The 55441-nt window shown below is 63.2% G+C and carries 59 protein-coding genes and 1 tRNA gene (1 of these 60 cut by a window edge); 40 read left to right on the top strand and 20 right to left on the bottom strand.

What is annotated here, in order from left to right; translation table 11 throughout:
- The 7 genes from eno to ABEA23_RS03750 all read left to right on the top strand — a co-directional run.
- On the top strand, positions 1-712 hold the 3' portion of the coding sequence (gene eno / locus ABEA23_RS03780; protein ID WP_345476740.1) for a phosphopyruvate hydratase. It extends 569 nt beyond the left edge of the window; only the last 712 of its 1281 coding nucleotides appear in the window; its start codon lies beyond the left edge, outside the window; it ends in the stop codon at positions 710-712.
- A 388-nt stretch (positions 713-1100) separates the two neighbouring features.
- On the top strand, positions 1101-1733 hold the full coding sequence (locus ABEA23_RS03775; RefSeq protein WP_345476739.1) for an FtsB family cell division protein: 633 nt from the start codon (positions 1101-1103) through the stop codon (positions 1731-1733).
- 11 nt (positions 1734-1744) lie between these two features.
- Positions 1745-2344 carry a DUF501 domain-containing protein gene (locus ABEA23_RS03770; RefSeq protein WP_345476738.1) on the top strand — a complete coding sequence of 200 codons (600 nt, stop codon included), beginning with the start codon at positions 1745-1747 and terminating at the stop codon, positions 2342-2344.
- Positions 2344-3390: a Ppx/GppA phosphatase family protein gene (locus ABEA23_RS03765; RefSeq protein ID WP_345476737.1), complete on the top strand. Its 1047-nt coding sequence runs from the start codon at positions 2344-2346 to the stop codon at positions 3388-3390. Before ABEA23_RS03770 ends, ABEA23_RS03765 begins: the two co-directional genes overlap by 1 nt.
- The gene (locus tag ABEA23_RS03760) at positions 3383-4921 is read left to right on the top strand and encodes a S8 family serine peptidase (protein ID WP_345476736.1); all 1539 of its coding nucleotides are present in this window, start codon (positions 3383-3385) and stop codon (positions 4919-4921) included. Before ABEA23_RS03765 ends, ABEA23_RS03760 begins: the two co-directional genes overlap by 8 nt.
- 33 nt (positions 4922-4954) lie before the next feature.
- A complete protein-coding gene (locus tag ABEA23_RS03755) occupies positions 4955-6334 on the top strand; it encodes an NAD(P)/FAD-dependent oxidoreductase (protein WP_345476735.1) in 1380 nt (459 codons plus the stop codon).
- A gap of 51 nt (positions 6335-6385) precedes the next feature.
- Positions 6386-6459: transfer RNA gene (locus tag ABEA23_RS03750), tRNA-Leu, on the top strand.
- Positions 6460-6561: 102 nt separating this feature from the next.
- Here the strand turns inward: ABEA23_RS03750 and ABEA23_RS03745 are convergent.
- A complete protein-coding gene (locus ABEA23_RS03745) occupies positions 6562-7218 on the bottom strand; it encodes a CbiQ family ECF transporter T component (protein ID WP_345476734.1) in 657 nt (218 codons plus the stop codon).
- Positions 7215-7844, bottom strand: coding sequence for a biotin transporter BioY (locus ABEA23_RS03740; protein WP_345476733.1), 630 nt, complete (start codon positions 7842-7844; stop codon positions 7215-7217). The genes ABEA23_RS03745 and ABEA23_RS03740 overlap by 4 nt, the downstream gene beginning before the upstream one ends.
- A 170-nt stretch (positions 7845-8014) precedes the next feature.
- On the opposite strand from ABEA23_RS03740, the gene ABEA23_RS03735 reads away from it, so the two are divergent.
- From ABEA23_RS03735 to ilvA, 3 genes are all read left to right on the top strand, one after another.
- Positions 8015-8908, top strand: a complete 894-nt coding sequence (locus tag ABEA23_RS03735) for a Bax inhibitor-1/YccA family protein (protein ID WP_345476732.1) — start codon at positions 8015-8017, stop codon at positions 8906-8908.
- Positions 8909-9004: 96 nt separating this feature from the next.
- A complete protein-coding gene (locus ABEA23_RS03730; protein WP_345476731.1) occupies positions 9005-10516 on the top strand; it encodes an AI-2E family transporter in 1512 nt (503 codons plus the stop codon).
- Positions 10513-11787 carry a threonine ammonia-lyase gene (gene ilvA, locus ABEA23_RS03725; protein ID WP_345476730.1) on the top strand — a complete coding sequence of 425 codons (1275 nt, stop codon included), beginning with the start codon at positions 10513-10515 and terminating at the stop codon, positions 11785-11787. Before ABEA23_RS03730 ends, ilvA begins: the two co-directional genes overlap by 4 nt.
- Positions 11788-11895: 108 nt before the next feature.
- Here the strand turns inward: ilvA and greA are convergent, their stop codons facing one another.
- A complete protein-coding gene (gene greA, locus ABEA23_RS03720) occupies positions 11896-12399 on the bottom strand; it encodes a transcription elongation factor GreA (protein ID WP_345476729.1) in 504 nt (167 codons plus the stop codon).
- Between the two features lie 70 nt (positions 12400-12469).
- The gene (locus ABEA23_RS03715; protein WP_345476728.1) at positions 12470-12889 is read right to left on the bottom strand and encodes a DUF4307 domain-containing protein; all 420 of its coding nucleotides are present in this window, start codon (positions 12887-12889) and stop codon (positions 12470-12472) included.
- A gap of 20 nt (positions 12890-12909) precedes the next feature.
- On the opposite strand from ABEA23_RS03715, the gene mca reads away from it, so the two are divergent.
- The gene (gene mca, locus ABEA23_RS03710) at positions 12910-13959 is read left to right on the top strand and encodes a mycothiol conjugate amidase Mca (RefSeq protein WP_345476727.1); all 1050 of its coding nucleotides are present in this window, start codon (positions 12910-12912) and stop codon (positions 13957-13959) included.
- Between the two features lie 64 nt (positions 13960-14023).
- Positions 14024-14371 (top strand): hypothetical protein, encoded by a 348-nt coding sequence (locus ABEA23_RS03705; protein WP_345476796.1) that lies wholly within the window; start codon positions 14024-14026, stop codon positions 14369-14371.
- Positions 14372-14392: 21 nt separating this feature from the next.
- Here ABEA23_RS03705 and uppS read toward each other — a convergent pair whose 3' ends face one another.
- Positions 14393-15283 (bottom strand): polyprenyl diphosphate synthase, encoded by an 891-nt coding sequence (gene uppS, locus ABEA23_RS03700; RefSeq protein WP_345476726.1) that lies wholly within the window; start codon positions 15281-15283, stop codon positions 14393-14395.
- A gap of 109 nt (positions 15284-15392) precedes the next feature.
- On the opposite strand from uppS, the gene trhA reads away from it, so the two are divergent.
- A complete protein-coding gene (gene trhA / locus ABEA23_RS03695; protein WP_425577105.1) occupies positions 15393-16139 on the top strand; it encodes a PAQR family membrane homeostasis protein TrhA in 747 nt (248 codons plus the stop codon).
- An 11-nt stretch (positions 16140-16150) separates the two neighbouring features.
- On the opposite strand, the gene ABEA23_RS03690 is transcribed toward trhA, so the two are convergent.
- The gene (locus ABEA23_RS03690) at positions 16151-18463 is read right to left on the bottom strand and encodes a thioredoxin domain-containing protein (protein WP_345476725.1); all 2313 of its coding nucleotides are present in this window, start codon (positions 18461-18463) and stop codon (positions 16151-16153) included.
- Positions 18464-18517: 54 nt separating this feature from the next.
- On the opposite strand from ABEA23_RS03690, the gene ABEA23_RS03685 reads away from it, so the two are divergent.
- From ABEA23_RS03685 to phoH2, 3 genes are all read left to right on the top strand, one after another.
- The gene (locus ABEA23_RS03685; protein ID WP_345476724.1) at positions 18518-20578 is read left to right on the top strand and encodes a dipeptidyl-peptidase 5; all 2061 of its coding nucleotides are present in this window, start codon (positions 18518-18520) and stop codon (positions 20576-20578) included.
- 884 nt (positions 20579-21462) lie between these two features.
- Positions 21463-21672, top strand: a complete 210-nt coding sequence (locus ABEA23_RS03680) for a DUF559 domain-containing protein (RefSeq protein ID WP_345476723.1) — start codon at positions 21463-21465, stop codon at positions 21670-21672.
- 547 nt (positions 21673-22219) lie between these two features.
- Entirely contained in the window at positions 22220-23515 is a 1296-nt protein-coding gene (gene phoH2, locus ABEA23_RS03675) for an RNA 5'-3' helicase PhoH2 (protein ID WP_345476794.1), read from the top strand.
- Between the two features lie 9 nt (positions 23516-23524).
- Here phoH2 and ABEA23_RS03670 read toward each other — a convergent pair whose 3' ends face one another.
- A complete protein-coding gene (locus ABEA23_RS03670; RefSeq protein WP_345476722.1) occupies positions 23525-24232 on the bottom strand; it encodes a rhomboid family intramembrane serine protease in 708 nt (235 codons plus the stop codon).
- Between the two features lie 138 nt (positions 24233-24370).
- Here ABEA23_RS03670 and ABEA23_RS03665 point away from each other — a divergent pair, with 138 nt between their 5' ends.
- The gene (locus tag ABEA23_RS03665) at positions 24371-25795 is read left to right on the top strand and encodes a class II fumarate hydratase (RefSeq protein ID WP_044495976.1); all 1425 of its coding nucleotides are present in this window, start codon (positions 24371-24373) and stop codon (positions 25793-25795) included.
- A 129-nt stretch (positions 25796-25924) separates the two neighbouring features.
- On the opposite strand, the gene ABEA23_RS03660 is transcribed toward ABEA23_RS03665, so the two are convergent.
- Entirely contained in the window at positions 25925-26422 is a 498-nt protein-coding gene (locus tag ABEA23_RS03660) for an NUDIX hydrolase (protein ID WP_345476720.1), read from the bottom strand.
- Positions 26423-26464: 42 nt separating this feature from the next.
- Complete coding sequence (locus tag ABEA23_RS03655) at positions 26465-26980, bottom strand: prepilin peptidase (RefSeq protein WP_345476719.1); 516 nt, start codon at positions 26978-26980, stop codon at positions 26465-26467.
- 265 nt (positions 26981-27245) lie between these two features.
- On the opposite strand from ABEA23_RS03655, the gene ABEA23_RS03650 reads away from it, so the two are divergent.
- A complete protein-coding gene (locus tag ABEA23_RS03650; protein ID WP_044496038.1) occupies positions 27246-27701 on the top strand; it encodes an acyl-CoA thioesterase in 456 nt (151 codons plus the stop codon).
- A gap of 3 nt (positions 27702-27704) precedes the next feature.
- Here the strand turns inward: ABEA23_RS03650 and ABEA23_RS03645 are convergent, their stop codons facing one another.
- Positions 27705-28361: a carbonic anhydrase gene (locus ABEA23_RS03645; protein WP_345476718.1), complete on the bottom strand. Its 657-nt coding sequence runs from the start codon at positions 28359-28361 to the stop codon at positions 27705-27707.
- Positions 28354-29049, bottom strand: coding sequence for a DUF4245 domain-containing protein (locus tag ABEA23_RS03640; protein ID WP_345476717.1), 696 nt, complete (start codon positions 29047-29049; stop codon positions 28354-28356). The genes ABEA23_RS03645 and ABEA23_RS03640 overlap by 8 nt, the downstream gene beginning before the upstream one ends.
- 157 nt (positions 29050-29206) lie before the next feature.
- Between ABEA23_RS03640 and glpX the strand changes: the two genes are divergently transcribed.
- Entirely contained in the window at positions 29207-30268 is a 1062-nt protein-coding gene (gene glpX, locus ABEA23_RS03635) for a class II fructose-bisphosphatase (protein WP_345476716.1), read from the top strand.
- A 93-nt stretch (positions 30269-30361) separates the two neighbouring features.
- On the opposite strand, the gene ABEA23_RS03630 is transcribed toward glpX, so the two are convergent.
- Both ABEA23_RS03630 and ABEA23_RS03625 read right to left on the bottom strand, forming a co-directional pair.
- A complete protein-coding gene (locus tag ABEA23_RS03630) occupies positions 30362-31000 on the bottom strand; it encodes a response regulator (protein WP_345476715.1) in 639 nt (212 codons plus the stop codon).
- Positions 30997-32229 carry a sensor histidine kinase gene (locus tag ABEA23_RS03625; protein ID WP_345476714.1) on the bottom strand — a complete coding sequence of 411 codons (1233 nt, stop codon included), beginning with the start codon at positions 32227-32229 and terminating at the stop codon, positions 30997-30999. Before ABEA23_RS03625 ends, ABEA23_RS03630 begins: the two co-directional genes overlap by 4 nt.
- Before the next feature lie 183 nt (positions 32230-32412).
- On the opposite strand from ABEA23_RS03625, the gene ABEA23_RS03620 reads away from it, so the two are divergent.
- Positions 32413-32898: a hypothetical protein gene (locus ABEA23_RS03620; protein WP_345476713.1), complete on the top strand. Its 486-nt coding sequence runs from the start codon at positions 32413-32415 to the stop codon at positions 32896-32898.
- A 24-nt stretch (positions 32899-32922) separates the two neighbouring features.
- Here ABEA23_RS03620 and ABEA23_RS03615 read toward each other — a convergent pair whose 3' ends face one another.
- The gene (locus tag ABEA23_RS03615) at positions 32923-33507 is read right to left on the bottom strand and encodes a TetR/AcrR family transcriptional regulator (RefSeq protein ID WP_345476712.1); all 585 of its coding nucleotides are present in this window, start codon (positions 33505-33507) and stop codon (positions 32923-32925) included.
- A 116-nt stretch (positions 33508-33623) separates the two neighbouring features.
- Between ABEA23_RS03615 and ABEA23_RS03610 the strand changes: the two genes are divergently transcribed.
- Positions 33624-34418 (top strand): SDR family NAD(P)-dependent oxidoreductase, encoded by a 795-nt coding sequence (locus ABEA23_RS03610; protein WP_345476711.1) that lies wholly within the window; start codon positions 33624-33626, stop codon positions 34416-34418.
- A gap of 366 nt (positions 34419-34784) precedes the next feature.
- Positions 34785-36416, top strand: coding sequence for an ABC-F family ATP-binding cassette domain-containing protein (locus ABEA23_RS03605; protein ID WP_345476710.1), 1632 nt, complete (start codon positions 34785-34787; stop codon positions 36414-36416).
- On the opposite strand, the gene ABEA23_RS03600 is transcribed toward ABEA23_RS03605, so the two are convergent.
- Positions 36379-37185, bottom strand: a complete 807-nt coding sequence (locus ABEA23_RS03600) for a MerR family transcriptional regulator (RefSeq protein ID WP_345476709.1) — start codon at positions 37183-37185, stop codon at positions 36379-36381. The genes ABEA23_RS03605 and ABEA23_RS03600 overlap by 38 nt on opposite strands.
- Positions 37186-37272: 87 nt before the next feature.
- Positions 37273-38484, bottom strand: coding sequence for an MFS transporter (locus tag ABEA23_RS03595; RefSeq protein ID WP_345476708.1), 1212 nt, complete (start codon positions 38482-38484; stop codon positions 37273-37275).
- Positions 38485-38539: 55 nt separating this feature from the next.
- Between ABEA23_RS03595 and ABEA23_RS03590 the strand changes: the two genes are divergently transcribed.
- Positions 38540-39121: a TetR/AcrR family transcriptional regulator gene (locus ABEA23_RS03590; protein WP_345476707.1), complete on the top strand. Its 582-nt coding sequence runs from the start codon at positions 38540-38542 to the stop codon at positions 39119-39121.
- A gap of 40 nt (positions 39122-39161) precedes the next feature.
- Here the strand turns inward: ABEA23_RS03590 and ABEA23_RS03585 are convergent, their stop codons facing one another.
- Entirely contained in the window at positions 39162-40625 is a 1464-nt protein-coding gene (locus ABEA23_RS03585) for a S8 family serine peptidase (RefSeq protein WP_345476706.1), read from the bottom strand.
- A 180-nt stretch (positions 40626-40805) separates the two neighbouring features.
- A complete protein-coding gene (locus ABEA23_RS03580; RefSeq protein ID WP_345476705.1) occupies positions 40806-41681 on the bottom strand; it encodes an ROK family protein in 876 nt (291 codons plus the stop codon).
- Between the two features lie 258 nt (positions 41682-41939).
- On the opposite strand from ABEA23_RS03580, the gene ABEA23_RS03575 reads away from it, so the two are divergent.
- From ABEA23_RS03575 to ABEA23_RS03550, 6 genes are all read left to right on the top strand, one after another.
- Entirely contained in the window at positions 41940-43220 is a 1281-nt protein-coding gene (locus ABEA23_RS03575) for a 5-(carboxyamino)imidazole ribonucleotide synthase (protein ID WP_345476704.1), read from the top strand.
- Complete coding sequence (gene purE / locus ABEA23_RS03570; protein WP_345476703.1) at positions 43217-43825, top strand: 5-(carboxyamino)imidazole ribonucleotide mutase; 609 nt, start codon at positions 43217-43219, stop codon at positions 43823-43825. The genes ABEA23_RS03575 and purE overlap by 4 nt, the downstream gene beginning before the upstream one ends.
- A 3-nt stretch (positions 43826-43828) precedes the next feature.
- Positions 43829-45508, top strand: coding sequence for an LCP family protein (locus tag ABEA23_RS03565; protein WP_345476702.1), 1680 nt, complete (start codon positions 43829-43831; stop codon positions 45506-45508).
- Positions 45509-45642: 134 nt separating this feature from the next.
- Positions 45643-46890 carry a mannose-6-phosphate isomerase, class I gene (gene manA / locus ABEA23_RS03560; protein ID WP_345476701.1) on the top strand — a complete coding sequence of 416 codons (1248 nt, stop codon included), beginning with the start codon at positions 45643-45645 and terminating at the stop codon, positions 46888-46890.
- Entirely contained in the window at positions 46887-47345 is a 459-nt protein-coding gene (locus ABEA23_RS03555) for a GtrA family protein (protein ID WP_345476700.1), read from the top strand. Before manA ends, ABEA23_RS03555 begins: the two co-directional genes overlap by 4 nt.
- 79 nt (positions 47346-47424) lie before the next feature.
- A complete protein-coding gene (locus tag ABEA23_RS03550; protein ID WP_345476699.1) occupies positions 47425-48591 on the top strand; it encodes a tyrosine-type recombinase/integrase in 1167 nt (388 codons plus the stop codon).
- 8 nt (positions 48592-48599) lie between these two features.
- On the opposite strand, the gene ABEA23_RS03545 is transcribed toward ABEA23_RS03550, so the two are convergent.
- Together ABEA23_RS03545 and ABEA23_RS03540 are read right to left on the bottom strand one after the other, a co-directional pair.
- Positions 48600-49010 (bottom strand): tetratricopeptide repeat protein, encoded by a 411-nt coding sequence (locus ABEA23_RS03545; protein ID WP_345476698.1) that lies wholly within the window; start codon positions 49008-49010, stop codon positions 48600-48602.
- Positions 49000-49398, bottom strand: coding sequence for a hypothetical protein (locus ABEA23_RS03540; RefSeq protein ID WP_345476697.1), 399 nt, complete (start codon positions 49396-49398; stop codon positions 49000-49002). Before ABEA23_RS03540 ends, ABEA23_RS03545 begins: the two co-directional genes overlap by 11 nt.
- Positions 49399-49660: 262 nt before the next feature.
- On the opposite strand from ABEA23_RS03540, the gene ABEA23_RS03535 reads away from it, so the two are divergent.
- The 11 genes from ABEA23_RS03535 to ABEA23_RS03485 all read left to right on the top strand — a co-directional run.
- A complete protein-coding gene (locus ABEA23_RS03535; RefSeq protein WP_345476696.1) occupies positions 49661-49975 on the top strand; it encodes a helix-turn-helix domain-containing protein in 315 nt (104 codons plus the stop codon).
- The gene (locus ABEA23_RS03530; protein ID WP_345476695.1) at positions 49956-50267 is read left to right on the top strand and encodes a hypothetical protein; all 312 of its coding nucleotides are present in this window, start codon (positions 49956-49958) and stop codon (positions 50265-50267) included. The genes ABEA23_RS03535 and ABEA23_RS03530 overlap by 20 nt, the downstream gene beginning before the upstream one ends.
- Before the next feature lie 359 nt (positions 50268-50626).
- Entirely contained in the window at positions 50627-50752 is a 126-nt protein-coding gene (locus ABEA23_RS03525; RefSeq protein ID WP_345476694.1) for a hypothetical protein, read from the top strand.
- Positions 50749-50910 (top strand): hypothetical protein, encoded by a 162-nt coding sequence (locus ABEA23_RS03520; protein WP_345476693.1) that lies wholly within the window; start codon positions 50749-50751, stop codon positions 50908-50910. Before ABEA23_RS03525 ends, ABEA23_RS03520 begins: the two co-directional genes overlap by 4 nt.
- A 5-nt stretch (positions 50911-50915) precedes the next feature.
- Entirely contained in the window at positions 50916-51968 is a 1053-nt protein-coding gene (locus ABEA23_RS03515; RefSeq protein ID WP_345476692.1) for a YqaJ viral recombinase family nuclease, read from the top strand.
- Positions 51968-52273: a hypothetical protein gene (locus ABEA23_RS03510; RefSeq protein WP_345476691.1), complete on the top strand. Its 306-nt coding sequence runs from the start codon at positions 51968-51970 to the stop codon at positions 52271-52273. Before ABEA23_RS03515 ends, ABEA23_RS03510 begins: the two co-directional genes overlap by 1 nt.
- Positions 52274-52287: 14 nt before the next feature.
- Positions 52288-53253, top strand: coding sequence for a recombinase RecT (locus tag ABEA23_RS03505; protein ID WP_345476690.1), 966 nt, complete (start codon positions 52288-52290; stop codon positions 53251-53253).
- A 1-nt stretch (position 53254) separates the two neighbouring features.
- The gene (locus ABEA23_RS03500) at positions 53255-53761 is read left to right on the top strand and encodes a single-stranded DNA-binding protein (RefSeq protein WP_345476689.1); all 507 of its coding nucleotides are present in this window, start codon (positions 53255-53257) and stop codon (positions 53759-53761) included.
- Positions 53762-53843: 82 nt separating this feature from the next.
- Positions 53844-54005 (top strand): hypothetical protein, encoded by a 162-nt coding sequence (locus ABEA23_RS03495; protein ID WP_345476688.1) that lies wholly within the window; start codon positions 53844-53846, stop codon positions 54003-54005.
- A gap of 152 nt (positions 54006-54157) precedes the next feature.
- Positions 54158-54745: a hypothetical protein gene (locus ABEA23_RS03490; protein ID WP_345476687.1), complete on the top strand. Its 588-nt coding sequence runs from the start codon at positions 54158-54160 to the stop codon at positions 54743-54745.
- Between the two features lie 369 nt (positions 54746-55114).
- Positions 55115-55441: hypothetical protein (locus ABEA23_RS03485; RefSeq protein ID WP_345476686.1), on the top strand; the 327-nt coding region annotated here is incomplete at its 3' end.

The raw sequence follows: 55441 nt of genomic DNA, 5'->3' as shown, positions 1-55441 counted from the left end.
GTCCCTGCTGAAGGAGAAGGGCCTGAACACCGGCCTGGGCGACGAGGGCGGCTTCGCCCCCGACCTGCCCTCCAACCGCGACGCACTGGACCTGATCACTGAGGCCATCACTCGTGCCGGCTACACCCCCGGCAAGGATGTGGCGCTGGCTCTGGACGTGGCAGCATCCGAGTTCTTCGACAATGGCACCTACACCTTCGAGGGCCAGGCACGCACCGCCGAGCAGATGAGCGCCTACTACTCCGAGCTGGTGGATGCCTACCCGCTGGTCTCCATCGAGGACCCGCTGCACGAAGACGACTGGGCCGGTTGGAAGACCCTGACCGAGCAGATCGGTGCCAAGGTGCAGCTGGTGGGCGATGACCTGTTCGTCACCAACCCCGAGCGTCTTGCCAAGGGCATCGAGTCCGGCACCGCCAACTCGCTGCTGGTGAAGGTCAACCAGATCGGCTCCCTGACCGAGACCCTGGACGCCATCTCCCTGGCCCAGCGCAGCCAGTACACCACCATGATCAGCCACCGCTCCGGCGAGACCGAGGACGTCACCATCGCGGATATCTCCGTGGCCGTCAACGCCGGACAGATCAAGACCGGTGCACCGGCTCGTTCCGAGCGCGTGGCCAAGTACAACCAGCTGCTGCGCATCGAAGAGGAGCTCGGCGACGCCGCGCGCTACGCCGGGGCTGCCGCGTTCCCGCGCTACAGCGCCTGAGCTGAGCTGGTCCCGCGGGCGGGGAAACCCCGCCCCGGCCGTGACGCCGTTTACGCAGCGCTGATGACGCCCGTCCGGGCAGGTCGCATATCCGCGACACACCGGGCGGGCGTCGTCGTGCTGCCAGGTCCTGGTTCCGGCAGCAGCGTGGGGTGCCCCGTCGTCGGGCCCCTTCCCATTCGGTCACGCAAAATGACGGCAGTTTCGGAGGAATTCGCGCCAAATGAGTCCCAACTACGGTAATAGTGCGTGACCGAACGACAAGGCTCGGCGTAAAACTGATCCCCGCCGTCTGCGCGTGTCAGACCCCCTACCTATACTCCCGCCCCACTAATCTGAGTCTTGCCTCATTCTTCCCATCCGCGACTTCCCCCAAGGCGGTGAGACCATGGCCCGACACGCAGCCCCAGCCGAGAACGCCGGGTCGCAGTCGCATAAGCCCGCACGCTCCCAGCGGGCACAGGCGCGCGCACGCCGGGCAGAAGAGCAGGCTAGACAGCGCCGACTGGCCGAACGCGAACAAGTTTCCGGGGAGATCCGCACCCCCGCCGGGGTCACCGCCCGCCGCGCCCGCCGGACCGATAAACCGCAGCGGCAAACAGCCACACCACACCGCACGCCAGTCAGCGCGCGCACTCTGGTGCCCGAACGCAAGTTCTCCGGACGGATGATCGTGCTGACCATCGTGACCCTGGTGATCATCTCCTTCCTGGTGCCCACCCTGCGCACCTACCTGCAGCAGCGCGCCGAGATCAACGAACTCGCCGAGCAGATCGCCGAGGAGGAACAGCAGCAGGCCCAGCTCTACTCCGAGCTTGCTCGCTGGGACGATCCTGAGTTCGTCCGGCAGCAGGCTCGCGAGCGCATCAACCTGGTCATGCCGGGGGAGCGGCGATACCACGTCATCGGTGACCCCGCCGATCTTCCCTCCTCCGAGCAGGCCCAGGAGCAGGCCCCGGGCGAGGGCGAAGACTGGACCGGCGAGCTCTGGGAATCGGTAGTCGAGTCCGCGGAAGAGTAGGCTGGTGTGCCGTGAGCTCAGCGACACCTACAGATGCCGATCTAGACACCCTCAGCCTGCAGCTGGGACGACCCGTCCGCGACGTCGTCGAAATCCCTGCCCGCTGCCGCTGCGGGAACCCGCTGGTGGCCGCAACCGCTCCGCGCCTGAGCAACGGCATCCCCTTTCCCACCACGTTCTACCTGACTCACCCCACCCTCACCGCCGCCGTCTCAAGGCTTGAGGCTGCAGGGGTGATGGCGCAGATGAGCCAGCGGCTCCAGGACGACGACGCCCTGGCCAACTCCTACCGCAACGCCCACCAGAACTACCTCACCGAACGCGAACGCATCCGTGAGGTTGCCGGCCTGGAACCAGTTTGGGAGATTGAAGGCATCAGCGCCGGAGGAATGCCCGAACGTGTGAAATGCCTGCACGTACTGGTGGGACACTCCCTGGCAGTAGGTCCGGGCATCAATCCGCTGGGCGATGAGGCTCTGGAGCTGATCAGTGAAGACTGGAACCAGCAGATGTGCACCTGCGCAACTGCCTGGGACCACGAAGCTGAGGTGCCCACCAAAGACTTGAGCCGCCATGTGCGCCGGCTCAACCAACAGAAAGAGGACGCCTAGTGCGCGTGGCAGCCATCGACTGCGGAACCAACTCGATCCGCCTGCTCATTGCTGATGTCACCATCGAGGGCGAGATCAGCCTCACCGACGTGGTGCGGCGGATGACCGTAGTCCGCCTGGGCGAAGGCGTGGATAAGACCGGCGAGTTCTCCGAAGCCGCATTGGAGCGGACCTTTGCCGCAGTGGACGACTACGCTGCACTGATCCGCCGCCACCAGGTGGAAGCTGTGCGTTTTGTAGCCACCTCCGCCTCTCGTGATGTCAGCAACCGCGAGGCCTTCGTCGACGGTGTCCGGCAGCGCCTGCGCACGGTGTTTCCGGACTTCAGCGGGCCCGAGGTAATCCGCGGATCCGAAGAAGCCGGACTGTCCTTTGCCGGAGCTTCCTCGCTGCTGGACTGGGACCCCGAACGCAAAGTGCTGGTGGTGGACCTCGGCGGTGGGTCCACCGAGTTCGTGCTGGGCACCTGCGAAGGCGTGGAGCACGCCATCTCCACCGACATGGGCTCGGTGCGATTCACCGAACGGCACATGCGCAGCGATCCGCCCCAGGAGACCGAATGCTCCATGGCAACCTTCGAGACCCTCTCCTTCCTCGAAGACGTCGCCCAAGTGATCCCGCTGCACGAAACCCAGACCGTCATCGGCGTCGCAGGAACTATCACCACGGTGACCGCCCACGCCCTGAAGCTTGAGGACTACGATTCTGAGGCCATCCACGGCGCAGAACTCTCCCTCGATACCATCCAGCAGTCCGTGGACCAGCTAGTCCACTCCACCCGGGACCAGCGTTCGGCCATGCCGTTCATGCACCCGGGCCGGGTAGACGTCATCGGTGCCGGTGCCCTGATCTGGGGGACCATCCTGGAGTACCTGAACAAGATCACCGAAGGTCGAGTCAGTACCGCCATCACCAGCGAGAATGACATCCTCGACGGCATTGCTATGCGCATCGCCGCAGACCGTACTCACTCGGGGAAGGCCCAGCTGGGGCAGGCCGAACCCTCCGCAGCGGCTGAGACCACCGAAGGCGGCGCCGGTGAGTGAGCAGCACCCCCGCGGCTGGCGGTTTCTGTCCACCCTGCGCCGCGGCGCAGCCCTTGTGACCGCAGGCCTGTTGGTAGCCCCTGTGGCAAGCGTGCCAGCACTGGTGTCTGCCCCGGCAGCACAGGCCGAGATGTGGCGCAGTTCACAATTCTGGCTCGAGGATTATGGGGTCACCGAGGCTTGGGAGACCAGCCGTGGTGAAGGTGTGACCGTTGCGGTGATCGATACCGGAATCGACGCCTCCCACCCCGCTCTCGAAGGCGCAGTGGTGGGCGGTACCGATGTCTCCGGCGGCGGAACCTCCGCCGGGGGACCGGTGCAGCAGACCGCCACTGAACACGGCACCCTGGTGGCCTCATTGTTGGCCGGCCGCGGCCAGCCCTCGGAAGACTCCGGCACGGAGCAGGAGACCCTGCAGGAGATGTCGGAGGAAGAATGGGACGAATGGTTCGATGACTTCCTCGCCGACCTGGAAGACACCTATGGCGAGGACTGGGAGGAAGAGGTCGACCAGGAACTGCTCGATGAGTTCTATGAGACCCGCCAGTTCCCCGGTATGGACGAGCTGGATGAGGATCAGCCCGAACAGGACCTTCCCGGAGTGGACGAGGACCGACCCGCCGGCGTCGTCGGTGTTGCCCCCGAGGCTGATCTGCTCTCCATCTCACTGGTGCTGGAGGACCCCAACCCGCACGGTCCCAGCACTGAGGATCAAATTGCGCAGGCGGTGACCTGGGCGGTGGACAACGGCGCCGACATCATCAACATGTCCATCGGCTCCGGCATGCAGGACTGGCCGGAGACTTGGGATGAAGCCTTCCTCTACGCCGAAGAAAATGACGTACTGGTGGTGGCAGCCTCCGGCAACAGGGCTTCGGGACACTATTCAGTAGGTGCACCGGCGACTATCCCCGGTGTGCTGACCGTGGCGGGTGTGGATGAGGCTCGCAATATCAGCGCAGAGTCCTCATCACAGGGCATCGCCATTGATATTGCCGCAGTCTCCGAGCCGTTGGTGGGTGCACTGCCAGGAGGAGGCTACGCGATGTGGACCGGTACCTCCGGGGCGGCCCCCATCGTCGCTGGTGCCGCAGCCCTGGTGATGTCAGCACACCCGGAGCTCTCCGCGCAGGAGGTCAAGCACCGTCTGCTGAGCACTGCCGATTCTGCCGGATCCGACGGCATCGATCCTGAATACGGCCATGGCGTGCTCAATGTGGCCGAGGCAGTCTCCGGTGAGGTGCCGGCGTTCAACGCCGCGGATTACGAGACCCTGCAGGAATGGATCCGTATTCACCGCCGCGCCGAGGTGGACACCGACTCCCATGAGGACATCCCTGAGGACTCCGGCGTTGTGGCCGGGCCCGAAGGTGAGCCGCGCGATCTTCCGCGCGCCGCAGATACCCGCACCGCCCAGGACTGGGCAGGACCACTCACCCTCGGGGCTGCAGCCCTGGCCGTCGTCGTGCTGATGACGGTGGCTGTAGTGCACCTGCTCTCCCGCCGGGATGGCAGCGGCCAGCACGACTGAAACCCACACCCAATAGCGACTAGGATGGCTCCTATGGCACTCAAGCTCTCAGAGAAACCCCGAATCCTGCTTGTAGGCGGCGGCTATGTCGGCCTGATCGTTGCACAGCAGCTGCAGAAGAAGGTCAAAGCAGCCGGCGGCATCGTCACCCTGGTGGACCCGCTTCCCTACATGACCTACCAGCCCTTCCTGCCGGAAATCGTGGGCGGCCACATCGAAGCGCGCCACGCATTAGTCTCCCACCGTCGTCACCTGAAGGACACCGAGGTGATCACCGGCAAGGTCACCTCCGTCGATCACGAGGCAAAGATCGCCATGGTCGCCCTAGACGGTGGCACCAGCGTTGAGGTGCCCTACCAGGACATCGTGATGGGTGCAGGCGCCAATACCCGTACTTTCCCCATTGAGGGCCTAGCAGAGCACGGCATCGGTCTGAAGACCGTTGAAGAGGCTGTGAGCCTACGCAATAAGATCTTGGAACGCCTCGAGAGCGCCTCCACCATGACTGATGAGGCAGCCAAGCGCCGTGCCCTGAGCTTTGTGGTGGTAGGCGGCGGCTTCGCCGGAATCGAGACGATCGCGGAGATGGAAGACATCATCCGCGATGTCGTCAAGCACAACCCACGGCTGAGCCAGTCCGATGTTCGCCTGGTGTTGGTGGAAGCCATGGGCCGCATCATGCCGGAGGTTGGCGAAGACCAAGCCGTCGGCGTGGTGGAGCACCTGCGTGGGCGCGGCGTCGAGGTGCTGCTGAACACCTCCCTGAGCTCCGCTGTAGACGGTGAGCTGGTGCTGATCTCCATGAAGGACAAGTCCGAGGTTGACCGCTTTGAAGCCGACACCCTGGTCTGGACAGCCGGCGTGGCAGCCAACGCCGTGGCGCGTTCCTCCAGCTTCCCGGTGGACGAGCGCGGCCGCATCACCGCCTCCGCCACCCTGCAGATCATCTCCGAAGAAGGTGACGTCATTCCCGGTGCTTGGACTGCCGGTGACATCGCTGCTGTTCCGGATCTCACCGGAGCTGGTCCGGGCGGTTTCTGCGTGCCTAATGCACAGCACGCTCTGCGCCAGGCCAAGCTGCTGGCGAAGAACCTCTTCTCAGCGCGCTACGGCAACGGCGAGATCAAGGAATACAAACACGACTCGCTGGGTGCAGTCGCTGGTCTGGGAACCTATAAGGGTGTCGGCAACCCGATGGGCATCAAGCTCAAGGGCGTGTTCGCTTGGGCTGCGCACCGCGGGTACCACGGCTATGCAATGCCCACCCTGGAGCGTAAGCTGCGCGTGGTCGGCGGTTGGGCCAACGAGTTCGTCTTTGGCCGCGACATTGCCGAGGTGCGCAACCTGGACACCCCGCGCAAGGCCTTTATCGAGGCTGCCGGAGGCGGCAAGAAGAAGGAAGCTGCTAAGTAAGACTGGCGTGCAGCGTTGAAAGGGGCCGCCAGCGACGGCGGTCCCTTTTGCGCCCCCATAGCCCAATCGGTAGAGGCAGCAGACTTAAAATCTGCGTGTTGTGGGTTCGAGTCCCACTGGGGGCACCGATTCTCCGGCGCTAGTGCCGTGAGACGTCTGCAGGTCATAGAGAAGAAATCGATACGCCGAAAGTCGGCGCCGAACCCGCTAAGCACCCGCCGCTCACGTCAGCGCACGCCGCGTGCGGCAAGGGCCTCAGCGGTCTCCTCTGCGTGGCGCAGGCTCATGACCAGCAGGGGAGTGGTCATCGATACCGCTGCCGCAGGTGAGGTCGAGGCCCCGCGAGCCCTGCGAGCCTCCACAATTTCGCGGTAGAAGCCGAAAACCACCGGAACAGATCGCATGGTCAGCGCCATCGCCAGAGAAAGTCGCTCAGCGGTCAGCCCTAACCTGCCCAGCCCAGCTCTCTCCAGCGGCAGCAACCCCCGAGTCAGCAGTTCCAGGACATCAGAGACCCGGGTGGTCAGGGTGAAGAGACCCGCCAGAAGGATCACCGCCAGGATTCGCGCGGTGTTCAGCGCCGCCGTCGACGGTTCCAGGAAGATCAGCTGCGGCACGGCCACTAGGACAACCAGCCACTTCAGCCGCCACGGCTGACGCAGCAGCACCCAGAGTCCGTTCCCCGCCGCCTCGAGAACGCCTGCGGCAGCGCGCTGGCGGACCAGGAGATACCCCAGCAGCACCAGCCCCAACGCTAGAGCCGGCGCCCAGAGGCTCTCACGCCAGAGCGAGACAACGATGCCCACCGCAAGCAGCAGCAGAAGCTTCGCACCAGCAGGCATCCTGTGCAACAGCGATGCCCCCGGGCGGTAGAGCGGAATCATGCCGCGGGAATCCGCCGACGGCGTCGTGCATAGGTAAACGGTGCCGGATAGGCACGCGCCAGGGAATGCGTCACCAGGATCGTAAAGACCGCCTTGGCGGCGTCACCGGGTAGGAAGACCGCGTTCATCGCCAGTGCCTCCGGCAGCGCGAGCCCCAGCTGGTACATCATCACCGGAAGGCCGCAGGCGTACATCACGCCCACACCGCCGACGACGACGCCCAGCACCGTCCGCCACCAGCGCATCGGCCAGCTCGCCTGGACCACCAGCCCGATGACGAAGGCGGCTGGCACAAAACCCAGCACAAATCCGGCGGTGGGACCTGCATAGACTCCCAGCCCGCCGGCTCCCTGAGACATCAGCGGCAATCCAGCAGCAGTCAGCAGATTCAGCAGCAGCATGGAACCAGCCCCGCGCCACGGGCCCAGCACCGCACCGGCGAGCATGACCCCCAGAGTCTGCAGCGTAATCGGCACCGGGCCTATCGGAAGGGCCGCGACCTGGCCCAGAACTGCTACCAGAGCCGCGAAGACTGCCATCTGCGAGATCGCCGTGACCGCCGGCGTCACACCCCGGTGCTGAGTGGACTGGCCCGGACGCGCCGTCGTTTGTGTGGTGCCTACCATGAGGCACAGCTTAGAGCGAAGAAATGCCCAGTGCCGTTGGAGGAAGTCCACAATGGGCGCGATCCTTGTCATCCGGCATAGAAGGGGTCCGGCAACCGTTAGTATTGGTATACGAACCCTACGGAGAGTCGCCTTCATGACGATCCCCGACCAAGGAGTGCGGTACCACCATGGCCAACCCGATCTTCAACACCGGTGCTTTCCCGGATCAGTTCAGCGAGCAGAAGCGCGAACGCCGCCGCTTTCACATGAACTCTGACCAGGGCACCGTCACCGAGCAGCCCCGCCAGCAGCAGACCTACGCCCAGCAGTACGGCATGCCCGGCCGCGGCCAGGCAGACCCGCTGGAGCAGGCTTACGGCATGCCCGATGCCGCAGGCTCCCAGGGCGCTCCGATGACATATGACGATGTCATCCGCAAGACCGTGACCTCCTTCGCCCTGGTGCTTATCGGCGCAGGTGCGGCGGTGACCCTTGGTTTCATGTTCCCCAGCCTGGTCATGGCCCTGATGCTCCCGGCAGTGCTGGCTGGTTTTGTGCTCGGCTTGGTCAACGCTTTCAAGAAGGAGCCCAACCCGGGGCTCATCCTGGCCTACTCTGCGGCCCAGGGCTTCTTCCTCGGCGCCTTCACGATGATGCTGGAAACCATGTACCCCGGCATCGCGGTGCAGGCTGTGCTGGCCACACTGGTGGTCTTCGGCACCGTACTGGCACTGTTCAAGTCCGGCCGGGTACGTGCCACGCCGAAACTGAACAAGATGTTCTTCACCGCGCTGATTGCCTACCTGGTGTTCAGCCTGGTCAACTTCGGCCTGATGCTGTTCACCGATATCGCCATGTTCGGACTGCGTTCGGGCTGGCTCGGTGTGGCTATCGGCGCCTTCGCCATCCTGTTGGCCACCTACTCCCTGGTCATTGACTTCACCAATGTTCAGGAAGGGGTGGAGGCCGGTGTGGCGCAGAAGTACGGCTGGTCCGCTGCCTTCGGCCTGACCGTCTCGCTGGTCTGGCTCTACATTGAGATCCTGCGTGTGATCGCCATCCTCCGCTCTATGGCGGAGTAACCACTCAGATCAAAGAAATGGCCCGCCGGAGTTCCGGCGGGCCATTTCTGTCTTTCGCGGTGCCATGCTCTGGTCTCTCATGGCAGGATAGAGCCCATGAGTACCGGCCAGACTCCGCACAGCGACCCCGCAGGCAAAGCTCCGGCCGCCGCGGGTGCTTCGCAGGCTCACCAGACCACCTACACCGCTGACCACCCTGATGCCGCAGCTGTGGGCACGCTGCCTCCAGGCGCTGGCCTAGAGTCCCCGCGGATCAAGGAAGAGCAGCGGATTCAGGACGACATCCCCTGGGGCGTACGCATCGCCGCGGCGTGGTCCTGGCGGGTGCTGATCATCCTCATCGGCCTGGGAACGCTTATCTGGCTGCTCTCCCACGTCACGTTGCTGATCATCCCGCTGATGATCGCAGCCCTGCTGGCCACATTGCTGCGCCCGCTGCACGATCTCTTCGTCAAGATCAAGATTCCCCGCGTGCTCTCGGCAATGTTGTCCATCCTGGTGCTGGTGGGTGGAGTCTCCGCGCTGCTGTACCAGGTGGGTCAGCAGATCGTCACCGGCTTCGCCGAAATGGCCGAGCAAGTCCAGGCCGGCATCATCCAGGTGGTCGAATGGGCTGATGAGACCGCCCAGCAGTTCGGTTTGGAGATCTCAGCAGATGAGTTCAACGCCTGGATGGAGGAAGCTCAGCACTGGGTCCAGGATAACTCCGGCGCCATTATGGGCGGTGCCGCCGCTGTGGGCTCCACCGCCACCAACATCACTGTTGGCCTGGTACTTGCCCTGTTTACCCTGATCTTCTTCCTGGCCGACGGTCGCAAGATCTGGGACTTCATGGTCACGTTCGCTCCCCGCAAGCACCGCCCGGCCATCCACGGCGCCGGGCGTCGCGGCTGGGGTGCGCTGGGCACCTATATGCGCGTGCAGGTGCTGGTGGCCGCCGTCGACGCCATCGGCATCGGTGTCGGTGCGGCGATCCTGGGAGTGCCGCTGGCGCTGCCGATTACCGTTCTGGTCTTCATCGGCTCCTTCGTTCCGGTGGTTGGTGCAGTGCTGACCGGCGCCGTCGCGGTGCTGCTGGCCCTGGTGGCAGAAGGCTTCATCACGGCGCTGCTGATGCTCGGCGTCGTCGTCTTGGTCCAGCAGATCGAGTCCAATGTCCTGCAGCCGATCATCATGGGCAAAGCCGTGCAGCTGCACCCGCTGGCCGTGGTGTTGGCCGTGACCGCGGGCACCACGCTGGTGGGCATCGTCGGTGCGCTCTTCGCGGTGCCGGTGCTGGCCTTCGTCAAACGCGCCACCCACTACCTGGTGAAGGAGGAATGGCGCGGCGACCCGGAGGCCCAGGACATGGAACGCCAGGAGACCGAGGAAGCGCTTAAACGTGCCGCCCAGAAGGAACAGATCGAAGCTGAAGAGCGCGCCAGCCTGGAGACCCTGAAGCGCCGCATCAAGGAGACCTTCCCTGGGTTGCACCCGGACCGTCCCTTTGGTCGCCGCGCGGAAGCCGCCACCGTGAAGGTTCCGGCTCCCAAACCAGCCGCAGAGGCAGCAGGCGACGACGACGAAGCCGGTGCATCCGGATCGCACAGCGGAGAACGCAAAGAATGACACAGGCACCCACCGCCGGGCAGCTGCCCGGCACTCACCTCAGCGTGCAACTGGAAGACATCGCAGAAGCCCAGGAGCTGTTGCGCGGAGTCATCGTCGACACACCCATGGAGCATTCCCGCGCCCTGGGCCGACAGGTTGGCGCCACGGTCCACTTAAAGGCAGAGAATCTCCAGCGCGCCGGCTCGTTTAAGGTCCGAGGCGCCTATGTCCGGATGAGCCGGCTCTCCGAGGAGGAGAAGACCCGCGGCGTGGTGGCCGCCTCTGCCGGTAATCACGCCCAGGGCGTCGCGTTGGCGGCCAAGAAGCTGGGTATCAAAGCCACGATCTACATGCCGCGAGGGGTCGCACTGCCCAAGCTGGCGGCCACCCGGGACCACGGCGCTGAGGTGGTGCTGCACGGCTCCAATGTGGACGAGGCGCTGGCTGAAGCCCAACGCAGCGCCACCGAAACTGGGGCGGTGTTCATCCACCCGTTCAACAACACCGATGTGGTGGCCGGACAAGGCACCATCGGGCTGGAGATCCTGCAGCAGCAGCCTGATGTGGACACCGTCATCATGGGCATCGGTGGAGGCGGCCTGCTGGCAGGCTGCGCGGTGGCGCTGAAGCAGGAAGCTGCCCGGCTGGGCCGACAGATCCGCATTATCGGAGTACAGGCCGAGAACGCCGCGGCCTACCCGCCCTCGCTGGCGGCTGACGCTGTGGTGCCCCTGGATGCGGTACGGACTATCGCAGACGGTATCGCGGTGGGCCGTCCCGGTGAGATCCCGTTTGAGATCATCAAAGAGCTCGTCGACGACGTCGTCACTGTCAGTGAGGACGCCATCGCCAGGGCCATCATCTTTCTGCTGGAGCGTTCAAAGCTCGTGGTGGAGCCAGCCGGAGCTGTGAGCGTCGCCGCCCTGATGGAGGGCAAGCTTCACGACCTCGGGGTGGACCCCAAGAGTGTGGTGGCGGTGCTCTCCGGCGGCAATATCGACCCGATGCTCATGCTGCGGGTCATCCAGCACGGCCTCTCAGCCGCCGACCGGTTTCTCACTGTGCGCATGATGCTCAAGGACCGCCCGGGTGAGCTGGCGATCATCTCCAAGATCATCGCCGATACCGACGCCAATGTGATCGGCGTGGACCACTCGCGTATTGGCGGGCAGCTGTCCATGGGGGACGTCTCTATCGAGATCAATATGGAGACCAAGGGCAAGGAGCATTCCGCGCTCGTGCTGAACTCCCTGCGCTCCGTCGGCTACGAGCCTGTCATCGTGCACTGAGCGGCTACTGGCCGGGCGACGCTGACGCGCCTCCTGGCCACTGCACCAGACGCGAACGGCGGCTCCTCCCATAAGGGGAGGGCCGCCGTCGTCGTAAAACTCTGCTGATCAGCCCGTGTAGGGCTCAGCGGAAATGACCTCGACCTGAATCTCGGTGCCGTTGGGAGCCTTGTAGCTGACCTTGTCTCCGGGCTTTGCGCCATTGATGGCCTCGCCCAGCGGGGACTTCTCGGAGTAGACAGAAAGGTCTGAGCTACCGGCGATCTCACGGTTGCCGAAGAGGAACTCCATTTCGCGGTCGCCGATCTTGGCCTTGACCAGCTGACCGGGGGCAACGGAGCCGTCACCCTTGGGGGCGTCACCGACATAGGAGTTCTCCAGCAGCTGCTCCAGGTAGCGGATACGGGCCTCAGCCTTGCCCTGCTCCTCCTTGGCCGCGTGGTAGCCGCCGTTCTCCTTCAGATCGCCTTCTTCGCGAGCGGACGCGATGCGGTCAACGATCTCCTGGCGGCCAGGGCCCTTGAGATGCTCGAGCTCTGCCGTGAGGCGGTCGAAAGCCTCCTGGCTCAGCCACTGGGCATTCTCATCGATCTCGGGGGTGTGCGTTGACACGTTTTCTCTCCTTCATAGCAAAGACCCCACCGGGAAATCCCCGGCGGGGTGGTGATGCACTGAAAACATGCTAGTCCAGCAGCCAGCAGTCGTCTACCACTCCGGTGACACCGCGGTGCTCGGTGCGCACTTCCGAGCGGAAATGCTGACTGCGGTCAGCGTTGCTGGCACCCTCATGCGGGCCGATTGTCACAATGCGGGCACCGACAATGGCGTAGGAGGAATCCATGACATGCAGCATGCACTGAGCAGTGGCGTCGAAGTCCTTGGTGACCTGATAGTCAACGCTTGCACGGGTGTCAGACTCGATGTTGTAGCCGACATCTTTGAAGGTCAGCTCTCCGAAGGAATTGCCGAGGGTGAACCACACGGCGGCCGCCAATGCCAGCGCCAGAGCACTGATCACCGACCATTTTTTTGCCGCAGGGGACATGCGCTGCTGCGGTGCGCCATAACGCTGTGACATGGTGGGGGAGTCGGTGACCGTCATCAGGAAGTATTCTACTGCCCATGCGAGAGAACACCGGCACCGAGGGTACCGCTCTGAAAGACAACGCCTCGGGCGAAGCAGCCCCGGGTGAATCAGTTCTGGATGAACCAGCAGTGGCAGACACTGCCCGGGGGAGAACCGTAGAGCATGAGCTTCGGCAACGCACACCGCAGGGGCCCGACCAGGTTCCGCCCTCGGCTGGTCTGCGGCTGCTGGCGGTTCATGCTCATCCCGATGATGAATCCTCCAAGGGCGCGGCCATGATGGCTGCCTATGTCCAGGCCGGTGCCCGGGTGATGGTGGCCACTGCGACCGGCGGCGAACGCGGTGATCTGCTCAACCCGGCGGCCGGAGAAATCCAGCAGTGCCACCGGGATCTCCCCGGTGTGCGCCGTCTTGAGATGCAGACTGCGGCTGAAGCGCTGGGCATTGAACATGTCTGGCTGGGCTTCATGGACTCCGGTCTGCCTGAGGGTGATCCGCTGCCGCCACTGCCCGCAGGCAGCTTCGCCACCTTGGACCTGGAGCAGGCCGCAGCCCCACTGGTACGACTGATCCGGCACTTCCGTCCCCAGGTGATCACCTGCTACGACGAATCCGGCGGCTACCCGCATCCGGATCACATCATGAGCCACCGCATCACCATGGAGGCTTATCACGCCGCGGGAGACCCTCAGCGTTACCCCGGCACCGGGGAGCCGTGGCAGCCACAGAAGCTCTACTATGACCGCGCCTTCAACCCTGCGCGCTTCCGCGCTGTGCATGAGGCCCTGCTGGAGGCCGGCTTCGAGTCTCCCTACACGGAACGACTCGCCTGGCTGGACGGGGACGAGCGCCCAGAGTGGATGGTGGATCACGAAGTCACCACCCAAATCCCGGTGGGGGACTACTTAGAGAAGCGCGACGCCGCCCTGCGCGCTCACCGCACACAGGTAGAGCCCGAGGGTTTCTTCTTCGCCACCCCCAACGATTTCCTGCGTCGGGTGTGGCCCTATGATGACTTTGTACTGGCCCACAGCCGAGTGGAGACGCAGACTCCGGAATACGATCTCTTCGCCGGGCTGCGGTGAGTTAGTCCCGACGGCGCGTTTCTCTGCCGGGGCCGATGGGCCGTAGACTGGTGCTGTGGAAATCATGCCCGCACTGACGAACTGGTGGCCCGGAGGCGGCGGCGGTGAGACGCCGGAGCTGCGCCCCGGTCTGGAAGAGTCTGACATCAGCCCCGGAATCGAGGGCTTCCTCTTCACTGCCCTGATCGTAGTGCTGCTGGTGATTGTGGTGCGCGATATGGCCAAGCGCATGCGCCGGATGAAGTACCGTTCGCAGGTTGAAGCCGAGTACGCAGGCGAGGAAACTGAATTCCCGCATGAGGTCGCGGAGGCGGAGATCGCTCCCGCCGGGATCTCTGAAGCTCAGCAGCGGGCCCGAGACGCTGCCGCCGAAGCCCGCTTCGGGCCGCGAAAAGACCAGCCAGAGAGCTGAGGGCCTCGAGCGCCGGCGGGTTCAGCTTCCGAAGCGGCGTTGACGCTGGGCGTAATCACGCAGTGCCCGGATAAAGTCAACCCGCCGGAAATCTGGCCACAGCGCCTCACAGAAATAGAACTCTGAGTAGGCCGACTGCCACATCAGGAAGCCGGAGAGTCGCTGCTCCCCGGAGGTACGGATGATCAAATCCGGATCCGGCTGTCCGCGGGTATAGAGCCAGCGTGAGATGGAGCCCGGTGAGAGCTCATCGGCCACTTCGCTCAGAGTGCGCCCCTGGGATTCTGCATCCCGCAACAGATCCTTCACCGCATCCACGATCTCCTGCCGCCCGCCGTAGCCCACGGCGACATTGACATGAACACAGGGCTGATCCTCAGCTGAGCTGCCGCGCCCCACAGCCTTGGCGGCAATGCGGCGAATGGAGCCGGTGGCGGTGCTGACGGTCTCGCCGGCGTCGTCGTCGTGGGTGGTTGCGGCGCTGCTGCCGCTGAGGCTGCGCAGCCGTGCCGCCAGAGACTCCGGGAGCAGCTCGGGCTGGCCCACCGGATGCACTCGCACCGGTCGTCCGCCCGGCCGGGATTCCGCCAGTCGGTCTAGCGTGTCAGCGATGATCTCGGTCAGCTGCTCCAGTTCAGCAGCCGAGCGGTTCATATTGTCGGTGGAGAGCATGTAGAGGGTCACCGTAGGAATCCCCAACTCGGCGCACCACTCAATGAACTCCACGATTTTATTGGCCCCGGCCAGATGCCCATCGGCAGTGGGGGTGCCGGCAAGTTTGGCCCAGCGGCGGTTGCCGTCCACCACTACGCCGATATGGTGCGGGATTCGGTCCTTGGGCAGGGCGCGAGAGAGCCGTCGTTCATAGACGGTGTAGGCCAGGTCTGAGAGACCGAACTTGGGCAGTTTCATCAGGCGCTCCTCTCCAGTGATCAGCCTCCACCTTAAGCGACGTCGATGGCGGGACAGTGCGCCCAACGATGTTACTGGACAGTCACTTCCGGGGCGTAGACTGGTATGTATGGGTGATCCACGTATGACGTCAACTGAGCACAACAGCCCCGAAGCCCCCGAGCATGCTCCCGCCCAGACTCCCACCGGTGATGTCGCTCCGGCGGACCGACTCTTTGATACCGATGTCCCGCTGAAACCGCGGATGCGCGGCTGGCTGCACGCCGGGATGGTGCCGCTGGCCCTGGCCGCCGGCATTGTGGCCGTGACACTAGCCCCCACCGGCACACTGCGCATTGCCGCAGCCGTCTACGCCGTCACCGGCCTGCTGCTCTTCGCCGTCTCGGCTACCTACCACCTGGGCCGCTGGTCCCCGCGCACCGCCCTACTGCTCAAGCGCCTGGACCACACCAACATCATGCTGATCATCGCCGGCACCTACACCCCGCTGACCCTTGCGCTGCTGCCGGACCCCAAAGACATCATCCTGCTGACCGCAGTATGGATCGGTGCCCTCGGGGGAGTGGCCTTCCGGCTGTTCTGGACCTCGGCCCCGCGCTGGCTCTACACCCCGGTCTACATCGTGCTAGGCCTGGCCGCCGTCGTCTTCCTCGGGGACTTCTTCGCCGCAGACCTGGTGGCCGCCATCCTGATCTGTGCCGGCGGCATCGCCTACATCATCGGGGCAGTGTTCTACGCGCTGAAACGGCCGAATATCAGCATCCAGTGGTTCGGCTTCCACGAGCTCTTCCACGCCTGCACCCTGGTGGGCTTCACCTGCCACTACATCGCGATCATGTTCGCCTTCCTGGGTTAGGCACACCAGCCTCAGCGCAGTGCGGCAAGCACCTCTGCCACGCTGCTCACTGGAGGAAGACACACCATACGTCCCGGCGCGTTCAGACACAGACTCAGCCGCAGGGGCAGGTCATCGCCGACGGCGGCCTCATCCACCGGCTCCACCGGCAACCCATAGAGCACACCGGCACGGCGAATCTCGGCCAGCTGATCTGCCGTTGCTGAGATCACCCGCAGTGCCGGGGAGCCCACGGCGGCCCGGCGGCCTGCCAGCAGCGACGCTCCCACGGCCGTGGGGATCCGTCCGGCGGCTACCGGCAGATGATGCAGAATCTGCTCAGCCCGCAGCGGCGGATCCACCTGGATGCCAGGGGCGGTCTGCAGCGCCTGAGCGGTCTGCAGAGCCTGGGCCAGTACGCCGATCCCGCCGGGCTCGGGGCCATCCAGCGGTGTGGCCAGCATGGGCCCGTTCTGCGCGGAACTGAGCAGCTCATCGGCTTCCAGGCTTTCAGCAAGGGCCCACCCGCCGTCGGAGCTGCGCTGCCGAGCGCGTTCGCCGACGAAGTTCAACAGCGCCTGAGCCCGCGTGATCCACTGCTGGTCCGCACCGGCGCTGGCCAATGCGAAACAGGCGCTGATCAGTTGAGCGTGATCGCTCAGTGTGCCCAACCGTTTCCCGCGGATTCCTGCATATGAGGTCCGGTAGACCCGCGCCGAGCTGCCGGTCTGCTCCACATGGACCTGCCACAGCTGCTCGGCGACAGACTCCGCGAAATCCCGCAGCTGCTGGTCATCCCAGGCGGCGGCCGCCTCGGCTAGTGAGCGGATGACCTGCCCATTCCAGGCGGCCACAACTTTGTCATCCCGGGCCGGCTGAGTCCGCGCAGCTCGTCGACGCCGCAGCTCAGGCAGAACCTGCTCCCATCCCGGACGCAGCGCATCGGAGAGCGAAGACTCAAAATTCGGTGCCAGGAAGCTCAACGTGCGCGGGGTATCTCTGGAGTAGGCCACCGAATCCCCGGACTGTGCCGCGCGGGCCACCGCATGCTCATCCGCAGGGACACCGTGATTCGCCGCAGCGAGCTGATCGGCCTGCTCCGCGCTTAAGCCTGCAGCAGCGGCAGCTTCACGCAGCTCGGCGTCGCTGAAGAGGTAGGTGCCGCCTTCTACATGGCTGCCATCAGGCAGCACCGTATCCGCGTCCAGGGAGGACGCGAACAGACCAGCCGACTCGGTTCCCTGAGCAGGGAGCAGCATGCGTTGCCGCAGCCAGTCGATGGTCATGCGGGCCACCCGTTCGGCATCCTCGCGCTGCTGAGAATCTGCCGCCGGATGGATGCTCAGCCGGGCGTAGTGACCCAGCAGCTGCGCATTGTCGTAGAGCATCTTCTCGAAATGCGGCAGAGCCCAGGCGCCATCGGTGACATAACGGGCGAATCCGCCCTCCACGTGGTCAAAGAGCGCTGAGGCGCCCATGGCGGTCATAGTCCGCAGGGCGAGCCCGGAGGCTGGCGAATCGGCCCGCCACGCGGAGTCCTCCAGCAAGAATCCCAGCAGCGGAGAGGGCGGGAACTTCGGGCCGGGCACCGCTGCCCTGGCTGATCCTTGCGTGCCGCCTGCCGGGGCGCCCTGCCCGAAGCCGCCATACACCGGGTCCTCCTGCTCGGTGAGCGCAGCCAAGGCGGCGTCGGTGAGTTCCTGCATCACCCCAGGCGAAAGGTCAGCCCACGGGGCGTCGTCGTCCTGTTCAGGTGTTCTCACAGGTGAGCCCACGGTGTTGGTACCGTCCTCGCCTGCCGCTGGAGCATCAGCGGCCAGGGTAGCCAGCTGGGACTGCTGCCGACGCTGGTTACCAAGAGCCTCAGCAATCTGCCCGGCCTGCTCCTGGACCTGATCCCGCCGCTGGACCCAGGCCTCATGTACAGCCTGCAGCACGTCGGTGAAGGACGGCATCTGGCCCATTCGGCGAGGCGGGAAATAGGTGCCGGCATGAAAGACCTGACCGTTGGGCAGGGTGAACACACTCATCGGCCAGCCTCCCTGACCGGTCATCGCCTGCACCGCAGCCATATAGGCGTCGTCGACGTCGGGATACTCCTCCCGATCCACCTTCACCGCCACGAACCGCTCATTGAGCAGCGCAGCGACCTGGTCATCGGCAAAAGACTCACCAGCCATCACATGGCACCAATGGCAGGCGGCATAACCGATGGAGACAAAGACCGGCACATCTCGGCGTTCAGCCTCGGCGAAGGCTTCCGGGCCCCAGGGCCACCAGTCCACCGGCTTATCGGCATGCTGGCGGAGGTAGGCGGACTGAGCAGTTGCGAGTCGGTGAGCCATAGCGCCACGCTACAACCGAAGCCTCAGAGAACCCGCAACGTTTAGGCTATGGCCATGGTGACCACACTGCCCTATGGATCCTGGCCCTCGCCCATTACCGCCGAACAGCTCGCAGTGGGCGGCAACCGCCTCGGCGGTCCCACCTGGGTGGGAGACCAGCTGTGGTGGACAGAGGGGCTTGCCGCTGAAGGCGGGCGGCAGGCGATTGTGCGCACCGCCGGAGCCGTGACCGCCGAAACCGAATCACCCGAGACCGTCACGGTGCTGCCGGCACCCTTTAATGCCCGGTCCCGGGTCAATGAATACGGTGGTGCCTCCTGGACCGCCCTGACAGAGAACGACGACGCCGTCCCGCTGGTGCTTTTTGTGAACTTCGCTGACCAGCGGATCTACCGGTTCCGGGAGGGAGAAGAGCCCGCTCCTATCAGTCCGGTGGGGGAGGAAGTCCCGGCGGCGCACGGCCCCTCGCTGCGCTGGGCTCAGCCCACACCGGTCACCCTGGCCGATGGGAATCAGGAGGTTTGGTGGGTCTGCGAGCAGCACCACGATGCCCGTGATTCTTCCGGTGCCCCGCTGATTGAGCGTTATATTGCCGCAGTTCCGCTGGATGGTTCAGCCGCTGAGGACGCCGCGGCGATCCGCCGAGTCACGCCTTCGGCACGTTTTGTGGCCCATCCTCGACTCTCTGCAGATGGTGCCCGGCTGGCGTGGATCAGCTGGGAGCACCCGCAGATGCCCTGGGACGGCACCGAACTGCACGTGGGGCAGCTCCAGGACGGCGTCGTCGTGAACTCCACTGTGGTGGATGGGGATACTGGCACCTCGGTGCTGAACCCAGAGTGGGCTGATGCTGACACCCTGGTGTATGTGAGCGACCGCAGCGGCTGGTGGAACCCGTGGCGTGTGAGCTTCGACGGTGCCGGTGCCAGTGAACCGGCGCAGCTGCTGCGGGATGAGCAGGAATATGCCGGTCCGCTGTGGCAGCTGGGCATGAGCTGGCTGGAGATGATCGGCCCGGACCGGGCATTGAGCATCCACGGCACTGCCACAGATTCCTTGGGTGTGGTGAACCTGGCGGAGGGATCCGTAGTGGAACTGGGACTTGCCGCTACCGCCATCTCCTCGGTGGCATACCGCGCCGATGGGCTGGTGGCGGTCTACGGGGTGCAGGCAGATGAATTCGCCGCGATCTCCGTGGGTCAGCTCAGTATTGCCGGTGATGCGCCGCGCCTGGGGCAGCTGCGGACCATCCGCTCATCACGCCAGGACGCACCGGACCCGGCGCTGCTGCCAGTGCCGGAACCGATTACCGTCACCACCGATTCCGGGCAGGAAGTCCATGCGGTGCTCTACCGGCCGCGGCAGGAGGGCTTCGCTGCGCCGGAGGCTGAACTGCCGCCGTTCATCGCGCAGGTCCACGGAGGTCCGACCGCTAAGGCAGCCGTGGGGCTGTCCCTGGCGATTGCCTACTACACCAGCCGAGGAATCGGCGTCGTCGATATCAACTACGGCGGCTCCACCGGCTTCGGGCGGGCCTACCGCGACAGGCTCAAGGGTCAGTGGGGCGTCGTAGATGTGGAGGACACCGTGGCGGTGATGCGGCACCTGGTGCGGGAGGGAATCGCCGACGGCGCCCGGCTCGGCATTGAGGGCGGATCCGCCGGCGGTTGGACCACCCTGGCGTGCTTGACCCGCACCGACGTCTTCAGCGCCGGGGTCTCCAGCTTCGGGGTGGCTGACGCGGTGGCCCTGGCGCAGGACACTCACGATTTTGAGTCCCGGTATCTGGATCAGTTGATCGGCCGGTACCCGGAGGATGAGCAGATCTATCGAGAGCGGGCTCCGCTGAACCATGTGGACTCGCTGGAGTGCCCGGTGCTGCTGCTGCAGGGTGATGAGGACCGGATCGTGCCGCCTAACCAGGCCGAGAAGTTCCGCGATGCGATGGCCGCCAAAGGCATCCCGCACGCCTACCTCTTGTTCGCCGGTGAGCAGCACGGGTTCCGGAAGGCGGAGAATATTGTGGCCAGTTTCGAGGCGTCGCTGAGCTTCTACGGGCAGATCTTCGGCTTCGAACCCCCGGGCGTCCCGCAGCTGCAGCTGAACCGCGGGTAGGGGGGCGGGCCCTTAGCCCGCCCGGCGCGTCCTCGGATGGACAATATGCTGCAGTTTTCCCCGGACTAAGCGCAGCAAATTGTCCACTTGCGTTTTCCCCAGATGCAGTGCCAGCGCAAGCGCTGCGGCGGACAACTCCTCATTCTTGAGGTATGCGAAGCAAAGAACTACCCGCCCCGCTTCTGGGCCAGCCTCTCACCGCCGCTCGCTTAGCGAGATGGGGGATACCCCGGAATAGGTTGCTGCGCGCAGACCTCGTGCCGCTCGGTTCTGGCGTATATATACCGCGCCATCTAGCTGATGCTGCCGATGAAGAAGAGCTATATCTTCTCCGTGCTCAGGGGGTAGCTAGCGACTACCCGCAGGGATGGATCTCCCACCTCTCCGCTGCGCGAGTGTTTAACTGTCCTCTTCCTAGGCGGTTGTACACACCAGAGGTACATATGAGCCACTCTCGTGAAACGGACTTTCGGGTGCGGCGTCGTGATGTGGTGGGGCACCGCTCGACAGTAAGTGAGGAAGAGGTGACGATCCATCAAGGATTACGGCTCACCTCTGCTGCACGCACCTGGTGCGATCTGGCAGCGTTCTGTGGCGTAGACGATCTAGTGGTCGCCGGAGATCACCTCGTCCGTATACCAAACCGCCGCTATGAGAGACGCGCTGCACCCTATTGCTCACTGGCCCAACTACGAGCTGCGGTCGAAGGCCGCAGAGGTTTTAGAGGAAGGCCTCGAGCTGTCGCTGCTCTGACGATGATTAGAGTTGGTGCAGACTCGCTCCCCGAAACCAAGCTACGGCTGAAGCTAGTAGGGAGCGGCCTTCCGGAGCCCGTACTGCAGGTACCCCCGACTCCCGGTGCGCCCAGGGGGTATCGCGCGGATATGGGATACCCGCAGTGGAAGATTGCGATTCAGTACGACGGTGGGGTCCACTTCAATCCGCAGCGGGCTCGGGAGGATCAGCGTCGCGACAACGCATTCCTTGCCCAGGGCTGGCTAGTGTTGCGCTTCAATCGGGAGGACTTCCGGGACGGATTTCGCGAGGCGGTGCAGCAGATAGGGGCCGCGATCAGGTTGCGGGCACAGGACTAATCATGGAGTGGTCAATTTGCTGCGTCTCACGCGGTCGCAAGCGCAGCAAATTGACCACTCTAGCGGGGACAAGCGGGTGACAAGGCACAGCTCACGGCAGTCCTCCACCCCCGGGCCGCTGGAGCATCCAGCCAGGCGTTAGTTTCCGTTTACGCAGATGTCACGTGTCGTTGGGTGTTTCTTGCGCAGCACCGGCCGCGGCGGGGCCTACATTTAGAAATGTCAGAACACTGACCGGAAGGCCCACACGCTATGCCTTATGGCACCAGGGGCCGGTCCGGCCCCCAGCCGTTCAGCTGGCGAGGGGCTGACCGACCACCATCCGACTATCGATGCGGGGACACACCAGGTCCTGCAGCCGAGGCGGTAGAGGACGTCGAACTCGATCTTGGGGAAGATTTCGAGCTCGAAGCCGATACCTGCTCAGCTGTGGGGCCTTTTGCGTTCTGCGCGCCCTTTACTGTCTGGAGACATTGTGGCCCACACCAATACCGCACACACCGACGGTGCTCTCACCCCGGACCTTGATTCTGTTGTTGCCCGCCAGGTGGCGCAGAAGTCCTACGTGCTGGACACCTCCGTGCTGCTCTCAGATCCCAAAGCTGTGCTGCGCTTCGCTGAGCACGAGGTCATCATCCCGATTGTGGTCATCTCCGAACTGGAGAAGAAACGCCACGATTCAGAGCTGGGCTACTACGCGCGCTCAGCGCTGCGGCTGCTGGATGAAATGCGCACCAAATACGGCGCGCTGAACCGGCCCATCCCGCTCAACGACGACGGCGGGCACCTGCTGGTGGAACTCAACCACATCAGCCAGGAGGTCCTGCCCGCCGGTTTCCGCGGACCAGACAATGACGCCCGCATCCTGGCGGTGGCCAAATCCTTCGCCGATGAGGGCCGCGAGGTCACGGTGGTCTCCAAGGACCTGCCCATGCGAGTGAAGGCCTCCGCCATGGGGCTCGACGCCGATGAGTACCGCAACGAATGGGTCACCGACTCCGGATGGACCGGCCTCGCCGAGGTCAGCGCCACCGAAGAGCAAGTCTCAGAACTCTACGACGGCGAACGCATCGAGCTGGACGAAGCAGAGGACCTGCCCACCAACACCGGGCTGGTCATCCAGTCCACGCATGGCTCAGCGCTGGGGCGAGTCAAAATCGACGCGACCTCCAAACGCTACGTCCAGATCGTCCGTGGTGACCGCGAGATCTTCGGACTTCATGGGCGCAGCGCTGAACAGCGGCTGGCCATCGACATGCTGATGGACCGGGAGATCGGAATCGTGTCCATGGGCGGGCGCGCCGGCACCGGCAAATCCGCGCTGGCGCTGTGCGCCGGCCTAGAAGCTGTCCTGGAGCGCCGCGAGCATAAGAAGATCATCGTCTTCCGTCCGCTCTATGCCGTAGGTGGTCAGGAACTGGGCTACCTGCCCGGCAGCGAGCAGGAGAAGATGAACCCCTGGGGCCAGGCGGTCTACGACACTCTCGGCGCATTGGTCAGCGAAAACGTGCTGGAGGAAATCATGGCCCGCGGCCTGCTGGAGGTGCTGCCGCTGACCCATATTCGCGGCCGCAGCCTCCACGACGCCTGGGTGATCGTGGATGAGGCGCAGTCACTGGAGAAGAACGTGCTGCTGACGGTGATGAGCCGCATGGGGCAGAACTCCAAGATCGTGCTGACTCACGACGTCGCCCAGCGGGACAACCTGCGAGTGGGCCGCCATGACGGTGTGGCCGCAGTGGTGGAGATCCTCAAGGACAATCCGCTCTTCGGCCACGTGACCCTCACCCGTTCCGAACGCAGCCGGATCGCCGCGCTGGTCACCGAACTGCTGGAGGAGTAACCGAAGAATCTAGCGGTAGCTCAGCGGAGGCAAGTCCCCGCCGTCGTTCCACCGTGAGGAGGCGCGTGCCAGACGTTCGGCACGCGCCTCCTTCGTGAAGAAGAACGCGACGACGACGCCGGCAATCGCCCCGGAGAGGTGCCCGGTCCAGGAGACCCCGCCGGAGTTGAACGGCATCATCCCGCCGATCATCGAGAGCCCGTAGAAGAACAGCACAAACAGCGCGAAGAGAATCGCCAGCACCCGTCGGGCCAGGAACCCGGCAAAGCCATACACCACCGCTGAGGCGCCGATATGCAGGCCAACACAGCCCAGTCCCTCGGGTGCATGGCAGACCCAGGGGGTGCCGATGATCCACAGGATGGCCCCGGAGAGCAGCCAGATGGCCACCATGATGCGGGTGAATCGCCTGGTCAGCAGCGCGATCATGCCGCCCAGAACCAACCATGACATGGTGTTGCCCAGAATATGGCCGAAGCCGCCGTGCAGCAGCGGCATGAACAGGATGCCTATCAGCCCGTCGAGTTCCCGTGCCTGCAAGGCCAGCGAACGGTTGAGCCAATTGCCCACAAAAATGCTGACGAAATACAGCACCCACATTGCCGCCAACGGCAGCACCACCGGGCCCATGGTGCGGAAGAACGTGGACTTCAAGTCCTGACTGATGCCAGACCAGGTGTCACGAGGTTCGCCGCCGGGCTGGAAGTGGGTGCTCATACAGCCATCGTATGAGAATCACGACGACGCCGCCGTCGGGCCGCCCCTGAACCTCACCCTGATTCAACCCTGAGTAGCCTTAGACGCCGGACCGTCACAGATATGTCATCGGAGCCGCGGCTCCCTAGAATGAGGGGCATGACAGAGACTTCTGCATCCCAGACTGAATACCGTATTGAGCGCGACACCATGGGCGAGGTGAAGGTGCCCGCCCAGGCGCTCTACCGCGCACAGACTCAGCGTGCCGTGGAGAACTTCCCGATCTCCGGACGCACTCTGGAGCGCGCCCATATTGAGGCGCTGGCCCGTGTGAAGAAGGCTGCTGCCAAGGCCAACGCCGAACTGGGCGTGCTCGACGCCGAGCTGGCTGAGGCGATTGTGGCCGCTGCCGAGCAGGTGGAGACCGGTGAGCTGGATGAGCACTTCCCGGTGGACGTGTTCCAGACCGGCTCCGGCACGTCCTCGAATATGAACACCAACGAGGTGCTGGCCACCTTGGCTAACCGCTACCTGAAGGACAAGGGCTCGGACAAGGAAGTCCACCCCAACGACCACGTCAACGCTTCGCAGTCCTCCAATGACGTGTTCCCCACCTCTGTTCATGTTGCCGCTACCTCCGCGCTGATCAATGACCTCAAGCCCGCCCTGGCCTACCTGGCTGAGGCACTGGAGGAGAAGGCCGGGGAGTTCGCCCATGTGGTGAAGTCCGGCCGCACCCACCTGATGGACGCCACCCCGGTGACCCTGGGTCAGGAGTTCTCCGGCTACGCCGCACAGGTCCGCTACGGCATTGAGCGCATCGAATCCTCACTGCCGCGCGTGGCAGAGGTTCCGCTGGGCGGCACCGCCGTGGGCACCGGCATCAACACCCCGCTGGGCTTTGCTGAGAAGGCGATCGCCAGCCTGGCCGAGGACACCGGCCTGCCGCTGACCGAGGCTCGCGACCACTTCGAAGCACAGGCCAACCGCGACGGTCTGGTGGAGGCCTCCGGTCAGCTGCGCAACATCGCCTACTCGCTGATGAAGATCAACAACGACCTGCGCTGGATGGGCTCGGGCCCGAACACCGGCCTGGGCGAGATCGCTATCCCGGACCTGCAGCCCGGATCCTCGATCATGCCCGGCAAGGTCAACCCGGTCATCTGCGAGTCCGCCATTCAGGTCTGCGCCCAGGTGATCGGCAATGACACCACTGTGGCGCTGTCCTCCACCAACGGAGCCTTCGAGCTGAACGTGGGCATCCCGGTGATGGCCGCGAACCTGCTGGAGTCCATCCGTCTGCTGAAGAACACCAGCTACGTGATGGCCGACAAGATGATCAAGGGTCTGACCGCCAATGAAGAGCGTGCAGCCTTCCTGGCCGGCGCCTCCCCATCCGTGGTGACCCCGCTGAATAAGCACATCGGCTACGAAGCCGCAGCCGAGATCGCCAAGCACGCGGTGAAGAACAAAGTTACCGTGCGTGAGGCCGTAGTGGAGCTGGGCTACCTGGAGCGCGGCGAACTCACCGAAGAGCAGCTGGACAGCGCGCTCGACGTGATGAAGATGACCCAGCCCGGGTGATCCGACGGCTCACTCACCAGTGACAAGAGGCGTCCCCGCATCCTGCAGAACCAAGGATGCGGGGACGCTTTTTCGTCGCCAGCCGGGCTGAGGTTTCAGCGGAACCGGCCCTTCAGCGGAAGCGGCCTTTTAACGGAACCGGGTAGGAGCCCCGGTCTCCAACGCCCACTGGATACGTTCGCGGTGGGGTTCAACAAACGGCTCAGGCAGCGCATCCACCGGGAACCACGCGACGTCAGTGGATTCATCGTCGCCGATCACCGGTTCACCGGAGAGGTACTCCATCTCGAAGGCAATATCGGTAAACCAGCACTCGTCCCCGTTGGGGTAGCGCACCTGCCCGTGATCGGAGACCCCCGCCACCCGGACCGGACGGGATTCGATACCCGTCTCCTCCAGCACCTCGCGCGCAGCACTGGACCCCGGCTCTTCTCCGGGCTCCAGAATCCCGGACGTCACACTCCACCGACCGTTGTCCGACCGGCGCACCAACAGCACCTCAGGGGAGGGGAGTGGGGCGCCGTCGTGGTCAGTGCGGCGCAGCACCACGGCAGTCACCCCGGGCAGGAACAGCGGCTTATGCCCAATATCCTTGCGCAGCTCTTTGATGAATTCAGGAGTCGGCATGATCCCCAGCCTATGCGTCCTGCGCTGAGTGAGCGCGGATCCTCAACTGAAGATCAGCGCCAGCGCAGTGCCGAGGATCAGAAACGGCCCGAACGGCACCCGCGTCTTGCGTTGGGCTCGTCCGGTGACCAGCAATGCCACCGAGGTCAGCCCGCCCAACAGAAATGAGAGTACGACGGCGGCAGCAAGGGTCTCCCAGCCCAGGAACCCGGCATAGAGCCCCAGCACCACCACGAGCTTCACATCCCCCATGCCCAACGAGGGCGGATAGATCAGTTTGATCAGCAGGAACCCCAGGCCCCAGAGCAGCCCGGAGGCCAAGGCGCGACCCAGTCCGGGGCCGTCACCGAGGAGGAAGGTGATGAGCACTAACAGGATGGCAGTGATCCCGGCCCAGGGATAGACAATCCGATTGGGGAGCCGGTGTTCTTCTAAGTCGATGAGGCTCAGAGCCACTGCGCAGACCGCAAAAATGGCGCCACCGCCCAGCAGCAGCACCCCGGCCACCATCTGGCCGGGGGAGCCCGAGGTCAGTAATTCACCGATGAGGGGGATCACGACCCAAGCCTAGAAACAAAACCGCGCAGACCGAAAGGACGTGCAAGAAACTGTGGAAACAGAATCCGTCATCTCGGGTGACAGCTCAAGCCCCGGTGTGCCGACCAGAACGTCGCGGAGGGCCTCTGATTAAACTCCCAGCCGGCACTCCTGGCAATCTCCAGGCAGATCTTCCTAGGGTGGAGATATGGGCAGTGAACACAGCAGCAACCAGTCCACCAGTGGCCCCGACAGCCCGTCTTCAGCACCGTCCTCCGGAACCGAAATGACACCGGCTAGTCCAGTCCCGGCCGAGGGTGTCACCTTCAACACCCGCAAATGGGTCAAACCTGAGGATCTCAACGCCAATGGCACGCTCTTTGGCGGAAGTCTGCTGCGGTGGATCGACGAGGAAGCCACTATCTACGCGATCATCCAACTGGGCAATCACCGGGTGGTCACCAAGTTCATCTCTGAGATCAACTTCGAGGCCTCAGCGATGCAGGGCGATCTGATCGAGATGGGGTTGCGCGCTACGCATTTCGGGCGCACCTCCATCACCATGCGCGCGGTGGTGCGGAACATGATCACCCGGCGCACTATCCTCACCGTGGAGCGGCTGGTGTTCGTCAGTCTGGATGAACACGGCCAGCCGGCACCGCACGGCTATGCAGAGATCACCTACGACCGGGACCGGATGCCCACCGAGCACCCGGCCACCGGGACCATCACCGCAGTCTGAGGTCTAGAGATCGCCCAGGGTGGTGACCAGATCCGCCCGGCCCTCGGCCAATCGGTAGGTCACTCCGACCACCGCGGTGCGGCCCTCCTGCACTGCGTCATGCAGGGCCCGGGAATGGTTGTTAAGCCGCGCCACGGTCTGCTTCACATGCTCTTCCACGGTCTCATTGACCGTCTCGGAGCCGGCCCGGCGGGCGCTGAGCACTGAAGGCAGGATGCGTTCGACCAGGTCGCGGACGTATCCGCTGGGCATGTCACCGCTCTGCGCAGACTGCAGAGCAGCCGATACCGCACCGCAGGAGTCATGACCGAGCACCACAATCAGCGGCACTTTCAACGTGTCGACGCTGAACTCCAGAGAACCCAGTACAGCGTCGTCGATCACCTGGCCAGCGGTACGGACCACGAAGACATCCCCGAGGCCGACGTCGAAGATGATCTCTGCGGCGAGCCGAGAATCAGAGCAGCCGAAGATTGCGGCCACCGGATGCTGGGAGTCAGTCAGCGAGGAACGGCGTGCGGCGTTCTGGTTCGGGTGGCGCACGTCACCGGAGACGAATCGAGCGTTGCCCTCTTTCAGCAGCTGCCACGCCTCGGCCGGGGTGGGCTGAGCTGATACCAGCTGATCAGCGGTCTGGGATGCGGGAGTCTGCTCACTCATTCTCGGGAACCTCCTGGCCGATGGCCTCAATAATGGCCTCCACTGCCTGGGAGAACTCCTCCTCACCGGCGTCACCGCCGATGACCACAGTGGTGCCGTCGATCGTATTCTGCTCGGCGTCCAGCACCAGATAGCGCCGGTCGCCCTCTTCACGGACCTCGAACTCCAGGCCCTGAACAGTCTCGGTCCCGGTGGCCGGGGCCTGCCGGGTCTCTTCGTTGACCCAGGCAGGATTCGCCTGGTCGGTCTGCGCGAAGCCCACAAAGTTCACTGCGGCAGTGGTGTAGCCGACTTCCCACACCTGGACTCCGTGTTCCGCGCGAGTCTCCCAGCGTGCGTAGTTGGCGCTCCAGTCCTCGGGCACCTGCGGGCTGATCGGCTCGTATTCGGTGACGCCGGCAGCCCAGGATGCGGCCTCGGGAACATTCTCATCACGGCTATAGGTGACATCGGGCTCGGGGTTCATGAACCACAGCGCCAGCAGCACCAAAGAAAGTACACCCATGGTGATGATCATGCCGATCATGGGGGCGGTCAGTCGTTTGACCTGGGACTGGGTCAGCTGCGGCTTCGGGGACTCGCCCGCGGCAGCCGAGGGGGCGTCGTCGTCCTCCAAATGGCGCCAGAGGCCGGCCTCATCCTCATGCTTAGTGGGCTCTGTGTAGTCATCCTGGTCTCGGTCAGTCACGCCTTCTATTCTCTCATCGTCGGCCGGCTGCCTCGGCGGCTGTGACGAGGCGGCTCGGTCACATGGACCGAGGGTTCTCACGCGCCACGGTCCCGGCCCGATATGCTGAATGATGAACCGGACAAAGGCGTGCCGGAGTCTAGAGACAAGGTGACCCATGAACGACACGGCAGACACCCTCAACCACGACGATCAGTCCTTCGCGCAGCTCTCGCCGCGACTGGCGGTGGGGGACTCCGAGCCGGACCGCAACCTGGCCCTGGAGCTGGTGCGGGTGACCGAGGCTGCTGCCATTGCCGGTGGCGCCTGGGTGGGCCGCGGAGATAAGAACGGGGCCGACGGCGCGGCAGTGGACGCCATGCGCTCCCTGCTGGACACGGTGAACCTCAACGGCGTCGTCGTCATCGGTGAAGGCGAGAAGGACGAAGCGCCGATGCTCTTCAACGGTGAGCGTGTGGGCAACGGGCGCCACGGTAACGACGCCGCACCCGAGGCTGATGTTGCGGTGGACCCTATTGACGGGACCCGGCTGACCGCCCTGGGCTATGACAATGCCCTGTCAGTGCTGGCTGTGGCCGAGCGCGGTTCGATGTTCGATCCCTCCGCGGTGTTCTACATGGACAAGCTGGTCACCGGTCCCGAAGCGGCTGACATGGTGGATCTGCGGCTGCCGGTGAAGCAGAATCTGCACCTGGTCGCCAAAGCCACCGGTAAGAGCATCGACCAGCTCAATGTCTGCGTGCTGGACCGTCCGCGCCACTCCAAGCTGGTGGAAGAGATCCGCGAGGCAGGCGCCCGCACTCGGTTCATCATGGACGGCGATGTGGCCGGAGCTATTGCGGCCGCTCGCGAGGGAACCGGCGTGGATGTGCTGATGGGCACCGGTGGCACCCCTGAAGGCATCGTGACCGCGTGTGCGATCCGTGCCATCGGCGGCGTGATTCAGGGCCGGCTGGCTCCGAAGGATGATGAGGAGCGCCAGAAAGCCATCGACGCCGGCCACGACGTGGACAAGATCCTCACCACCGAAGAGCTGGTGACCAGTGATAACTGCTACTTCGCGGCTACCGGCATCACCGACGGCGACCTGCTGCGCGGAGTGCGGTATCAGGGTGATCGGGTCACCACCCAGTCGATTGTGATGCGCTCGAAGTCCGGCACGGTCCGGATTGTCGAGGCTGAGCACCGCCGTCGCAAATGGGAGTCCTACACCCGCTGACCTTGTCGGAGGCAACCAGCTGACCGGGCCAGAACCTGCGTTTGGGGCCCGGATTGCTCCGGTAACGCAGGTTTCGGCCCGATCAAACGCGGGTTAGGCCAAACCGGCCCGATGGGCGAGAATCGCCAGCTCTGTACGGTCCCGGGCTCCGACTTTTGTCAGAATACGGCTGACATAGGTCCGGGCGGTGGCGGGGCTGAGGTACAGCTCGGCTGCGATCTCGTTGTTGTTACGGCCCTGAGCCAACGCCCTGAGCACCTGAAACTCTCGTTCTGTGAGAGCTGAGAGGTCAGGTCCGTTGCCGGTGGGGGTTCCTGCCGCAACATGATCAATCAGTTTGCGCGTGATCTGCGGAGATAACGGGTACTTCCCGGCCGCGACGTCCTGTATCGCCTGGCGCAACTCGACGCCGGGGGTGTCTTTGAGGAGATATCCCTTAGCCCCGGCACGAAGTGCGCTGAAGACCTCGGTGTCATCGTCGAAAGTTGTCAGTATCAGTACCGGAGGAGCGTCGTCGAGCTCGGCGACTTTCTGCGTGGCGGTCACGCCGTCCATGACTGGCATTCGAATGTCCATGAGAACTAGGTCCGGCTTCAGATCGCGAGTCAGGCTCACGGCATTCCGGCCGTTTTCAGCTTCGCCCACAACTTCGATTCCGGGGTCGTTCTCCACGAGAGCTTTGAGCCCGGCACGGATGAGTGGCTGGTCATCGACAAGCAGAAGGCGGATCATGCGCGCTCTCCCGTGGGTCGGTGCTGCGGGGACCTGTGTGTGGGGAGAGCGGCGCGCACCTCGAAACCGTCCCCTTGCCTTTCGGCAGTGAGCCATCCGCCCAGTGCCGCGGCCCGTTCTTTCATGCCCAGTATTCCAACTCTTGAGCTGTCAGTGCCTGGCCTGTGGCGAAGGGGCCCTTCGTCATGGACCACGATGCTCACTTGGTTATCCTCATCCCGGATCTGAACGAAGGCGCGAGTAGCGTGTGAATGCTTGGCAACATTGGTCAGCGCTTCTTGGACGATCCGGTAGGCAGTCGCTTCCACATCATGATCTAGGTCGGCCCCAGTACGGATATCGGTGTCTAGCTCCAGGGGGGATCCGGCCAGAACAGTCTTTTCGAGGGTCTTGATGTCCAGTGACGGCTGACGGATCTCGTGTTCCCTGAGGGTATGGACGGTGTCACGCAATTGCTTCATCATGCCGCGGCTTGTGGACGTGATGACAGCAAGTGAGCTTTGCGCGATTTTCGGTTCTCCTGGCAGAGCTGCCGTGGCTACTTCCGCGTGCATGCTGATGACAGTGTTCTGGTGACCAAGCGTGTCATGAAGCTCGCGTGCGATGGCGGTGCGCTCCTCCGCCGCGACTCGTTGAGCAAGGGACCGTTCGTGCTCGGCGGTAGCTTCCACCAGACGAGCGGACCGTTGCGCTAAGTCCCGCCTGGCACGGATGCTGTCGCCCAGAGCGATGACAGCTGCCATCAGTGCGATATCGGCAGCCCAGCTATGGACGAACATGGAAAAGACATTGGTGTCTGCCTCGTGCACAAAGGACGCGGCGAGCACCGAAAAGAACAGAGTGAAGACCAGCGCGGCGGCAAGGCTGATAGGCCAGGGATGGCGATCGCGTTCCGCAGCAGAAAAAAGCGCAGCCGCCAGCGGCAGGCCGACGCCGATACTTGGGTATCCCATGGCCGTGTAGCCGCCGAGGGCTGCCACGCTGAGCAGCAGCACAGTCATCGGATACCGGCGCCTGAACAGAAGAACACCGCCCAGCAGAAGAGCGCAAAGATAGGCCGCCGCGTCCGGCGCCCGGAATCCTCCGTTTTCAGCCTGGATGAGCCAACTCACCAGGAGCGTGACGGTAATAGCGAGGATCGCATCAGCAACTCTCGGGCGCTGTGCCAACCATCTGTGGAGCTGCCCCATCAATGGGAATCGTTCAATACGGGGAGCGGCGGCGGACATGATTCAAGTTTAGGTGTGCTGTTGACCAGAGCTAGTCGTCATGAGGCGACTGATACGTCGCCGTCGAGCGACTCCGATTGACGCCTGCAGGCCGATGCATTCCTGAAGTCTGCGGCCTTAGGTTCGTAGGGAAGGGGCACAACAGGTGCCCGAACCAGACCGTAAGGCAGAAAGGTCGCAACGATGAATCTCCCTACAGATGAGCTGCTGCAGCAGTATTTTGATGACCGGCTCGCACTGGCCAAATTCAGCTTCGCCCAGCGGCTGGATAAGTTTCTCGACGCCAATTTGACGATGCATGAGCTGCGCATCATTCTCCTAGTCGCTTCTGGCGCGGTGACCGAAAAGTCCAGACTGATTGCCCTTGTGCAGTTGCCTCCTCACAGTGTGGACGCCACCCTGGGCGGGCTCATCGAGCACGGATATCTTGCGCCGATACCCCCAGGCAGCCAGCGGCTGACGCCTACCGATGAGGCGATGGATCTCTTTGACGCCGCAGCCGACCGGCGCGATGTGACCATGGATATGTTGGCCGATCTCGCCCCCGAGGATCTGAGTGCGCTGGTGCAGGGTACTCAGGCACTTCGCCGCGCAATGGAGGAGGACGCGCAGAGGGAGGGCGGGCTGCTCTCCGCTGGTGTTTTCCAGCAGATGCAACCCGCCTCTTAAGGAGACCTCACCAGCTGCTGATCATCAGCTTGATTGGAACCAGGAGTCAATAATTCGACGAGCTCGCAGTGCGGTGTTCTGCCTGGTGCTTTCGGCGGTATGGGCCAGGGTGAGAGCGAACATGCGAATGGCGGCGGCCAGCTCCTCCTCGGTGGCCCGCTGGGGCATGTGCCCAGCAGCGACAGACGCCCGCCGGACCTCCCTCACCAGCCCTTCCAGATCCGATCGAAGCGCTTCGGCCTGGTCCGGCAGGTCCTCTTCGGCAGTAAGGAGGTCGATTAACGCCGCGGCTTCCGGCGCGCGCTCTTGGATAGTGTTCATCAAGGTCGTGTAGGGGTTCTCCGCTGCCTCGACCTGCTTGCACAGGTTCTCCACGTCTTCTCGGAAGACGGCCGCGGCTAGTGCGGTGCGGCCAGGGAAGTGGCGGTACAGGCTACCTTGTCCGACCCCTGCCCGTTTGGCGATCCGACTCAGCGGTACGGTGCTGCCGTGAAGTGCGAACTCCGCGCGGGCAGCATCCACGAGGGCCCGGCGATTTTCTGGGCCGGCTGAGGGGCCGCGATTGGCTCGGCCTGGGCGTTTCGCTGAGGTCTCTTTCCTTGCTGGCATGCGCTAATCATCGGTCATGCGGTTACCATTGGACTACCGGACACTATGGTCCGGATGGTTGCGGGTTCGGCCCGGACATCTGCGGCCAATTACTTGCGGGTCACGGGGAGCTCAAAATGAACGTTTCAGGAAAAGTAATTGTTGTGACCGGCGGCGGGGCCGGCATCGGTCGTGCCACTGTTCTGGAGCTGCTGAAACAGGGCGCTCGTGTAGCCGCTGCGGATCTCAATGAGTCAGGCCTGCAGGAGACGGCGGTGCTGGCTGGTGCAGGCAACGCTCTGACCATCCACCCGTTGAATGTCGCTGACCGAGAGGCCGTGCTGGCCCTTCCCGAGAAGGTCGTGTCCACCCATGGCACTGTGGATGGCGTGATTAACGTCGCCGGCATCATTCAGCCTTTTGTCCACGTCAAAGATCTGGAGTTCGACGTCATCGAACGCGTGATGAACGTGAACTTCTGGGGAACTGTGAACATGGTGAAGGCCTTTCTGCCGTATCTCCTCGATCGTCCAGAGGCAAGCCTTGTCAACATTGCCAGCATGGGCGCGATTCTGCCTGTTCCAGGTCAGACCGCCTATGGGGCATCCAAGGCGGCCGTGAGGCTGTTGAGCGAAGGACTCTATGCGGAGCTGCAGGGGACCGCGGTGCAGGTCACGGAAGTCTTTCCCGGGGCCATCGGCACCGATATTAAGAAGAACTCGGGACTTGGTGACGCCGGCGATGACGCCAAAGCCGCTGAGGCGAAGACGGTGCCCCCGGAAGAAGCTGCTCGGCAGATCGTGGAAGCCGTCACCAAGAAGAAGTTCCGGTTGCATATTGGCAATGACGCCAAGCTGTTCGACCGGCTCAGCCGCATCATTCCCGAACGCGCCATCCGGATGATCGCCTCCAAGATGAAGGACGTCGGCTAAACACCCGGCAGTAACCAGATGACCGGGCCAGAACCTGCATTTGGGGCCCGGATTGCTCCGATAACGCAGGTTTGGGCCCGGTCAAACGTGGGCTAAGTGCCGCTGGCCCTTTTGCTATCCTGGATTGTTATGAAACACATGGGCATGCCTTCGCGCCGCCTGCGCTCCGCTCTCTGACGGCGCGCAGCACTTTGCTGACCCCTTCGGGTCACTGACTTCAGATCACTGACGTCGGGTCATTGACACTGCACGCCGAAAGCACCGGCAGAAATCTAGCCGGGCGAGCGTCAGCCCAATTATCACCTGCTGATTCCCGCGCATTTTCTGCGCGCGCCCGGCTCCGCTGAATGAACAAACGGAGCAGCAGTGTCCACTCTGAAACTAAGACCATTTCACCTTGCCGCCGATCACCTCACAGTGGTGCGCGGCGACCGCACCATACTCAACCAGCTTTCCTTCCGATTTAGCGCAGGCTCTCGATTGGCCATTGTCGGGGAGAATGGCCGAGGCAAGACCACTCTTCTGCACACCCTGCTAGGACGCGTGACGCCCGATGCCGGCAGTATCAGCCGGTCAGGAACGGTAGCCATTGCCGAACAAGCGCTGGATTTTGATCCCGCCGATACCGTGGGGGTGCTTATCGACCAGGCCGTCGAGCCCTCGCGGCGGGCAGTTGCGGAACTTGATGCGGCTGCCACGGCTCTGGCCAAGGATCCGCAGCACCATGCTGACAGGTTTGCCCAGGCACTGGAGGCAGCTGAACACCTCAATGCCTGGGATGCTGACCGGCGCGTGGATATCGCACTCGAGGCCTTGGGCGCCTGCGCTGATCGCTCCCGCCTGCTTGCTGACCTGTCAGTTGGGCAGCGTTACCGGGTGCGACTCGCGTGCTTGCTCGGTGCTCAGCAGGACCTGCTTTTGCTGGACGAGCCCACAAATCACCTCGATGCCTCGGGCTTGGACTTCCTGACGCAGAAGATTCGCGAACATCCTGGGGGAGTAGCAATCGTCAGCCATGACAGGCAGCTGCTGAAAGATGCGGCGACCCACTTTCTCGACCTGGACCCAACGCACGACGGCGCAGCTCGGCTCTACGGGGGCGGATACGAGGGCTGGCAGCAAGGGCGGCTTAAGGAGCGTGAATCCTGGGAGCAGGAGCGGCAGATGACTGAGCGCCGGCGGCTGCAGGACTCGCTCTCTGCTGCGCAGAACCGGCTCTCCACCGGTTGGCGCCCGGAGAAGGGCACGGGCAAACACCAGCGCCAGTCCAGGGCTCCTTCAGTGGTGCAGCAGGTCAAGCGCCAGGCGGAGGCGCTGGAGCAGCACCAGATGAGTGTGCCACCACCGCCGCTTCGGCTGAATTTTCCGCGTTTGGATTCCAAGTCGACCGCTGTGTACCTTTCCGCCGAACAGATTGCGGTGGCTGATCGGCTCGACCCGGTGAGCCTGCGGCTGCGCGGCGGCGATAAAGTGCTGGTCACCGGGCCCAACGGTGCCGGCAAATCAACGCTGCTTAGGGTGCTGGCCGGTGCGCTGGCTCCGGATCAAGGGAACGTGCACCGCCGAACCGGGGCCCGGATTTCCCTGGTGGGTCAGGAGAACCCAGCGTGGACGGCGTCGCACTCTGCCCGGGAGGTCTTCGAGGCACATGTCGCTGCGCTGGTGAGCTCCAGGTTTATCAGCCCCGGCGATGCCGTGTCCCTGTCTGGTCTGGGGCTGCTTCCATCCGAAGCTTTGCGAGTACCGGTAGCAGATCTATCGCAGGGGCAGCAGAGAAGGCTCGAGCTGGCGATGCGCTTAGCCGAGCGGCCTCATGTGCTGCTGCTGGATGAGCCTTCGAATCACCTGGCGATGCAACTGGTGGACGAGCTGACAGAAGCGTTGCTGGTGACGAAGGCAGCCGTCGTCGTTGCCACGCATGATCGCCAGATGATTGCGGACTTGGGCGGTTTCCGCAGAATCAACCTGCCCGGCGCACCGGCTGCTGGAGTTCGGTGACCCAGTCCGACTGATCTGCCGACTCTGCTCGAACGTAGAGTTCTCGGCAGGGGCCGGAGGGTTCGTACCCGCGGGCAAGGATCTCCTCATGCAGGGCCTGCCAACTGTGGTGGATCTGCATCATAGGTCCCATATGCACCGTGACGAACGCCTCCGGTTCCTGCCGCAGGGTGATGAGCTCAAACCCTTGCTGCTCCGGGCCCGAGTAGGCGTAGCCCACGGTGACCTCGGTGCCCTCCTCGGTCATGTTGTAGGCGGCAACCGGAGTTTCAAGCGCCCCTGGTGTGCTGCCGATGATGGAGGCGATCGCATCGAAGGAGGGGCCCACCACCTCTGCGATCTGGGGCTGTTCAGCCACGACGGCCCTACGAGCGGCCAGCTGGAGGGCGGGCAGGGATTTCTTCACGATTTCACGGGATGACATGTGGTGCTCCTTTTCAATGAGGTGGAGTCTGCGCTCAACATCGGCCAGGCGAGCTTCAGCGATCCGATGCTCCTGCTCCACCTCGGCCCTGCGCCGATGCAGCATCCCAGCCAGCTCCGCCGAACTGATCTCATCAGTCAGCAGCGCGGAGATGTCCTCGATGCCGAAACCCAGCTGGCGCAGCGCCATAATGCGGTGCAGCTGCTCCAACTGTGACGGGTCATATGAGCGGTAACCGGTGAACGGGTCAATATGGGCAGGAATCAGCAGGCCCGCGGAGTCCCAGTGCCGCAGCATGCGGTGAGTCACCTGGCCGATCTGAGCGAAGGCTCCAATGGATAACACGCTTCTAGTTCACCGTCTCCCACAGTGTCAGAGTCAATACCGGTGCCATACATGCCTGCAAGCAACAGCTCGGTTGCCTTGATTCTGTCAGCTGGGGCTCCGGGACTGGTGCGGATACCCATCCTCAGGGGCGCGCAGAGATGGGAACAATTGCAGCCAGACCAGCAGGCTAAGTACGGCGGCACCGGCAAAAGCCGCCCCGAGCCCAGCGCCGTCGGCAACTGCACCGGCCAGTGGTGATCCTAGGGTCTGCCCAATCCCGAGGAAAAAGAACGACAGTGTCACACCACGGACCGTTTCCTTGGGGTACAGCCGGGCAGCCCACAAGATGCACACTCCAGTGAGCGCCATAAACGCCGCACCGAAGAGTCCCGCCGAGACAAACAGCGCAATCAGGCTCGGCTCGGGAAGCGCCATCACCCCGAGAGCGACTGCCCACAGAGTCCAGACGGCCACATTGACCCGAGTCAGTCCGAATCGCCCGGACAGGGATCCGGTGAGACCGCCCAGCAGCCCGGCGGCTCCTATACAGAGCCAGAACCATGCAGCCACCGCGCCGTCGGCGCCTAGATCCTGTAGTCGCTGGATCGAGAAATTCCAGTAGGGGACACTGGTCAGCCCAAGAAGCAGCGAGTGCGCCAGAAGGACCACCAATCCTGGGCGCCTGAACCTCGAGCCCTGCGCTCCTGAGTTGCGCACGGTTGCGCCACGGGTACGGGGCAGCAGCATCACTGCCGCAAGAGTCACCAGACCCGCGACGACGCCGAACCCTACCCACGTGACCCGCCAACCGAAGTTCAGCAGGGGAGTAAACGCCGAAGCCGCCAGCCCGAAGCTGGTACCGATGTTCGCCCAGGTCTGAGCGCGCGGCCGGATCCGCGACGCCACAGTGTCGGTCACCAGCTGCGCCACTGCCGGAGAGACCAGGCCCGCCGACGTTCCGGCCAGGAAGAGCCCTGCGGCGAACACCGGAAGCACCGGTGCCAGCCCTATGGTCAGCAGGCCGAGGCTCGCGCTGGCCCCAGCGGTAATTGTCGCCGCCCGTGAAGACCTGTTCGCCAGCAGCGGTGCGGCGAATAGGCCAGCGGTATAGCCCAGGGTGGAAATGCCGCCGAGCATGCCGATGCCCGAGGCGGCCAGATCGAAGGCGGCAGCGAACTCAGGCACGAAGAGTCCGTAGGCGTAACGAGCAAAGCCGTAACAGATGGCGATGACGGCGGCTCCAGTGCCGGCGATTGCCCACCACGGCTGCGGGCTCGGGCCGTGAGAGCTCGGTGTGGGTTGGGAAGTCGTGCTCATAGGAGACCTCTCGATAGGTATACTTACCGGTATAGTTAGTACTATACTCACCGGTATGGTCCCTACTGATAATTTGCAGCGTAAAACGCAGTTGACTCCGGGCGCCCGAGCGGTACTGGATGCGGCGAGCGCACTGTTCTATGAGCGCGGGATCGGTGCTGTGGGGGTTGACGCGGTGGCGGCCTCTGCCGGGGTGACAAAGAAGACGATCTACGACAGGTTCTCGTCGAAGGCTGCCCTGGTGTGCGCGTATCTTCAGGAGCGCGACTATCGGTATCGGCAGTGGCTTGAGAACTGGATTGCCGCCCATCCGGAGGAAGAGCCAGTACTTGCGGTCTTTGATGCGCTTGAATCCTGGATGGCCGAGCACGGCCGCCAGGGCTGCGCATTCGTGCACGCGCATGCCGAGCTGCTGTCCACACCGGAGCACCCGGCGCACGAGATTATTCGCGGTCAGAAACGCTGGCTGCAGCAGAAGTTCCAGCAGCTGCTAGAGGAGTCCGGCCATCAGCAGTCGCAGCAGATGGCCACGGCGCTGCTGACCCTGCACGAAGGCGCGACCGTGCTGCGCTCAGTCTCTGACTTCCCTGCTGCTATCAGCGACGCGCGCACATCCGCGGCGCAGCTTCTGCCTTAAGTTCCTCTTTCCGTGGGGAGACTGCACCAGCAGGTCCCTCTCACTGGACCTCGGCATCCGGCGGGGCCACACTGTGGCGCTGAGCGCCGTCGATCGAGGCGACGCCGTTGACTGCGCCTAGCCTTTGCGTACCCGAAACCTCGTCGCTTTGAACTGACGTCCCTTCGGTATACCCGGTGATCTGGCCCAGGCTGCGCAGCACCTTCTCCACCACCAGGCCGGCCTCCTGCAACTGAGCGACGACGTCGTCGATATGGCTCAAATGCTCATCATCCACCGTAATGACCCAGTGCTGCGGCTCTGCCGGGCCAACCTCTGCCGTCCCAGTTCCTGGCACGCCGGCCCCTGTGGTTGGCGACTCCGACACCAGGTTCGCCGGTACCGCCGCCAGTCCCGCACCCACATCCTCTGCGGCAGCTCCTTGAACCGGGACCGCCGCAGAAATCAGGGCATCCCACAACTCTTGACCACGCAGTCCGCTGGCCCCCGCGATCACTGCAGCAATCCCCGAGACATGTGGAGCCGCCATTGAGGTGCCGCTGATGCTCTGATAACGCTGCGGGGTCGGCCAGGCCGAATAGATCTCCACCCCGGGGGCGGCAATATCGATCTCACCGCCCTCATGCGGCAGCGATCGCGCAGAAAAGTCCGCGATCCGCAGCTGCTCGTCCACCGCGGCCACCGCCATCACATATGGGCTGTTCGCCGGCGCGCCCACAAAACCGTGGTCTCCGGCACTGCGGTGAGCATTATTGCCTGCTGCCGCAATCATCACAGCACCCTGCTCCAAAGCCCGCCGACCAGCAGTTACATAGGGAGGATGCACCTGGGGCACATCAGCTCCCAAAGACATAGAGATCACCTGGCAGTCGTTCTGCAGCGCCCAGTCGATACCCGCCAGGATAGAAGTATCTGAGCCCGCGCCGTCGTCCCCGAGAACCTTGGCGGAGTAGATCTCTGCCTCCGAGGCCACACCATAGCCGGGGCTCTGCGCAGCCCCCGCGGCCGTGTGCCACGGTCCGCAGGCAGTGCCAATGCAGTGCGTCCCATGGCCGTGAACATCCTGCGGACCCTGACCGGTGATGAAAGACTCCACGACGACGCTCCTGTCGGCAAAGTCAGGATGGGAGGCGTCAAAGCCGGTATCAAGTACCGCCACCCGCACACCGGCGCCCGCCGCACCGGTCTGCACGGCCCGGCGGATCTGTACTGCCTCCAGACCCCAGGTGAACTCACCGGCACCAGGTGAGTCCCCGCCGTCGCGATCTGCACCTGCGTTAATCGCGTAATAGGTCAGCTCCGGGAAGTACTGCATGGGCCGCTGCTGCGCAGCGCAGCGTCCCCGAAAAGCCTCCAGGCGCTCGGGCTCATCCTCCACCACGCCAATGCCCAGCCGCGGGAAGTAGATATCGGTGGAAAAGCCCTGGGTATGAAGCAGCCCGGGCGCTTCCCGATGCCGGACCTCTTCATCGGCGGTATCAAACGAGATCACGAATCGTCCCATAGTCGGCGGCTCCAGTTCTGCGCATCGCCCGCGCTGAGTTCTCCGGTAACTGAGTTCTCCTGTATCGGTGACGGCTACGCTACTGGCCGACTCGACGTCGCGGAACCCCCGGACCTGCCTCGTTCACTCATCCCACGCGATAACCAAAGGCCCTATAGAAGCTGGTTCGGCCGATCCGGGTCACCGTGCGATGGATGCGGCAGTAGTCAGCGCTCCGGTGACGCCTGAGTAGTCTCCCAGTGCAGGACGCTTCAGTGGCGGAACACCTGCCCCTTGAGAGGTATCCAAATAGTCACCGAGGAACTGGCGCATTGAATCTGAAGCACTCCCCAACAGCCCAGGGATCTTTGAGACACCCCCGCCGACGACGATCAACTCTGGGATCCCGGTGAGGGCAAGGGTGCTGCACAGCTGGCCCACGTAGTAAGCGCAGAACTGTGCGATTGCCTCCTGATCCTGCGAAGCTCGCCGCTGCGCTAACGCCGGCCCCGAGGCCATCCCCTCTAGGCAGTCGCCATGTGTGGGACAGCTGCCGGCGAAATCGTCATCAGCGTGCCGACGGACAGCTACATGCCCCAACTCGGGACGTCTGGCCCCGGACACCAGTTCTGTCCCGGCGAGAAGGCTAACCCCTACTCCCGTTCCGACGGTGACGTAGGCGGCGCCTGTGGTGTTCTGAGCCGCACCTGCGCGGTGCTCTCCCAGCAGGGCCCCGTCAACATCAGTCATCAGTGCAAACGCGGGGTCATCGAGACCCTGGGCGAACTCTCTGACATCAGTTCCTCGCCAAGCGGTCTTCGGCGTGTTGAGGAGCTGGCCATAGGTTGCAGAGGTCGCGTCCACGTCAACCGGGCCGAAGGAGGCCACCGCGAGACCGCGAATGGGGGTGTGGGCGTGATGCTCGGCGAAAAACGCCTGCGCCTGTGGAATGGTCTCTGCTGGATCCAGAGTGGGGATGATAGCTACGTCCAGGATTCTGCTGGGATTCTCCGCCCCAGCAATGGCACACATAATCTTGGTACCGCCGGTCTCTATTCCTGCGACAAGATAAGTCAATCCATCACCTGACTAGGTCTGCTCCCTGACTAGGTCTGCTCCGAGCATGGACGAGCGCTGAATCTCCTCATAGCTGAGCCTGCTCTTGCTCGCCAAGGGATAGCACCGGCTCGGACATTGTGTTCGATGACAATACTCCTAGCATCATCAGCGCAGTCTTGGAAGCACGGTCGGCACCTCGTCGCGGAACCCCCGGACCTGCCCTGCGCGGTGTTGCGTGATGCTTGCACCAGTCAACAGCGCGCATAATGGGGGACTGTGACTGGTACTGACTCAACCCCACGCGTCGGAGTTCTAGGCGACGGGCAGCTTGCCCGCATGATGGCCCCGGCGGCTGTGGAGCTCGGCATCGAGCTGCATCTGCTGGCCGGCAGCGCCGAAGCCTCAGCGGCTCAGGTGATCCCTCACACCGTCTTCGGGGACTACCGCAGCGTGGAGGACGTGCTGGCCTTCGCCAAGGGGCGGGAGGGCCGGGCCATGGATGCCATCACCTTTGACCACGAACACGTGCCCGCAGAGGTGCTCGATGCCCTCGCCGAGGCTGGCATCGCCATGAACCCCGGACCGCAGGCGCTCCTCTTCGCCCAGGACAAACTGGCCATGCGCCGGGCCGTGGAGGACCTCGGGCTGCCTAACCCGCGCTGGAATGAGGTCCATACCGCCGAGGAGCTGATCAGCTTCGGCAACGCCATCGGCTGGCCGGTAGTGCTGAAGACCCCGCGCGGGGGTTATGACGGCAAAGGCGTGATGATCATCGACGACGCCGCGGCCGTCCAGTCCGCCGAGGTCACCGAGTGGTTCTCCCGTGCCGAGCAGCAGCAGACCGGCCTGTTGGCCGAGCAGAAAGTTCCCTATAGCCGTGAGCTCTCCGCCCAGGTGGCTCGCTCACCGCGAGGCGAGATTGTGGCCTATCCAGTGGTCGAATCCACCCAGACCAACGGGGTCTGTGACGAAGTCATCGCCCCGGCACCGCGCACCAGTGCTGAGCATGTTGCCGAGGCAGAACGCATCGCCCGCACCATCGCTGAAGACTTAGGCGTCACCGGCATGCTGGCTGTGGAGCTCTTCGAAATCACTGAGACCTCAGATGCCGACGTCGCCCCCGGAATCTACGTCAACGAACTCGCCATGCGCCCGCACAACTCCGGGCACTGGACCATGGATGGTGCGGTCACCAGCCAGTTCGAGCAGCATCTGCGTGCTGTGCTGAACCTGCCGCTGGGCAGCACCGCGGTGACCGGTGGGGCCGGGGGATATGTGGTGATGAAGAACCTGCTGGGCGGGCGCAACCAGGACCTGCACGCCGCCGTCCCCTCTGCAATGCGCCGATCCCCGCATTCAAAGATCCATCTCTACGGCAAGGACCCCAAACCCGGACGCAAGATCGGGCACGTCAATATTCTCAGCCAGACCACCCGTCCCTCAGAGGCCTACGAGGCCTCCCGCAAACGGCTTGAGCGGGCCCGGCACACTGCCGCAGAGACAGCGCGCCTCATCGTAGAGGGCCCCGACGATCACACCCAGGAGAATCAGGCATGAGCACCGCAGAGACACCCCTGGTCGGTCTGGTCATGGGGTCCAATTCGGACTGGCCCACTATGAAAGCCGCTGCTGAGGCGCTGGATGAATTCGGCATCGGCTTTGAAGCGGATGTGGTCTCCGCCCACCGGATGGCTGAAGAGATGATCGCCTATGGCAAGAAGGCCCACACCCGCGGTATCCGTGTGATCATCGCCGGTGCCGGCGGGGCCGCCCACCTTCCGGGCATGCTGGCCTCGGTGACGCCCTTGCCGGTGATCGGTGTGCCGGTGCCGCTGAAATACCTCGACGGCATGGACTCGCTGCTGTCCATTGTGCAGATGCCCGCCGGGGTCCCGGTGGCCACAGTGTCAGTGGGCGGCGCGCGCAACGCCGGGCTGCTAGCAGTGCGCACTCTGGCCGCCGGCAGCGACGAGATGGCCGCCGAACTGCGGAACAAGCTGCTGGAGTTCCAGCAGAAGCTGGCGGCCGAAGCCCATGCCAAGGGAGAAGCACTGCGTACTGAAGCTGCGCAGCTTTCCACCTTCCGCCCGCGCAGCGACTCACCTGCAGCCGACGACGCCGCACCCAGCACTGAATCCCCCTACGCCGCAGGCGCTGCTTAAACCGTGATCACACCCACTATCACCTACCACGAGTTCAGCGGCTCAGCCGATGCCCTGCGCGATCCGCGCACTGCTAGCCCTCAGGACCGCACCCGCCGGGCACTGATTCTTACGGCACTGACACTGTTCATTCCCGGCGGCGCGCAGATCGCGGCAGGCTCACGGGCCCTGGGCCGGGCGGCGCTGGCGGTCACCGTCGGGTGCTGGTTCCTGCTGCTCTTAGGCGCAGCGTTCTTCTTCACCATGCGCGGAGTGCTGCTCAGCGCGCTGACGCAGCCCTTCATCATGTGGGTGGCCGCAGCACTGCTGGCAGGCCTGGCCATCGGATGGCTGCTGCTGTGGCTGGACACTTTCCGGCTCATCCGCTTCGCCACGCTGGCTCCGGGATTCAAACCGATCATCGCAGTGACCCTCATCGTGCTCATCACCCTCACCAGCGGTGGACTGGGCTACGCGGCGCACCTGGTGAATCAGGGACGTGAAGCACTGTCAGGGATCTTCTCCTCCGGTCCTTCCATTCCGGCAGAGGAAGGGCGCTATAACTTCCTGTTATTGGGAGCTGACTCCGGGGAGGGCCGCGAAGGTGTGCGCCCGGACTCGATCCACATGATCTCGGTCAATCAGGACACCTCCGAGAGCATCATCTTCTCCATCCCGAGGGACTTCCAGAACGCGCGGTTCAGCGAAGACTCTCCCATGCGACAGGTTTACCCGGAGGGTTATAACTGTGGCAATGAGTGCATTATCAACTTCCTCTACACCGAGGTGACCAACCAGTACTCCCACCTCTACCCAGAGGCCCAGGATCCTGGGGCTGAAGCCATGATGGAAGCCATCTCCGGCACCCTTGACCTGAGTATCCACGGCTACGTGATGGTAGATATGGGCGGATTCTCCGAGCTGATCGACGCCATGGGCGGAGTCACCGTGGAGACCAGCGGCTGGGTCCCCTATGACGGCCGGCACCCGGAGACTGATCGCTGGGGTGATTGGTGGTTTGAGCCCGGTATCCATACCTTCAACGGAGACCAAGCCCTCTCCTATGCGCGGTCTCGGAAGTACTCCTCCGACTACAACCGCATCCAGCGCCAGCAGTGTATCCAGCAGGCGATGGTCGCCCAGTTCACCCCGCAGACCCTGCTGACCCGGTTCACCGAACTGATGCAGGCCAGTGAGAATCTGTTCGAAACCAACATCCCGCAATCCCAGCTGGGCAGCCTGCTGAACTTGGCGGTGGATGCGCAGCAGCACAATCCCCAGCGCCTGGTTCTTGGTGCCCCGGATTTCGGTCCGCCCTCGGAGCTGTTCTCCACCTACCCGGACTTTGACCGCATCCACGCTCGCGTAGATGAGCTGATCGCTAATGAAGGTCAGGAAGAAGAGACCGAAGACACTGCAACCCCGGAGAACCAGGCGCAAGAGAACTCAGATCAGGATCAGACTGAACCTGCGGAGGATTCCAGTGCTGGGTCTGCCCCCGGCCCCACACCGGAGCACAGTGATCCGGCGGTCTCTGGTGACATGCCACCGGCTGATAGTGACACAGCACCGGCTGAGCTGACCCAACCAGATGGTTCGCCGCTCACCATGGAATACCTCATAGAGGCTGAGCAGGCAGGCAATCTGGCAGTGCTGGAAGAAGCAGCCCGCGATAACAACGAGTGCACCCCGGTGCGGGGTTGATCTGGACAGGCTGATCTGGACCGCTGAACATACGCCCAGTGCTGCTGGTACCAGTGGCTGAGACCGCAGGGCACCTCAGTTGCGGCGTCGTCGGCTTGTTGTGAAGCTGGGAGTTTGGCCACAATCTGCTGCAGATGCCACGAAATACCTCTGACCGGGCACAGCCCGCTGGTATGGTTCATCCGGTGTTCAGGATGATCAACCCCGTTCGCGAGTACGCGTGGGGGTCAACTCACGCGTTCAGCGAGCTCTTTGGCTGGCCCCCTTCGGCGACCCCGCAGGCCGAAATCTGGATGGGAACCCACTCGGGTGCGCCCTCAGAGGTGCAGCTGGAGAATCGCGATGCCACCATGCCGCTGCGCGAGGTCCTTAGGTCCGAGCTGCCTTTCCTGCTGAAGATTCTTGCCGCTGATAAGCCGCTGTCCATTCAGGCTCACCCCACCCAGGCTGCTGCTCGAGCTGGTTTCGAGTCAGAGAACTCTGCTGGCATTGAGCTCACAGCCGCACAGCGCAATTACAAGGACCCCCACCACAAACCCGAACTGATTGTGGCGATCACCGAATTCTCCGCGCTCTGCGGCTTTCGGCCCTATGCTGAGGCCGCCGCTGATCTGCGCGCACTCTCTGATGCGCTGCAGAAGGACTACCCGGGGTTGGAGGTGCTCCTCCAGCACGTGGAGTCGCAGAACTACGACGCCGCCCTGGAATGGGTGCTGCGCAGCGGAGCGCCCGAGGCTGGCGCCGTGGCAGCTGCTCTGGGAGAGGCGGCAGCTGACGGGGTGCTCACCGACGTTGGACTCAACGCAGTGCTGGTGGATACCCTGCAGCGCACGACTGCTGCATTCCCCGCCGATCCGGGGGTTCTGGTGGCCACCCTGCTCAACCGGATTGATCTGCGCCCCGGTGAGGGACTCTTCCTGCCGGCAGGGAACCTGCATGCCTATTTGAGCGGGGTGGGCGTGGAAGTCATGGCTGCTTCAGACAATGTCCTGCGCGGAGGCCTGACATCCAAACATATTGATGTCCCCGAACTCCTTGCTGTTGTTCAGCCAGAAGTGCTGCCGCTGCCGTACTGTGAACCAGTCAGCACCCAGAGCGGGGTGCTCAACTACTTACCGCCGGTAGAAGAATTTCAGCTAACACGTATAGATTTCCCTGCAGCGGGTTCGGCCCACACGCTGAGCCCGCAGGCTGCAGCCGTTGCCATCTGCACCGCAGGCACGGTCCACGCCCGGGCCGCCGAAGACACGAGGACTCTCACGCTTGCTGCCGGCGAGTCAGTTTTTATTGACTCAGGCGAGCAGATCACATTCAGCACTGACCAGGAGGCTCAGATTTTCATCGCTATCGCTCAGGGTTCGCCGGCGCGGGAGGACGCATGATGTCCCAACTGTGGTCTAAAGGGATAGGTCTCTTCCGCACCTTGTGGCGTGAACTGGCCAAGTTCGGCGTCGTCGGGGGAGTGGCCTTCATCATCGACTCCGGCATCTTCATCTGGCTGATCTCCGGCCCGATGGCGGACTCCCATGTGAAATCCAAAGCCATTGCGGTCGCAGTGGCGACGCTGTTCTCCTGGATCGGCAACCGATACTGGACGTTCCGGCACCAGCGCACCAAGACGCGCAGCCGCGAGCTGGTGATGTTTGTTGTCATGAACCTGATCGGACTTGGTATTCAGTCCGGCTGTGTGGCCTTCTCCTACTACGTGCTGGGCTTGACCTCAACGCAGGCATCATTCATCTCCGGAAGCGTCATCGGCATGATCCTTGCCATGTGCTTCCGATTTGTTGCCTACAAGTTCTGGGTTTTCACTGGGGAAACCGTTGCAGTCCGCTGACCTGGGGTTTTAGTGTCACTGATCGGCTAGTGTTGAAAGAACTGGCGGAAGTGTTGAAAAGTCTCTAGATTCAGTGCTCATGGCAAGCATCAAGACGGCGACGCGCAAAGACGGCAGTGCTGTCTACTACGTCCTCTATCGAGACCCTGACTATCGCCGCCCAGACGGGAAGCTGAAGCAATCCAGCAAGACCTTTGATGACCCGCATGAGGCTCAGTTGCTTGTTGACTTCCTCAACGCCAATGGCCAGTCCTTCAGGCTCGCGGAGGAGGCCGTGGTGGCAATGCGGTCAACGGCTCCCACGCTTAACGCCCTCATTGACTACTGGATTCGCTACGAGTCGCACGGCACAACTGCGACCAAGGACCAATACCGGGACACCATGGACCGGCACGTAACGGACAGCATCGGCAAGATGAAGCTGGATGTGTTGAAACGGGAGCATGTTGTCCGTTGGTTCGAGGGCTTGCCCGTGAAGGCAGTCACGAAGAAGGGCATTCACGGCATTCTCTCCAGCGCCTTGGATTTCGGCGTCGAGTCGCCAGACTGGCCTATTGGGCAGAACCCGGGGAAGGGGATAAAGTCCCCAGATACTAATGAAGTTGTGGAGCAGGTCTATCTGACCGCCCAGCAGTACCAGCTCATGGAAGATGCCGTCATTGACGTGGTGGAGGAAGGGCACAAGCGCCCGAAGCGCAAGAACTTGGGTGTGCCGGTTCTGGTGAACACCTTGGTCAATTCTGGGATGCGCTTTGCTGAAGCTACCGCCCTGCGCGCACATATGGATGTGACGGAGCGCGCAGACGGACGCGCTCAGATCACTATTGCGCGGGCTTGGAAGGTCTACCGCCAGCATCGCTACATTGGCGGGCCCAAGTCCAAGGCCGGCATCCGAACGATCATCCTGCCGATGAAGTCATCTCAGATTCTTCTGGGGTATCAACAGACGGTGGACCCCGGTGAGCTGCTTTTCCAGCGGGTGACTGGTGGGCCGCTGTTCTCCGCGACGTTCTATGATGCGTATTGGAGCCCCGCCAGGGAGTTGGCGCAGGAGCGTGGCCTTCATGTGCGGCCCCGGGTGCATGATCTGCGGCATACTCACGCGTCATGGCTGATTGCCAAGGGGGCTGATCCGAAAGCGTTGCAGGCGAGACTAGGGCATAAGTCTATTCAGATGACTTACGACCGGTATGGGCATCTATACGATGATGCCGCGCTGAAGCTGGCAAGCCTCCTGGAGGCCTAGGGCCCTGCTCAGGCGCTCTTTCGCAGCTTAGCTACTTTGGTAGTGATCTGGGTCTTAGTGCGCTCCAGGGAGGCCCTGGCCTGGTCAGGGACCGCGCGAGAGTCCGGCCAGCCGGCTACCCAGCGCTCTAGGGTGTCGGCAGCCTTATCAGGCTCTCCCGTGCTGAGGTACAGCTCCGCTGTCATCTTGTACCAGTAGAACTGCGGCTCTCGGGTGTCGAACTGCTCTAGGGTCTCTACCGTCTCCAGAATCAGCTCCAGCAGCTCCAGGGCCTTAGCTGTCAGCCCGGTGCTGATCCAGTGATCTAACGTCAAATGCCAGTCATTGAGGTCACGGCCCCAGACCAGGCGGCGCCGGTAAAGCTCCTCAGTGTTGATCTGCTCTATGAGCAAGTCAGGGTCTACGTGCTCAGGCTGCACTCGTGGCCTCCGGGGCATCTGCGGCCTGTGCGGCCCTGAGTGCTTCGTTGGTGGTGACAATCTCTTGGGCGATGGCAATAAGAGCGTTGCGCTGGCTTCTGGAGAGGTTCCGCACGCCTTCGGGAAGCGGCAGGGGCGGGCCTAGTAACTCCTCTTCATCAATGAGCCCTAGGCTTTCGGCGCACGCTTTGACGACGACGCTGGGCCGCACTCCCAGCCCTTTGGCCAGTCCGCGCAGAGACTCCGGGGAGGGGAAGACCTTCATGGGCGACTTGGCCATTTGGTGGATGCGCCCGGGGCTTGGTGTGCCGCCGCAGTCTTTAGCCAGGGCTTCGTATGTCCGGGCTCCTTTCAGCGACTCTATGAGGTCATGAATTGGTGTGGTCATAGTTCTCCTACGTAACAGTTCGAGGCCCCTCATTTAGAGGCGCGTAACGGCCATTCTGCCCCTGTTCACAGTGGCGGTCTAGGAAAACTTCCCGAATTTTCGCGGTTTTCATGCCTGTTGCGAACAGGTCTCACAGTGGTGAAACTGGTTCAGGTTTAGCCCTGCGATACAGATATTTAGAGTCACAATGGACAGGAATTCACAGTGACGGGTACTCTGGTGCCACCAATCCAGCCACATAGGGAAATCACCAGAGGCCGCTATGAAACTCCGCAATACCGCCGCCATCCGCGCCTTCGTCGGGCGAGAGCCTGGCGCCGAAATGACAGCTTCCGAGCTGGCCCGACGCGCTGACTGTGCGCCCAGCACCATTGACCACCTACGGAACGGGCGCATGACCACCTGCACAGCCGATCTGGCTGAGCGAATCGAAACCGCCCTGGGCGTCGCACCGGGCACAATCTTCATCAACGAGAACGAACCCAAGGCCGGGGTAACCACCATGGATGCCCCAGTGGCCCGCCGCTCCGCCAGCATCGCTATTGGGGGTGGACGCAATGAGCGCAGTTCTAGCTGACATTCCGCCCCTATACACGCCGGAGGAGCTTGAAGCTCACTTCGGGAAGGACCACGAGGGCAAGAGGAAGTTCACCGCCTGGGAGATGCGGGAGATGGTCCGCAAGGGAAAAGTGGACTGCACGCGACTGGGGCGCGGAAAGATCGCATTCACTCCAGATCAAGTGAGCGCCATGCTGGCTGCTCGGGTGGAGAGGGCCGAGGGGCCATCCCGGCCAGCGAAGCCGAAGGCCCCAGAGGTGGCCGCAGCAGAAGCGCTGGGATTCCGAACCTCCAAGCGCCAGAGGAAGTGAAAAAGGAGGAGCCTCTTCACCTATCCAGCCACGGATTGGGTCACCAGAGGCTCCTCCTCACTCAACCACCAATAGAGACTCGCGGGCGGGCTAGAGCCGCCGCTTGCGCCTATCAGTGAACTGGTCGGCACCACCCGTTACCAGTGCCTTCTATCCTATCGCGCCAGCTCCCGTCATCACAGCTTCTGTCAGTCTGTGGATTCGCGGCATATCGCAACACGAGAAATATGTCTTGCAAAGCAATACACGACCACCTACACTAGCTAATGTCATATTAGCGTAATGCGCGTGATTGACCTCACCGGCCCGCCAAGCCCGTGAGTACCTAGCAGCACTCAACCACCATCAAGGAGGACAAAATGCCGAACACCGGACCGAGCACCTACGAGGTCGGGATGGCCATGCTGCGCCGTCGCCGCTCACCTCTGCTCATCGCAGACTTCCTGACCCTGGCCCTTCGCCGTGAACAGGAGGCCACAGCATGATCAGCCCATGGTTTGAGGACTTCCTGGAGTCCCGCGATATCCACCTCACCCCTGCCGGTGAGCTTGTAGCGTCCGCCGCCACCGTGCTGCTGGCGCTGGCCACCCTCTGGGCCATGATCGCCCTCACCGTGGCCGTCCTCGTCGGGATCGGAGGCTGACCACAATGACATCCAGCGCACTGGCCTTCGCCTACGACGGCGCAGTCAACTTCGCCACCCCCAACGCCACCCTGGTGCTTCCGGCTGATGCTCCTCGTGAGGCATGGCTGGAGGCCCGCACCCAGGGCATCGGAGGCTCAGATGTCTCCGCCATCGTCGGACTCAACAAATGGGCATCTGCCTATAGCGTCTGGCTGGACAAGCTGAAGCTTGCACCCCCGAAGCCGGAAACCATGGCCATGAAGATGGGCAACCTCTTAGAGCCCATCGTTCGGGAACTCTTCACTGAGGCCAGCGGCCTGCGGGTGCGGCAGCGCGGACTTCTGCGCTCCAAGTCCCACCCCTTCATGCAGTACACCCCCGATGGGCTCACCGAAGACGGCGGCCTGCTGGAATGCAAGACCTCCAACGGCTGGCTGAGCCATGAATGGGAAGACGGCCAGGTTCCTGACCACGCTGAGCTTCAGGTTCAGCACGGCATGGCCGTCACCGGTCGAACCCACGCCTGGGTGTGTGGCCTCCTGGATGGACGTGATTGGTTCATGCGCCGCATTGAGCGGGACGACGACCTGATCACCGAGCTGATCGCCATTGAGGAGCGCTTCTGGACCCAGCACGTCCTCACCAGTGAGGCGCCGCCCGCAGTGAAGTCTGATCTGGAGCTGCTGAAAGCGCAGTACGGCAACGCTGTCTCTGAGCCGCCAGCCACCGCGCCTGTAGCTGAGCTGGCTGAGCTGCGTGAAGCCCACACGAGCCTGGGCAAGCAGATCAAGGAGCTGGAGAAGGAGCGGGACAACACCGCGGCCCGCATCCGGCAGTTGGCCGGGGATAAGGAACTCCTGGCTGGCGCTGAGGATCAGCGGGTCTACTTCACGATCAAGCAGAACGGTGCCTTTTCTGCCCGGAAGTTTGAGGCGGATCATCCGGAGCTGGCCGCGAAGTACCAGAAGACGGTCACCCAGCTTGATTCCAAGGCGCTCCAGGAGGCAGAGCCGGGCCTTTACGGAAAGTACCGTGCCCGTGTGCTGCGCGCCCCGGCGTTGAAGGACGCCAAGTAATGACCACGGCACCACTGGAGCGGCTGAAAGCGAAGGTGGAGGAAGCCCCTAGCGGTTGCTGGCTCTGGACGGGCTTCTCCCACAAGTCAGAGGCCCGCTTCGGATACAAACGCAAGGACGGCACCAAGATTTTCAGCGCAGTCCGAGCGGCCTGGGAGCTTCACGGCAACCCGTGGCCAGAAGAGGGCCAGGAGCTTTTCAGCACCTGCGGGGAAGCGCTCTGCGTGAACCCCGATCACCGGGTCATCGGGCACCGCTCCGCTGGCCCATTCACCAAGCACGGCAAGACACTCATCCACCAGTAGAGAGAGACACCATTATGGGAAAGAACCTCACCTCCCGCGTGAGCAGCGCGAATAAGGCAGTGGCCCAGCAGGCCGAACCATCGTTGGAGACCACGATCCGGGGAATGGAGCAGCAGTTCGCGCTGGCGATGCCACGCGGTGCTGAAGCCTCCCAGCTTGTCCGTGATGCCATTACCTGCCTGCGCCAGACACCCAAGCTCCTGGAGTGCGACCGCACCAGCTTCCTGGGGGCACTGATGACCTGCGCGCAGTTGGGCCTGCGGCCCGGTATCGGCGCACTGGGTCAGGCGTACATCCTGCCCATGAACGTCTGGAATCCCCAGAAGCGGACCAAGGAAATGACCGCCGTGTTCATCCTGGGCTACCAGGGGATGCTGGACCTTGCGAACCGCTCCAATGAGATTGACATCGTGGTCGCCCGCCCGATCTACGAGGGTGACCAGTTCGAGATTGACTATGGCACCGACGAGCTGCACCATAAGCCGTCCTTTGGTGACCGTGGGCAGGTGAAGGGCTACTACGCGAAGTTCCGCCGCAAGGGCTCCGACTACCAGACCGTGGAATTCATGAGCGTGAAGGACGCGCAGGAGCACCGCGATAAGTTCGCCATGGCGAAGAAAGACGGCCAGGTGGTGGGCCCCTGGAAGGACCACTTTGACGCGATGGCCCTGAAGACCGTTGTGCGCCGACTCTTCAAGTGGATGCCGCGCGACACCACCATCCAGAACGCGATTGTCTCGGATGAGAGCGTGCGCCTGGACACCACCGCATCCGCTGACCTGACCCAGGTGACCCACCGTGTGGAGGAGCCGGAAGCCGTGGAGGGCAAGGTGATGGAGAACTCCCGCGGCCTGCCCTCCGGTGTGGGAGAACCAAACTTCGACCCGGAGACGGGGGAGCTGAATGACGGTGCTGGCGGATGGGCACCGCAGGATGCGGGATGGGCTCAGCCGGAGACCGCCGGACAGGCAGGTAACTGACATGGCGGGGGAGACCATCATCACCGTGGTTGGGAACCTGACCGCTGACCCTGAGCTGCGGTTCACCCCATCGGGGGCCGCGGTATCGAACTTCGTCATTGCTTCCACGCCCCGGTTCTTTGACCGGCAGACCAACGAATGGAAGGACGGAGAGACCCTGTTCGTGCGGTGCAGTCTCTGGAAGGAGGCCGCTGAGAACGCCGCGGAGTCCCTGGCCAAGGGCACGCGGGTCATCGCGCAGGGCCGTTTGAAGGCTCGCAGCTTTGAGACCAAGGAGGGCGAGAAGCGCACCTCTTGGGAGCTGGATGTGGACGAGATTGGCCCGAGCTTGCGCAATGCGACCGCTCAGGTGTCCCGTGTTCAGCGTGCCGATGCTCAGCCGCAGGGCGGGCAGCCTGGAGGCTTCACGGGCGGGTTCGGCGGGGGATATGGCCAGCCGCAGGGGCAGGGGCAGGCTCCTGCTGGTGGGGGCTGGGATGTTCCCACTGGCGGTGAGCCGCCCTTCTAGGGGTTCGTCCCTCCCCGGAGTCGGCTGGGCGGGCACAGTGGCTTGGTCACGTTGATCAAGAACTGAGGAGCTTGCCCAGCCCATGGCTGATTACCGCCCATCGAATGCCCCTGCTGACCTTCGCAAAAGTGAGGCTTGGCCTCTGCATAAGGCCCGGAAGCGGTGGCGAGAGCGCAACCGCAAGCGCATCGCCGCCCAGGCCCAGGCGCGCCGTGATCGCGCCGCTACTACTAACACTTACTGAGGAGACCCCGACTTATGAATAAGAACGCCCGTGCCGCCCGTGGTGCCCTGATGTGCAACTCCTGTGACAAGCCGATCAACCCGGTAACAGGTGAATGCGCGTGCTCCGACTAGCGGGGCGAGACCACGGAGACAGTAGGGGAGTGATGAGATGTGGCTGAGAATCACCGCCGCTTGAACGTGGGACTGTGGCGTGAGGGCAGTGACTTCAGGGAAGTGCCGCCCTACGCGCAGTTGCTCTATCTCATGATGATTGGGGACGATCACACCCGCTCTACCGGCTATCTGATCTTGGCCCCTGGGCGGTTTAGCGAGATGGCCCCGACCTGGACCACAGAGGATGTGGAGACGGCTCTGTCTGAGCTGGAGGACCGCGGCTACATCATCGTTGACCGGAAATATCAAGAGGTGTTGATCCGCACCTACACCAAGCATGATTACCACCTGAAGAACGAGAAACGGGCCAAGGGTGTGGCCAATCAGCTCGCGTTCATTCAGTCACCGGCGATTAAAGATGCTTTCGCGCTTCAGCACGCGCGTCTTCAGATCGCGCAGCCCGAGCTTGTGTGTTGGGCGGTTTGGCAGGCCTCTTATCCGCAGTTGTATGCGGAGATTCAGCGACACCGGCAGGCCCTGGTGCAGGAGGGTCAGCCTGATGCTGCGCCTGTGGAGAATCTGGACTATGTGACCGGTGAATTGCTCCCGGACGAGTATGACATGCGTCCCACACCGGTCTATTAGTGACCTCCGATGTGACACCAGAAGTGATACCGGAAGTGACTTCATAACTGACTCCACATGTGACATCCCTAGTCACATCTAAAGGGACACCCGAAGTCACTTCCGAAGTCACTCCGCTCACCGGTAAAAACCCCGGAAACACAGGCGAAGAAGTCACATCGCAAGTCACATCAGAAGTCACTTCACAAGTGACACCGGGAGTCACACCCGAAGCAAAGTACTACAAAGTACTCCAAACACCTCACCTCTTACTCTCTCCTTACCAGAAAGGAAATCAAGAAATAAAAATCATTCATCACCAAATAACTTAACTACAGTGCCAGCCGCCACCCTGTGGAAAACCCACACTCAACCACCGGAGACCCACCAATGACCCCCACACACGACGGCCCAACAACACCACCCCACGGACGCCCACCCGTCCCCCCACACACCCGCATCACCCTCGAAGCCGCAGAAACACTAGCCAGCCTCATCAACCTCATCCGCAACGACTGGCACCAACCCGGAATCTTCAAAGCCCTCGAACGAAACGCCCCCTACGCCACCGCCCTAGACATCACCCTCGCCACCACACACGCAGCCCGAACCCCCGAAAACAAAACCCCCGCCATCCTCGACTACCCCGGACCCCACTGGGACCACACCACCCAAACCGACCCCAACACCCCCACCAGCAAGCCCACACCCCAGCCC

Source organism: Nesterenkonia rhizosphaerae (assembly GCF_039544555.1).
Taxonomy (GTDB): Bacteria; Actinomycetota; Actinomycetes; order Actinomycetales; family Micrococcaceae; genus Nesterenkonia; species Nesterenkonia rhizosphaerae.
Note: the sequence above shows the minus strand (reverse complement) of the source record. Positions and strands in the feature narration are given on the sequence as shown.

Excerpts from the sequence above, each read along its gene's own strand:
- uppS (WP_345476726.1), bottom strand. The coding sequence starts at position 15,283 with ATGAAACTGCCCAAGTTCGGTCTCTCAGACCTGGCCTACACCGTCTAT.
- trhA (WP_425577105.1), top strand. The coding sequence starts at position 15,393 with ATGGGTGATCCACGTATGACGTCAACTGAGCACAACAGCCCCGAAGCC.
- ABEA23_RS03500 (WP_345476689.1), top strand. The coding sequence starts at position 53,255 with ATGGCGGGGGAGACCATCATCACCGTGGTTGGGAACCTGACCGCTGAC.
- ABEA23_RS03515 (WP_345476692.1), top strand. The coding sequence starts at position 50,916 with ATGACATCCAGCGCACTGGCCTTCGCCTACGACGGCGCAGTCAACTTC.
- ABEA23_RS03775 (WP_345476739.1), top strand. The coding sequence starts at position 1,101 with ATGGCCCGACACGCAGCCCCAGCCGAGAACGCCGGGTCGCAGTCGCAT.
- ABEA23_RS03585 (WP_345476706.1), bottom strand. The coding sequence starts at position 40,625 with ATGGGACGATTCGTGATCTCGTTTGATACCGCCGATGAAGAGGTCCGG.
- ilvA (WP_345476730.1), top strand. The coding sequence starts at position 10,513 with ATGACACAGGCACCCACCGCCGGGCAGCTGCCCGGCACTCACCTCAGC.
- ABEA23_RS03735 (WP_345476732.1), top strand. The coding sequence starts at position 8,015 with ATGGCCAACCCGATCTTCAACACCGGTGCTTTCCCGGATCAGTTCAGC.
- ABEA23_RS03590 (WP_345476707.1), top strand. The coding sequence starts at position 38,540 with ATGGTCCCTACTGATAATTTGCAGCGTAAAACGCAGTTGACTCCGGGC.
- ABEA23_RS03620 (WP_345476713.1), top strand. The coding sequence starts at position 32,413 with ATGAATCTCCCTACAGATGAGCTGCTGCAGCAGTATTTTGATGACCGG.
- ABEA23_RS03660 (WP_345476720.1), bottom strand. The coding sequence starts at position 26,422 with ATGCCGACTCCTGAATTCATCAAAGAGCTGCGCAAGGATATTGGGCAT.
- ABEA23_RS03555 (WP_345476700.1), top strand. The coding sequence starts at position 46,887 with ATGATGTCCCAACTGTGGTCTAAAGGGATAGGTCTCTTCCGCACCTTG.
- ABEA23_RS03645 (WP_345476718.1), bottom strand. The coding sequence starts at position 28,361 with ATGAGTGAGCAGACTCCCGCATCCCAGACCGCTGATCAGCTGGTATCA.
- ABEA23_RS03505 (WP_345476690.1), top strand. The coding sequence starts at position 52,288 with ATGGGAAAGAACCTCACCTCCCGCGTGAGCAGCGCGAATAAGGCAGTG.
- purE (WP_345476703.1), top strand. The coding sequence starts at position 43,217 with ATGAGCACCGCAGAGACACCCCTGGTCGGTCTGGTCATGGGGTCCAAT.
- ABEA23_RS03680 (WP_345476723.1), top strand. The coding sequence starts at position 21,463 with ATGGGATACCCGCAGTGGAAGATTGCGATTCAGTACGACGGTGGGGTC.
- ABEA23_RS03650 (WP_044496038.1), top strand. The coding sequence starts at position 27,246 with ATGACACCGGCTAGTCCAGTCCCGGCCGAGGGTGTCACCTTCAACACC.
- mca (WP_345476727.1), top strand. The coding sequence starts at position 12,910 with ATGCGAGAGAACACCGGCACCGAGGGTACCGCTCTGAAAGACAACGCC.
- ABEA23_RS03685 (WP_345476724.1), top strand. The coding sequence starts at position 18,518 with ATGGTGACCACACTGCCCTATGGATCCTGGCCCTCGCCCATTACCGCC.
- ABEA23_RS03625 (WP_345476714.1), bottom strand. The coding sequence starts at position 32,229 with ATGTCCGCCGCCGCTCCCCGTATTGAACGATTCCCATTGATGGGGCAG.
- manA (WP_345476701.1), top strand. The coding sequence starts at position 45,643 with ATGCCACGAAATACCTCTGACCGGGCACAGCCCGCTGGTATGGTTCAT.
- ABEA23_RS03510 (WP_345476691.1), top strand. The coding sequence starts at position 51,968 with ATGACCACGGCACCACTGGAGCGGCTGAAAGCGAAGGTGGAGGAAGCC.
- ABEA23_RS03540 (WP_345476697.1), bottom strand. The coding sequence starts at position 49,398 with ATGACCACACCAATTCATGACCTCATAGAGTCGCTGAAAGGAGCCCGG.
- ABEA23_RS03610 (WP_345476711.1), top strand. The coding sequence starts at position 33,624 with ATGAACGTTTCAGGAAAAGTAATTGTTGTGACCGGCGGCGGGGCCGGC.
- ABEA23_RS03715 (WP_345476728.1), bottom strand. The coding sequence starts at position 12,889 with ATGACGGTCACCGACTCCCCCACCATGTCACAGCGTTATGGCGCACCG.
- ABEA23_RS03535 (WP_345476696.1), top strand. The coding sequence starts at position 49,661 with ATGAAACTCCGCAATACCGCCGCCATCCGCGCCTTCGTCGGGCGAGAG.
- ABEA23_RS03595 (WP_345476708.1), bottom strand. The coding sequence starts at position 38,484 with ATGAGCACGACTTCCCAACCCACACCGAGCTCTCACGGCCCGAGCCCG.
- ABEA23_RS03630 (WP_345476715.1), bottom strand. The coding sequence starts at position 31,000 with ATGATCCGCCTTCTGCTTGTCGATGACCAGCCACTCATCCGTGCCGGG.
- ABEA23_RS03530 (WP_345476695.1), top strand. The coding sequence starts at position 49,956 with ATGAGCGCAGTTCTAGCTGACATTCCGCCCCTATACACGCCGGAGGAG.
- ABEA23_RS03755 (WP_345476735.1), top strand. The coding sequence starts at position 4,955 with ATGGCACTCAAGCTCTCAGAGAAACCCCGAATCCTGCTTGTAGGCGGC.
- ABEA23_RS03615 (WP_345476712.1), bottom strand. The coding sequence starts at position 33,507 with ATGCCAGCAAGGAAAGAGACCTCAGCGAAACGCCCAGGCCGAGCCAAT.
- ABEA23_RS03495 (WP_345476688.1), top strand. The coding sequence starts at position 53,844 with ATGGCTGATTACCGCCCATCGAATGCCCCTGCTGACCTTCGCAAAAGT.
- ABEA23_RS03665 (WP_044495976.1), top strand. The coding sequence starts at position 24,371 with ATGACAGAGACTTCTGCATCCCAGACTGAATACCGTATTGAGCGCGAC.
- ABEA23_RS03525 (WP_345476694.1), top strand. The coding sequence starts at position 50,627 with ATGCCGAACACCGGACCGAGCACCTACGAGGTCGGGATGGCCATGCTG.
- ABEA23_RS03520 (WP_345476693.1), top strand. The coding sequence starts at position 50,749 with ATGATCAGCCCATGGTTTGAGGACTTCCTGGAGTCCCGCGATATCCAC.
- glpX (WP_345476716.1), top strand. The coding sequence starts at position 29,207 with ATGAACGACACGGCAGACACCCTCAACCACGACGATCAGTCCTTCGCG.
- ABEA23_RS03690 (WP_345476725.1), bottom strand. The coding sequence starts at position 18,463 with ATGGCTCACCGACTCGCAACTGCTCAGTCCGCCTACCTCCGCCAGCAT.
- ABEA23_RS03730 (WP_345476731.1), top strand. The coding sequence starts at position 9,005 with ATGAGTACCGGCCAGACTCCGCACAGCGACCCCGCAGGCAAAGCTCCG.
- ABEA23_RS03745 (WP_345476734.1), bottom strand. The coding sequence starts at position 7,218 with ATGATTCCGCTCTACCGCCCGGGGGCATCGCTGTTGCACAGGATGCCT.
- ABEA23_RS03550 (WP_345476699.1), top strand. The coding sequence starts at position 47,425 with ATGGCAAGCATCAAGACGGCGACGCGCAAAGACGGCAGTGCTGTCTAC.
- ABEA23_RS03705 (WP_345476796.1), top strand. The coding sequence starts at position 14,024 with ATGCCCGCACTGACGAACTGGTGGCCCGGAGGCGGCGGCGGTGAGACG.
- ABEA23_RS03670 (WP_345476722.1), bottom strand. The coding sequence starts at position 24,232 with ATGAGCACCCACTTCCAGCCCGGCGGCGAACCTCGTGACACCTGGTCT.
- ABEA23_RS03740 (WP_345476733.1), bottom strand. The coding sequence starts at position 7,844 with ATGGTAGGCACCACACAAACGACGGCGCGTCCGGGCCAGTCCACTCAG.